The organism is Virgisporangium aurantiacum (assembly GCF_016863635.1).
Classification (GTDB): Bacteria; Actinomycetota; Actinomycetes; order Mycobacteriales; family Micromonosporaceae; genus Virgisporangium; species Virgisporangium aurantiacum.
On the sequence record NZ_BOPG01000076.1, the window covers coordinates 1 to 57671 of the forward strand.

The following is a 57671-nucleotide window of genomic DNA, read 5'->3' on the forward strand; positions in this document are numbered from 1 at the left end:
GTTCGGTGTGGTGAACCAGACGTACAGTGGTCTGACTCTGTTGTTCTCCCGCTTCATGTACTGCTTCGACGACAACGAACGCGGCGGCCTGGCGGCCGAACTGCGTGACGAACTCGCCAAGCTGCAACCGGTCGACGCGGTGTTCGCGGAGGTCACGGGCGGGTACGACACCACGAACCTGAACCTGCATCCGGCGATCACACCGTACGAACTGGTTTGCCCCGGCGACGTGAGTTTCCGCAGCGAGTCCGAACAGATCACGGTGGACGAGCTCAGCGTGATCCACGACGAGAAGACCGGCCGGCTGCGGCTGCACTCGTGGCGTCTGGACTGCGAGGTGATCCCGGTCTATCTGGGCTTCATCATTCCCCCGGCGCTGCCCAAGGTCCAGCGGGCCATGCTGCTGTTCTCCCGAAACATCTTCGCCACAATCGACATGTGGGGCGGCACCAACGCAAACGACCAGTCCCGGGCGATCAGGCGCCAGCCACGGGTCCGTATCGGCGACGTGATCGTGTCACGACGCAGGTGGATCGTTCATCCCGACCTCTTCCCGGCACGCACCACCGTAGAAGGCGACGCGGAGTCGTTCCTTTCCATGCGGCGGTGGTGGCGGGACAACGGCCTGCCGCCGCGGGTCTTCGCCTCACTCGGCACGAAGCCGCTCAAGCCTGACACGAGCGGTGCGCTGCCGACGTTCAAGCCGCAGTACGTCGACTTCGGCAGCGTCCTTTCGCTGCAGTTGCTGGAGCATCTCGTGCGGGAGGGCAACCGGATGGTCATTCTCGAGGAGATGCTGCCCGACACCGAGCAGATCTGGCTGAAGTCGGCCGAGGGAAGGTACGTGGCCGAACAGACCATCGAGATCACCGGCACGACCCGGCCGCTGCGCGGTCACTGATCGGAACCAGGGAGGTACGAATGACATTCAAGCTCGGCGTTGTCGACGACCCACAGGTACCACCTGCCTCGCGCCCAGGTGACTGGCAGGCGCTGCACATCTTCTACAGCGCCAACTCCCAGCCGCTTCTCACCGACTGCGTCGCACCGCTGGTGCACGACCTCCGCAGCCGCGGACTGCTGGACATGTACTTCTTCATCAACTACTGGATGGAAGGCCCGCACGTCCGGCTACGGCTGAAGCCGGCCACGGAGGCGGCCGTACCGGCGGTACGGGCGGCGGCCGACACCGCCCTCGGGGACTTCCTGTCGAGCCGGCCCGCGCTGTTCGACTACGACCAGGACCTGTTGAAAATTCAGGACGGCCTGCTCGTCACGGAGTATCCCGACGAACAGGAGCGACGCCGGATGTACCCGGACGGCCGGGTACCCGTCCAGGACAACAACACGTTCCACTACCGCGACTATCAACCGGAGTACGGCCGCTACGGCGGGCCCGTCGGGGTAGCTCTCGCGGAGCGGCACTTCGAGTTCTCCAGCGACCTGGTGATCAAGCTTCTGCAAACGATGAACGTGCACATCCGTCCGGTGCTGTTGGGCCTGGCCGCCCAACTCATGATGATCAGCACCTCCACGTTCCTGCGGGACACCGACTTCATCGTGAGATTCCTGGAGCGCTACCGCGAGTACTGGAGCTCGTCGTTCGGGCTCGACTACTGGAGCTCCTCGTCGGACACCGTCGCGGACGGTACCGCTCTCTACCAGACGTGTTACGACTCGATGAAGGACGAGCTCGCGGCCCGGTTCATCGACACGCATGACACCATTCAGCGGGGACAGCTGGACCACCTGACCGGGTTCCGGGCCGTGTGGGCACGGCACTGGGAGACCCTGCGGGAACAGGTGCTGGACGTCGGCACCGCGGGCAAGCTCACGTTCATCAAGAACGGCACTTCCCGAGCGCCCAAGGTGATCTCCAAACCCGACCCGCTGCTCCCCCACCTGCTCGCGTCGTACGTGCACATGACGAACAACCGGCTCGGCCTGTCGATTGCCGACGAGGCCTACCTGTCGTACGTCCTGGCCCGCACGCTCCAGGACAACACCGGCAACCGCGTCCTGACGTCGTGAACAAAGTGCGACGTGAGCCGAACCCGCGTCGGTGCCCCGGAACCGGGCACCCTGATGAAGCGACGAGGTAACACAACGTGGCAGGCAACCTGACCAGGGACGAGGCGCGCGCCCGCGCGCGGTTGCTGACGGTCGAGTCCTACGAGGTGGCACTCGACCTGACCCGGGGCGAGGACCGCTTCGAAAGCGTCACGACTATCCGCTTCACCGGCGCCGACCCGGGCGCGTCCACGTTCGTCGACCTGCACGACGCACATGTCCGCGAGATCGTGCTGAACGGCACCACCCTCGACGTGGCCGCCTACGACGCGGACAAGGGCCGCTTCCCCCTCCCTTCCCTGTCCGGGTCCAACGAGCTGCGGATGGTCGCCGACTGCGCCTACACGCGCACCGGTGAGGGCCTGCACCGCTTCGTCGACCCGGTGGACCAGCATGTCTATCTAGCCAGCCAGTTCGAGACGGCCGATGCGCACCGCGTGTATGCCTGCTTCGACCAGCCCGACCTCAAGGCGACCGTCCAGTTCACCGTGCTGGCCCCGGCCGACTGGGAGGTGATCTCCAACGCGACCGCCGACGACGTTCGCGAGGTGGCCACACCCGCCCACGCGCAGGGCGGGATGCAGGCGGCCAGGCGGTGGCGGTTCGCGACCACGCCGGTCATGTCTACGTACGTCACGGCGCTGGTGGCTGGCCCTTACCACAAGGTTGTCTCGGAGCACGACGGCATACCCCTCGGGCTCTACTGCCGAGCCTCGCTGGCCGAGCACCTCGACGCCGACAACCTCTTCGAGATCACCCGGCTGGGCTTCGACTTCTTCCACCGAGTGTTCGGCGTGCGGTATCCATTCGGCAAGTACGACCAGTGCTTCGTGCCGGAGTTGCACGCCGGGGCGATGGAGAACGCGGGTTGCGTGACGTTGCTCGACGACTACCTCTTCCGGTCCCGGATCACCGACGCGGTGGTCGAGTGGCGGGCGAAGACGATGCTGCATGAGATGGCGCACATGTGGCTCGGTGACCTGGTCACCATGCGCTGGTGGGACGACCTGTGGCTCAACGAGTCGTTCGCCACCTACATGTCCGTGCTGGCCCAGGCCGAGGCCACCCGGTGGACGACGGCGTGGACCACGTTCGCGAACGTGGAGAAATCCTGGGCCTACCGCCAGGACCAGCTCCCCTCCTCGCATCCCGTCGTCGCCGATGTCCCCGACATGCGGGCCGTCGAGCTCAACTTCGACGGCATCACGTACGCCAAGGGTGCCTCGGTACTCAAGCAGCTGGTCGCCTATGTGGGCCTGGAGAACTTCATCGCGGGGGTGCGCGGCTACGTCGCCGAGCACGCCTGGGGCAACACCGAGCTGAAGGATCTGCTCGACGCCCTGGAGCGCACGTCCCGCCGCGACCTGTCGGCGTGGTCGAAGGAGTGGCTGGAGACCGCCTGGGTCAACACGCTGCGCCCCGAGTTCGAGGTGTCCGGCGGCCGGTTCGCCCGGTTCGAGGTGGCGCAGGAGGCGTCGGACGAACATCCGACGCGGCGCGCGCACCGGATCGCGATCGGCCTGTATTCCCTGGTGAACGGCCGGCTGACGCGGACCCGACGGGTCGAACTCGACGTGGTGGGTGCCCGGACGAGCGTGCCGCAGCTTGTCGGCGCGCAGCGGCCGGACCTGGTGCTGCTCAACGACGACGACCTGACCTACGCGAAGATCCGCCTCGACGAGGTCTCGCTACGGACGCTGGTCGACGGAGGCATCGCGCGGTTCACCGAATCGCTGCCGCGGGCGCTGTGCTGGTCGGCCGCGTGGGACATGACCCGCGACGGCGAGATGGCCGCGCGCGACTACGTGAAACTGGTCGTCTCCGGCGGCGGCACGATCACCGACATCATGGTCCTGCAGACCGTTCTGCGGCAGGCGCGCACGGCCGCGCTGCAGTACGCCGACCCCGCGTGGCGGTCCCAGGGCCTGGCGCTGCTGAGTGCCGAGCTTCGCTCGCTGCTCGCCTCGGCCGCGCCCGCGTCAGACCACCAGCTCGCCTACGCGCAGGCGTTCGCGCCGGTGGCCGGCTCGGCAGCGGACCTCGACCTGCTGGAGGGCATTCTCGACGGCTCGGCGGTGCCCGAGGGGCTCAGCGTGGACGCGGACCTGCGCTGGAACCTCGTGCAGGCGCTCGTCTCCGGTGGAAGGCTGGACAGCTCCGACATCGAGGCCGAGCTGGCACTCGACCCCACGGCAACGGGTGAGCGATCGGCGGCGCAGTGCCGGGCGGCGATTCCGACCGCAGAGGCCAAGAGCGCGGCGTGGGAGCGGATCGTGAGCGGCGAGGTGGCCAACCACCTCGCCCGTGCCACGATCGGCGGCCTGCAGGATCCCCTCCATCCCGAGCTGCTCGAGCCCTACCGGGAGAAGTACTTCGCCGAGGTCGGGCGGATCTACCAGGAGAGGACGTTCGACCAGGCGTCATCGTTCGCCGTCGGGTGCTTCCCGTCTCTCCTCGTCTCGGAGGAGACGCGGCAGGCCGCCGACGGCTATCTGGCGGCGCAGGAGCCGCCGCCGGCGCTGCGCAGGATGATCCTGGAGTGCGCGGACAACGTCCGTCGCGCCCTGCGCAATCGCGAGGTAGACGCCATCTCCGCCGCGCCGACAGTCGGCCCTCACGTGCGCTCAACACAAGACCAATAGCCGCCGCTTCTCCCGATGCACCGCATCGGCCGGCATCGCCGCCTTCCGGCGCCGCTCGACGGCCTGCGCATCGGCCCCGGGGGCCGGCGCCGCCACCGGCCGGGTCCCAGGACCCGGGGACGAGCAGCCGCCAGTCCACCGGACAGGACGCGGTGTCGGTGACCAGGTTCAGGCTGATCCCGGCCTGGCAGTTGGTCACCTTCCCGGCCGTGCCGGTGTACTGGCGGGCCACACACCGACGCGGTGCCGCACTTGAGCCAGCCCGTATCATCCACGGCCCACGCCGCCGGGCTGATCGCCTCGTCCATCCGGACCGGGAGGCGTTCACGCTTCGCGGCGGCATCCCACAGGCCGTTCGTGACGAAGTGGTTCAGCGCCTGCTCGTGCGGTCCGGCCGGCAGCTGGCCGGCTGCCCTTCGCCCCCGAGATCACGTCGGTAGGCGTCCTGATCGCCGTGAACAAACGACGGCCGACACGACCGACCGTTTCCGCTCAGGCGCGGCCGACGCCGTGCATCGGCACGGGCAGCTTCGCCCATCCGCGGCCGGTTGGAACCGGCACGGCCAAACCCGTACAGCCCTGGTTCTGCCACACGACAACGGCGATGGTGCTGGCGTTCCACACCGAGCGGAAGGTCGGATACGCGTTGGGAGCCCAGCAATTTCCGATCGCCGCCGGATTGATCAGATAAGGGCGGCCGACGAAATCCGGCTCCGGCCACCCGCACACCGCACTGGTCGGACACGACGGGTCATCGCGAGGGTCTTCGCCGGCGCCTTCCGCGCGCGCGTCGACGGCGGGTACCAAGAGAGCGGCGGAGGCCGCCATTCCTATCACGATACGCCTGGTGATCTTCATGCCCGAATGCTACCGAGCGGGTCCTTCAGATCGCCTTCATGGTGTATTCGCATTGTATTCGCGCAAGTCACCACGTTCACGAGGATGTCACCGGAGTACCAACTCCTGGGCATAGATCGCGACGAGATCATGGAGCCGGTAGTGGGGCTCACCGGTCGCATCAGCAGCCGTCGGTTCAAGGAGTCCGGCCGTGGTGAGCTGCTCGACCAGGCGCTGACCGTCAGAGTCGCCGGCCAGTGCGCCGATGGTCCGGGCGGCGAAGTCACCCTTCCCCAAGAGCCCCAGGGAACGGAACGCCCGCTGGGTGTCCGGATCAAGGGCTCGATAGCTGCTGCGCAGTTCGGCGCGGACGGTCAGGCCGGAGGTGGACAGCTCGTCGAGGCGGCGTTGCTGGTCGAGCATCCGGTCGGCCATCCCGATCAGTTGCTGTTTCGGCTGGGTCGCCAGTCGCGCGCCGAGGATTCGCAGCGCCAGCGGCAACCCAGCGCACAGCGTCGCGATCCGCCTGGCTGCCTCCGGCTCGGCATCCACGCGACGTTCACCGACGATCCGGCTGAGCATGGCCACCGAATCCGCCAGGTCTAACTGGTGCAGCCGATGGTGAAAGGCCCCGGGCAGCGAACTGAGTGCCGAGCGACTGGTGACGAGCACGGCAGCGGTCGAGGTGCCGGGCAGCAGCGGCGTGATCTGATCGATCGTCGATGCGTCGTCGAGGACCAGCAGTACCTGCCGGTCGGCCAGCCGGGAACGCCATACCGACGCGCGCGTCTGCAGGTCGCACGGTATGGCGCTCCGGGGAACTCCACTGACCAGCAGCAGCTCCGCGAGGATCTCGCTGAGATCTGGGTGCCCGGTCGCCGACGGGGCATTGTTCTGCAGCGGGACGTACCACTGGCCGTCCGGAAAGGCCCGCCGCAGACTGTGCGCGACGTGTACGGCGAGTGCGGTCTTGCCCATCCCGGGCATGCCCCAGATCACCACAGGGCCTGTCCTGCTGTCGCCGGCCAGCTGTTCGACGAGCGTGTCATGGTCGACCTCGCGACCGACGAAGTCCCCCACCATCGGCGGCAACTGGCACAGATCACGCCAGGAGTCGACCGGCGGAGCCGCCGGTTCCGGGACTGTCGGCTGCGTGAGGCCCGGTTCGCCGAGCAGGATCGCCTGGTGAAGCTCCTGGAGTTCGCTGCCGGGCTCGATTCCCAGATCAGACGCGAGCACCTGTCGTACCTCCTGGTAGACGGCCAACGATTCCGCCTGCCGACTGCACCGATACAACGCCGTCATCAACTGCGCCCACAGATGCTCGCGCAGAGGATGGACACGGGTCAGCTTGCGCAACTCTCCAACGAGCTCCGCCTGACGCCCGAACGTCAGATCGAGGTCTATCCGCCTGGTCAGCGCCGTGAACCACAACTCCTGCAGCCGTACGGCATCCCCCGACTGCAGGAAGGTCGAGGGGACGTCGGCCAGTGCCGGCCCGCGCCAGAGGTCCAGCACGGTGGCCAGATGTGCCCGCTCAGCAGCCGCGTCGCGCACCTCCCGTGCCGTTTCCGCGGCGGCGAGCAGTTGACGGGCGTCATTGACGTCCAGCTCACCGGGTGACACTTCGATCAGATAGCCCGACTCGCGTGTGCAGATCACCTCATGCTCCCCGAACGCCCGACGCAGCCGCAGCACGAGCGATTGCAGCACGGTCCGGGCAGCCTTGGGCGGCTCTTCCCAGATGTGATCGATCATGATCTCGGGGGTGACCGGCTGATTGGCATTGAGCAGCAAGGCCGCGAGCACGACCCGAGCCTTCCCCGCCGTGACCGGTATCGACCGGCCACCGACGCTGACCTGCAACGTGCCCAATAATCCGAACCGACGGGGCGCATCTTTATCGGATGACACGGGCCTCGCTCTCTCAATTACAGGCGGGTGAACCTCCTCGGCGCCGGCCGTTTGATACGTCGCTCCACGCCGAACTGATTGCACTGATCTTGCCGAGTCATGGAAACACGGTGCAGCTTCAGATTTGCTTCATATCAGGGTCGGCGCGTGACCGGTTGGCTTTCGGGTGGTGACACGGCGGGCGACGGCGGGCAGAATGCCGCGCCGGATCAGCCCGCTGAATGGACGGATGAGCAGCCAATACCGCTGCGTCCGCCGGGCAGGTCGAAGGAATACCCGCTGCACCCGGTCGACGTGACGGCGAACACTCCTGGCGCTTCGACCTCGAGGCCGGACAGTTCCATTTCGTGAGGACGGTGACACCGCCCGGCTTAAGCGGGCTCTTGTGCCGTCATCCTCGCTACTTCAGCTCAATCATCGAGCGGTTCTGATCAGTGATGTCAGGCCCACTCATAGCGGGCCAGCGTGAGCCGCACCCACGTCCAGTGGTACCAGATCGAGACGTACACCTCGTCGGAGTTGAGGCATCCGGTCTCGCCGCCGCTGCGGGAGTCGAATCCGACGGGGTACCACCGATTGTTCACCGGGTAGAGCAACGGGCTGCCCGAATCACCGTTGCATGTACTGGCGGTGTTTTCTCTGGCCTGCCTGACACACAGGTCGCAGTTGCGTGTCGAGTTGCCGCACGATGTCGGATCGGATCGGCCATCATCCAGCCCCGGCATCTGTTCGTCGCCCTCGACGCGCACCTCGCGCGGCAGCATGCGGACTGCCCGGCGAAACTCGATCAGATCCGCGAGACCTTTCGGCCGACGCGGACGATCTCCTTAACGGGTCGCCGGGGCTAGCAGACGAGGAAACTCATGGCCGCTCTCGCGTCGGCGGCCCTCCGGTATACGTCCTTGAGTGCCACGAAGTGGAACTTAAGGTACTCATCATTGCCCTGGTCATTCGTGCTCTTGCCGTTTGGCGTTTCCCTGAACGCGGCCATGAGCCGCTCTAAGGTCACACCCTGCAACTGCTGCCAGTTCCGCTGTACTTCCTCGGCGTCGAGCATGCCCGACCAGACATAGGCGCTCTCCTCTTCAGCTTCATCGTCGCCGGTCGCGAGGAGAACGTTCCCTGTCACGATGCACTCACCGTCAAGACCGAGCACGTTAAGGCTTTCGGTGAGATCGAAGAAACTCCCGTCGATGTCGGCCTCCTCGCCGACTGGCTCCGAGCTGTGCATCGGCTGCAGGCTGGCAGTAAAGCCCATCGGTTTCGTCTCCCAGTCCATGATGTGACGCACCACCATAGAGCCACACGGAGGCCTTGTCGACGCGGCCGGGTAGGGCTGGTGAGGCCCGGACCAGACGCCCGGCGCGTCGCTGACGGCTTGGACGTGGACGTACCGCCAGGCGGTGGCTACGCCGATACCGAACCCGCCGGCCTGGGGTGAACCCTTGAGTTGCCAGTGTCGGTGCGTAGCCGATGTCGTGTAGACGGGCGATGCAGATCCGTAGGACGCTCATCTCGCAGGCCGAGGCGATCCCACCGATCCGGGGCCGATCGACCGCCACTACACCGGCCCACGCTGCCCTACGCCGACCCGTTCTTCGCCGCCGAGTGTCGCCCCACGCCGCCGGCCCGCTCTGATGGGTTCAAGTAGGCCGTCATCAGCTCCACCCGTCCCGTCTGGCGACGGATGGCCGGCGTGCGGTCATGACAGCAGCGGTAACCGGTCGGCGAGTTGGCCGAGTTCGTGCCGGTCCGCGTCGCTGATCGGACGCCGGCCGGTCGCGGCGGCGAGGAACCCGTGACCGGTCCAGCGCGGGCTGTCCGGCGGATCGCCGCCAAGCAGGTCGATGAATACGGGACGAGTGACCCGCAGCGCCGCGTCCGTTGTCCACGGTGGACGGTCGAGCGTGATCGCGACGTCGAGCGCGTGCGCCGCCACGGCGATGACCCGGGTCACGATCCACTCGGCCAGGACCATGGGCCCGACGCGAGGGATCAGCACGACGCGGGCGGTGTCGTCGCGTCGTAGGACGTCAAGCGTGTGCGCCGCCTCGCGGTCGAATCGGGCGGCCGCGTCCGGCACCGCGGCCGCGCCGCTCTGCGCGTGTTCGACGTTGCGTTGCCGGTAGGCGTCGGTGTCCCGCTCCGGTCGTCGGTAGTAGTCGGCCGCCGTTCGGGGCCGGTCGCGCGACGGGGCGTCGGGCAACGGCTCGTCGCCAACCCGGATGCTGTCGGCGATGTGGACGATCAGCTCGTGCAGGGTCCACGGCGGGCAGTTCGTCGTGATGGCGAGGTCGCCGGGTCTCAGCGTACGGATGACGGCCGACAGCGCGGCCGCTTCCCCGGCGAGGGCGTCAAGCACTGCAACAGATCCGGTCATCCAGCACTGGATACCCGGACGGGTCGGTCACCGCAACGCAATAGCGCCGAGCTGCCGGTCGTGACCATCACTGCGGTCACGTGCCCGGCTCGACGGTGTCGGTTGACTGCCGGTGGTCGATGCGCAGGTCCGGCGTGGACTCGTCGAACGTCTCCCGCGCCTCGGAGTCTTTCAGGATCTGCTCGGCCTGCATTTCGGGGTCGTCGCTGCCGGCAGCGCGCTCCTCCGGGAGCAGATGCGCGGCTCGTGTCTGGACGCGGTCGGACACCGGTTCGTTCATGCCGGCGTCCTACCCGTCGGGCACGCGGCGCAATCGGGCCGCGGCCACTCGCAGGTGTCGACCAGGGCCCGGGCGACCTGGTCGGCCGCCACCGGGTCGGTCAGGATCGTGTAGTGGTTGCAGTCGGCCACGAGCCGGGCCGTGAGCGGACTCTGCCGCGTCCACTGATCGACCAGCGGCTGTGGCAGCATCCCTGGTTCCTGGCCGAGCATTCCGCGTGGCGCGTACAACAGGTGCGCCGGCAGGCGCAGCGACCGTAGGTCCGCGCCGAACGCGGCGGCGCCGGCGAGCAGGTCGCGGCCGTCGGCCGCGACGGCGTCGGGGTTGACGCGGGACCGGATCGACCCGGGTTCGCCGGCGACGTCGTAGCGGACGTACGCCGCCAGGTCGTCGTTCCACGACGCCGCGAGAGCCGGATGGCTCCGGAAGAAGTCGACGTACGCCGCTTCGGAGGGGAACGTCATCCGCAGCCGGGCCACGGCCGGACCCACGGTTGCCGCCAGCACCGCGGCGGGGTCCGCGCCGGCCGGGACCGGCAGCGGCAGCCCGCCGTCGATCAGCACCAGGTGGACGAACAGGCTGGGAAACCTCGCCGCGGCCCGCAGCGCCGCGTACGCGCCCATCGACTGCCCGGTCAGCACCATCGGCTGCGGGAAATGTTTCGCGACCGCGGCGAGGTCCTCGGCGTGCCGGTCCATGCCGAAAGGGCCGGGGAGGGCGGAGCTGCGGCCCCGGCCGCGCAGGTCCACGGCGATCAACGTCCAGTCGGCCGGGAGCGCACGGGCCACCGCCACGAACGACATCGCCGACGCGGTGATGCCGTGCGCGGCCAGCACCACTTTGCCGTCACCGGGCTGCGCCGGCCCGAAGCGCAGCGCGTGCAGCGGGCCTTCCGGCGTGGGGATTTCAACGCTTCGCATTGTTCGCGGTGCCTACGCGACCAGCTGGTTACGGCGGACGTCGGACCACGTCCGGGTGTCGGTGCAGATGCCGCAGGCCGGTCCGTAGAACTCCGGGCGGGCTTCGGCGTCGCCCATCAGATGGAACCGGAACCAGGCCGTGGTGGGCGCGGCGAAGGGGCCCGGGTCGCCGACGATCGTGAGGTGGTCGGCGTTTCTGACTTCGCCGTAGATCGCCGGAATGTGATCGGCGTCGTTGTAGAAGTACCTCACCAGAGCCGGAAGGACGATGCTGTCGTTCTGCCCGGCCATCAGGAACGCCGGAACGTGGACGTTGTCGATGTCGGCGAGCGGGCCGGGCTGGATCGGGACGATGGTGTCGATGCGTGAGTCGGCGCCGACCACGATGGCCGCCGCGCCGCCCTGGGAGTGGCCGGAGGCACCGATGTGTCCCAGGTCGACCCGGCGGTAGAAGATGCTGGCCGGGTTGCCGTCGGCCTGGGCCAGGGCGTCGATACCCAGTCGCATGGAGATTCCGAGATTGGAGGTCGGCGTGTTGGCGGCCGAGACGATGAAGCCGTGGCTGGCCCAGTGCAGGAGCAGTTCCCGGTAGACCAGCGGCGCGGCGCCGGTGCCGTTGCCCCACACGATGACCGGGTGGCGGCGCGGGCTCGACGCGATGTCGCGCGGGTAGTAGAGGGTGTTGACGGCGCCCACCTGGACGGCGGTGGCGTACGGGCCCGGGGCGTCCCAGGCACCGTTGACCGACGGGAAGGTCGAGGCCGCGGCGGCAGCGTGGGCGGGGGTTGCGGTGGACGGCATGCCGGCGGCCAGCACGGCGACGCAGAGCGCCGCTGTGCCGGTGCGAAGCGCCGTGCGGAGCCGGGATACCGGGCGCGAACGATGAGACATGGTGCCTCCTCGGTTCAGTGGGGGTGAATGAATCGTCGTGCCGGCGCCGAGGTGCTGTCAGTCCGCACTTGCGGCAATGATTGACCCGCCGGTTTGGGCAATGTGACGATTCCTGGATGGCCGACCTGGACGACCGGATAGCCCGCCGACTTCCCGGTCTCACCCGCGACATCGTTGCCGAATGCGCTGCTGAGATCCCCTTCTACCGGCAGGTGCCGGCGGCGGAGCTGGCCGGCCAGGTCACCGAATCGGTGCATGCGGTCTTGGGTCTATTGCTGAAGATGCTGCGAGACGGAGAGGTGCTCGGCCCGGCCGAGCTGACCTGGGTGGTGGAGATGTCGGCGCGCCGGGCGCGCGACCATCTGCCACTCGAGGCGGCGCTGGCCGCCTACCTGATCGGAGCCCGGCTGTGGTGGCGGACGGTGACCGACGTCGCCACCCCCGACGACCTCGCCGAGGCGGGGACGCGCCTGCTGGATGGCCTGTCCAGCATGATGCCCGCCGTCGTCCTGGCCCACCTGCAGGCTCAGGAAGACCTGCGTAGCGAAGACAAGCGGGTCCGGCGCGAACTGCTGGCCGCCCTGCTCTCCGGGCACCCGTACGAGGCACTGGCGCAGGCGGCGCGGGTCGAGGTCGGTCGGCGGCACACGGTGCTCCGGCTGAAATTCTCGCCCCGGCCCGCGGACCGATTGGTGCAGGCGGCGATGGACGCGCACACCGGCACAGCCGTCCTGATGGACCACATCGACGGCATCGCGCTGCTGCCCGACGGAGTCGACCCGGAGTCCCTGATCGCCGACCTGCGTACGGCGCTGGACACCACCGTGCTGGCCGCCGCCGTCGAGGCCGCCGTCCCCGCCATGATCCCCACCGCGTCCGCGGAGGCACGCGAGGTGATGGACGTCGTCGGCATGACCGGCCGCACGGCGGGCCTGTACCGGTTCGACGACGTGCTCGTGGAGTATCAGCTGGCCCGTCCAGGGCCGGGACTGCGACGGCTGGCGGCCAAACTGGACCCGCTCGCCGATCACCCCTACCTGCTGGAGACCTTGCGCAGCTTCGTCCACCATGGCCACAACCGCCGGCAGACCGCTCTCGAACTGCACATCCACCGCAACACCCTGGACTACCGGCTCCAACGCATCACCACGCTGACCGGTCTCGACCCGGCCGTACCCGCACACGCCCGCATCCTGGACGCCGCCCTGACGGCCCGTTCCCTGACCGGCAACACCGCACGGCTCCCCTCGTGACGTGACGGACATTCCCGACCGGCTTGGCGGCCGGCAGCATGGGCGGATGGGTTCGATCACCAACCGGGTCATCGGGAAGTTTGTTGCACCACGTCCGGACCCGGCGGGGGTCAGTTCGGTCGAGCGGGAGTACCAGCGTCAGCCCTTCCGCGTGACGCGGCGGCGGGGTGCCTACCGGCACATCGTGCGTTCCGGCGCCCTGAACACCGAGGGATACGGGCGGCGGTAGCGGGGGGACCGCAGCTGCGCCGGAACGGCACACCGCCTCATCTGACGAACGCGCCCCAGGAATGCCTGGGACGCGTTCGCGGGTGGTCGATCCGGCTCAGTAGATGAGGTAGAGGTCGAAGCCACCGAGGTTGTGCGCCACGCATTGGTAGCCCCACACCTTCGGGCTGGAGTTGACGATCGCCTTCCCCATCTGCGCGCATTCCACCGCGGTCGTGTAGTGCGCGCGCCACACCGTCCGCTCCGTTGTCGCCTGCGCACCGCTCAGCGGCACCATCGCCACGGCGAGACCAAGCACACCAGCGGCCACAATCTTTCGCATTCCACAACTCCTGAGATAGCCGGACCAGTCTTTTATGAAGCCAGTGCTGTGCAGGATCGGCTGCACTCGGCAGAGCCAGCACGGTCGCGACGCGAGTCTTCCGAACCTCGCTACCGTGCCCGCTGCGGATGAACGTCCAGAAGCTAGCGAGGGCCTCTTTCACTCTCCTCTCAATCACCTGTCACCTCGATCGGCTCTCAATCGAGCGTCGATAATGGATTCATGCATGTCGGCCTCGTTGTTCCGGCGCCACTCCGCAGCGGGCCGTGGCATGGACTTTCCTGACATCGGCGTGCCGGCGATGGCCGTCGCGGTGGCGTCGGGGCCGTGGCTGCGCGGTCTGGTCTTCGCGCATTCCGTCGCTTACCGGCATCCGCTACGTCGACGATGCCCGACGTGCGGCGTCGTCGCTGTCCGGGTTGCGGGACGTGGCGTCCTGGCCGCTGCTCCGGTCGACGGCCGGTGCCATCTCTGTGGTGTGCCGCTGGGCCGGCCGGTTGGCACCGTCGAGGGGACCGCCGCCGCAGTGCTGGTGGTGCTTGCGTTGGTGGCGCCGTCGGGCTGGGTGCTGGCGGCGTGGTCGTGGACGGCGTTGCTCGGGATCGCGCTCGCCTATGTCGATCTCGCGGTACTGCGTCTGCCGGATGCGCTGACCGTGGCGGCGGGCCTTGGCAGCCTCGCCCTGCTCGGTGTCGCGGCGGTCGCGACCGACAGCCCCGGGCGTTGGTGGCAGGCGCTGGCCGGTGGACTCGGACTCGGCGTCCTGTATTCGATACCGATCCTGTCGAGGGCCATGGGCATGGGTCGCGGGGACAGGATGCTGGCCGTGGTCGTCGGCATCAACGTCGGCTGGCTCGGGCTCGCCGCGCTCGTCACCGCGACTGTGGCCACGGCGGCGATCGCGGCGGTGTACACGGTGGCGAAGCTGGTCGGGCGGCAGTTGCGGCTGACGGACCACGTTCCGGTGGGTCCGTTCATCCTGATTGGCGGGCTGGTGGCGATCGTTCGTCATGCGGTCTGAGCGCGGCGGTGCGCTGTCCCGAGCGCGGAGCGTGAGCCGTGGACGGCGCAGCACAGCAAGTCCCCGCTCATGTGACCCGGGGTCTACTAGGTCATCCTGGTCCTGTGCCCGAGCGTTCAGAGGCTGCCGTGGTCGCGTTGTTCGAGGCGGACAACGGCGACGGTGTGCTCGCCGCCCTTTCCGGCCTGTCCGATGACGTGCGGGTGCCGGCCTGGGAGGCGCTACGTAGGCGGCTGTGCGCGGTGCTCGGGCCGGAGCAGCGGCAGGGCCTGACCGATCAGGCCTGGAGCGAACGCATCCGGACCCGGGCCCTCCTGGCCCTGGCCGTGGGCCCGGTCGACGTGGCAAAGCGGGTGGGCTCGTACGTGTACCTGCATCCACCCGCGACCGACGTGGAACGGGTGCTCGCCTCACGAACGCGCGAGTGGCGCGAGGCGTTCACCGAGGCCACCTTGCACGCCGAGGCCGCCGAGACAGAGGTCGGTCTGTTCGGCCCCCTCTGGTGGGACATCTGGCGACGGCTGCGGCATCTGGAGCGGGCCGGGGCGCTGCGGCCGGACGGCACGTCGCCGCACTACCTCGTGCTGATGGTCAGGGGTCTGCTGTTCAGCGACTCCATAGTCGGCGCCATCGGTGCGGACCCCGAGTTGGCCGAACGGTCGATCTGGTCCCTGTTCGAGCCCGCGCCCGTTGTGCAGAAGGCCTTGCTGGGATCCGAGCGGTACTGGAACCCGGGCAACACCTGGCGGGTCGCGTTGGTTCGCCTGGCGCTGACCGGAATCCTCGATCGTCAGCGGCTCGCCGACGCCGCCGCGGTCGCCGCTGAGGACGGACGAATGAAGCGCAACCACCGCAGCTGGTACCGCAGGATTCCGCAGATGCTCGCCGACCCGGACCTCCTCCCGCAGGTGCCGGACCACGGTCCACCGCCGCCCGGCAACCAGCTGCGCCGGCCGAGCTGACACCGGCGACCCACCGCAACGGCGGCGGTTCTCGACTCAGCGGGCAACTCAGGAGAGGTCGGCGGCGGCCGTTCTCAGCGCGGTCACCAATCGGGTCGGAACCTCCGCGCCCCGGGCCGACGCGCCCAGCGCCCACCACGTCTGCGGCCCGTCCCCCGGCACCGCGACCCCCGCACAGCAGACGCCGCCCCGGAACTGCCCGTGCTCGACCACCACCTCGCCCGGCCGCAGGCGGCACACCTCGGCCTCGACCTCGGCGGGTTCGGTGGGCGTCGCCGGGGTGAAGCGGGGCATGCCGTGCGTGGCCAGCATTCTGCGCCGGGCCGGGCGGGCGAGCGTCGCCAACAGGGCCTTTCCCAGCGCGGTCGCGTGCACCGCGGTCTCCAGGCCGACCTGCAGGTCTTCGATCCACGGCGACCTGTCGCCCTCGACCAGGTCGACGATCACCAGGTGGTCGGCGGCCAGGCGGGCCAGGTAGGCCGTGTGGCCGGAGACGAGCGCCAGGTGACGCAGCACCGCGTGCGCCCGCGGCGGACGGTGGAAGCCGTCGACCATTTCGTGGAACCGCTCCGCGACCTGCGGGCCGGCGACGTACCCACCCGAGGGCAGCCGCACCAGGTAGCCCTCGTAGCAGAGGGTGCGGACCAGGTGGTAGGTGGTGGCCAGGTTGAGCCCGCATTGCCGGGCGATCACCTTGACCGGCACGGGGCGCGGTGCGGCCGAGACTCGCTCGATGATCCGCAGGGCGCGGGAGACGCTCTGGATCAGTCCAGTCGGCTGGGCTGGCATGCCACCAGCATGCCGCCGTGTGCCGGGCGGGCGGAACCCGGCGTCCCGGATCAGTATCTGAAAAACGCGGCCTTCCAGTCCCGGTCGGAGCCGGCACACGATGGCCCCATGGTTCCCCGCTGGGCACTCGACGCGTTGGCCGACGTCTACGACCCGTGCTGCCGGGAGAAGGGCATCTCCGTCGTCGACATGGGGCTGGTGCGTACCGTCTCGGAGGATGCCGGAAACGTCCGGGTCGAGCTGCTGCTGACCTCTGGTTGGTGCCCGTTCGCCGCGCGGGTGCTCACGGACGTGCACGACAGCATCGCCCGGCAGCCGGGCGTGAACGCCGTCGAGGTCGAGATCGTGTGGGACGAACCGTGGACGACCGACCGCCTCTCCCCCGCCGCCCGCCGGCAGTTGCGCTTCCTTCCCGATCCGGCGGCCGTCGAGGATCGCGACGCCTACCTTGCATCGAAAGGTCTGAAACCATGATCGACGACGTGTTCGTGTTCGACGGAGTCGCCCACGTGTTCAACTTCGAACCGAAGAACGCGTTCGGCAAGCCCGGAGAGATGTTCTCCAACCACCTCTACGCGTTCCACACCACGCTCACCCCGCCGGGCGAAACGGTACTGCCGCCCGAGGAGTTCCTGAAGCAGTGGACCGTGCCCGACATCCGGCAGATGGTCTACGACGAGTCCGACACCGACATGCTCGTCGCGATGCCGTTGCCGTTGACCGACCTCTTCCACGACGGCTTGAGCCCCTGGGAGGCGTGCGCCGACCTCGCCTCGCGCGACCCCGACCGCACCGTGTTCTGGGGCTCGGTCAACCCGCTCGAGGGGCGCAGAGCGCTGGACCTGATGGAGCGGCAGGTCGGCGAGTTCGGTGCGAAGGCGTTCAAGTTCTACAACGTGCGCTACGACTACGGGTCGCCGTACCCGTGGCGCATGGACGACCCGCGGGTGGCGTTCCCCGTGTTCGAGAAGGCGCAGGAGTTGGGCGTCAACCTGATCGGCGTCCACAAGGGAGTGCCGCTCGGACCGCAACCGATCGAACACACCCAGACCTGGGACATGGACGGCGCCGCGGCCAACTTCCCCGACATCAACTTCATCATCTACCACGTCGGGCTGCCGTTCCTCGACGAGACGTGTTGGCAGCTGATCCGCTACCCGAACCTGTACGCCTCACTCGCCGCGACGATCAACTTCCTGGTGCGCGCGCCGCGGATGTTCGCCGAGATCCTCGGCAAGCTCCTGTTCTGGTGCGGCGAAGACAAGATCGTCTACGGCTCGGAGGCGCCGATCTTCCACCCGCAGTGGGCGCTGCGCGCGTTCATGGACTTCGAGATCCCCGCCGACCTGTGCGAGGGCTACGGCTACCCGCAGCTCACCGACCAGGCGAAGCGGAAGATCCTCGGCGAGAACCTGCTGCGCCTGCACGGGATGGATGTCGATCAGGCCCGCGCCCGAGCCTGATCGACACGTCTGCCCACGAAGCCAGAACAAGCGGAGTTCAGGTTTCGGTCGACCCTGTCGAGCCGCTCTCGTCGCCGCCCCGAACCGCCCGCAGCAGCAGGTCCGACACGTCGGCCACCCGTACCTCCTCCGCCGCCTTGCCCTGCTGGACGCGGGTTGCCACGCCGTCGGTGAGCATGACGATGCAGTAGGGACAGGCCGCGGTCACCACGTCGGCCCCGGTTGCCAGCGCCTCGTCCGTGCGGTTCTCGTTGATGCGGGTGCCGATCTTCTCCTCCATCCACATGCGGGCGCCGCCGGCACCGCAGCAGAACGAGGTGGTCCGGTTGCGGGGCATCTCGTTGAACGTCAGTCCCGGAACGCTGCCGAGGATGTCGCGCGGTGGGCTGAACACCCGGTTGTGCCGGCCGAGGTAGCAGGGATCGTGGTAGGTGACCGTCGCGTCGACCGGATGGGCCGGCACGAGCCTTCCCTCGGCCACGAGCCGGGCCAGCAGTTGGGTGTGGTGCATCACCTCGTAGTTGCCGCCCAGTTGCGGGTACTCGTTGGCCAGCGCGTTGAAGCAGTGGGCGCAGGTCACCACGATCCTGCGCACGCCGGCCTCATTGAGGGTGGCCACGTTCTGCTGGGCCTTTTCCTGGAAGAGGAGTTCCTGGCCCATCCGGCGGGCCGGATCGCCCGTGCAGGTCTCGCCGCCGCCGAGCACCATGAACGACACCCCGGCCGTGTCGAGCAATTCCGCCACGGTTCGGGTGGTCCGCTTGGCGCGGTCGTCGAGGGATCCGGCGCAGCCGACCCACAGCAGGTAGTCGACGTCCTCCGGAATCCGGTCCGTCCCGTCGTCGCCGAGCACCCGGACGGTGAAGGGCAGGTCCTTCATCCATTCCAGGCGCGCGCCGGAGCCACGTCCCCAGGGATCGCCGGCCCGCTCGATGTTGCGCAGCATCACCCCGGCCTCGCGGGGGAACGCCGATTCGATCAGCACCTGGTAGCGCCGCATGTCGACGATGTGGTCGACGTGTTCGATGTCGACCGGGCACTGCTCGACGCACGCCCCGCACGTGACGCACGACCACAGGACGTCGGGATCGATGACGCCGCCGTCCCCGGCCGGCCCGACCAGCGGTCGCTCGGCCTCGGCCAGCACGTCGGCGGGCAGCGTCGCACGTTGCTCGTCGGATCCGGCCAGCAGGTACGGCGCCTTGGCAAGGGCGTGGTCGCGCAGGCTCATGATCAGCAGCTTGGGGTTCAACGGCTTTTCGGTGTTCCAGGCGGGGCACTGCGACTGGCAGCGGCCGCACTCCGTACACGTCCCGAAGTCGAGGAATCCCTTCCAGGTGAAGTCCTCGATGGACCCGCGGCCGATCTTGTCGTCCTCCCCCGGGTCTTCGAAGTCCACGGCTTTGCCGTTCGAGTACACCGGCTGCAGCGGCCCGAGCGCCCGCGGCCGGCGCGAGAACGCGACGTTGAGCGGGGCCAGGAAGATGTGCAGGTGCTTGGAGTGCACCACGAGAACGAGGAAGCCGAGGACCACACCGAGCGAGGCGAGGATTCCGACCGTCTCCAGTACGTCGTTGGCGGTGTCGCCCAACGGCTCGAGTACTTTCGCCGCTGCCTCCGACGCGAACGCTCCGTGCTCGAACGGAAAGTTGCCGGTGTTGATCTGTGCGCCCCGGTACAAAAGCAGCGTCCACATCACATTGAAGATCATGAACAGGACGAGCCACGCGCCGTCGAGGTGGGAGCCGAAGAAACGGGACTTCCGGCCGGCCCGCTTCGGGCTCTCCCGCAGCCGGATCACGGTGAAGACGACCAGCCCGCACAGCACCGCGACGATAAAGCAGTCTTCGACGAACCCCAGCCAGGCCTGCTGGCCGATGACCGGGATGGCGAAGTCGCGTTCGAACAACGCACCGAAACCCTCGACGATGGTGGCGCCCAGAATCACGAAGCCCCAGAACACGGCGAAGTGCGCCACGCCCGGCACGGTCCAGACGAGGAGCTTGCGCTGGCCGAGCACCTCGGTTCCGACGGCGCGCACTCGCGGGCCCACCGCATCGAGGCGCTCCGGCTCGACCGGCTGAGCGGCGCGTCCCAACCGGTACAGCAGCAGGATCCGCCGACCGGCGAGCGCGAACGCCGCGGCCGTCAGCATCAGCCCGAGCACAAGACGTAGAATCACCGGTTCCTCCGCAGGGTGGCCGATCGGGGGGTGACGGTTGACCGACGGCGCCGGATCTCCATGAGGAGTTCCGGCACGACCTGGTGAACATCGCCGACCACCGCGAGGTCGGCGATGCTGAAGATTGGCGCGGCGGGATCGTTGTCGACCGCCAGAACGGTTCCCGCGTCCGGTATGGCGGCCCGGTGACGTACCGAGCCGGACACTCCGAGGGCTATGTAAAGCTGCGGATGGACGACATGGCCAACGATGTCGATCCGCGCGTCCCGGTCGCACCAGCCGAGCTCGACCGCGGTATGGGTACCGCCGGCGACGCCACCGAGCGCATCGGCGAGTTGGTGGACCAGTTCGAAGGATCTGCGCGAACCGATGCCGCGACCACCGGCCACGATGACCGGGGCGGCCGTCAGCTCCGGCCGGGGCGCGGCGGCCGCCCGGACCCGCGAGACCAGGCGCGCGCCACGCCGCCGATCCGGGGTCGGCACGGCGGCCTCACGGAGGGTGGACGCGACCGGTGACTCACGCGGCTCGACCGCGTCGGTGCGCACCGCGCATACGGCGATGTCACCGACCACCCTCGACTCGACCAGAGGCGAGCCGGCCAGCATCGAATGGACGACGGCCGGTCCTGCGCCGGCCGCCCGGATGTCGATCACGTCATCGAAGAAGCGGGCGCCCAACCGCACCGCGACCCGGGCCGCGACCTCCTGCCCGACCCGCCCGACGGCGGCCATGATCGCTATCGGCCGGTCGCGGCGCGCAAGGGCCACGAGTGTCTCGACCCGGGTCGCGATCGGGAACTCGTCCGCTCCGGGCACGGTCACCATGTACACCGTGCCGGCGCCGAAGCGACCCAGTTCGGCGACGCTCGCCGTGTCGGCCACGCTGTCGAGCACCGCCGCCGGTACGCCGAGCCGCCGCGCGAGCGTCAGCAACGCGAAGGTCGAGCGGCACACCCGTCCGTCGTAGCCGCGGCGCTCGGCGAGGACCAGGACGGGACGGGCCGGGGCTGCTCCGGATGCGGGGACGATCACAGGAATCGGCGCTCGGTCAGGAAGTCCGCGACCCGGACGGCGACCGTGCAGGGATCCTCGGTCACCACGGCCGGCGACCTCTCACCGCGTTGCCGGCAGACGACGCGTGCGGCCGTCGCCGGCGTGCTCGGGCCGGCGTCCACGCCGGGCGCCGGCGCGCCGGACGTGTCGTCCCCGCGGTCGATCCCGAGATCGTCCAGCGACCAGGTACGGATCGGCTTGTGGCGGGCGGCGGCGATCGCCGTGAACCGCGGATACCAGGGGCGCCCGCAACGCGTGGTCACCGAGACCACCGCCGGCAGGTCCGCGACGAACGTCTCGACCCCCGCACCGTCGAGTCGACGGGTCTCCACCCGGTCCACCCGTACCCGGACGGCATCCGCGCCGCACAGCCCGGCCACGCCGAGCCGCTCGGCGATCATCGGTGGTACCGCCGACATCCCTGAGCCCGCTGCCGCGGAACCGCACACCACCAGGTCGAACCCGATCCGGGCCAGCGCCGCCGCGAGGGCGCGCGAGGTGGCCAGGGCATCACCGCCCGGCAGCCGCCCGTCGAGCACGTGGACGCCGTCTCCGGCCCCGAGGGCCAGCGCGGCACGCAACGACTCGACCGCCCCCGCCGGGCCCATCGTCAGTGCGGTCACCCGAACGTCGCGCCGCCACGGTGCGAGCCGCAGCGCCAGCCCCACGGCGCACGCGTCGACGTCGTTGATCCCGGCGCGACGGCCGGCACGCTGGACGGCCCGGTCACCGCCGACCGACCCGATGTCGATCACGTTCGGAACCTGCTTGACCAGTACAACGATCCGCACGCGCGTGGCCCCCGTCCAGAAGGCAGCCGCATCAACCTGACCGCGAGTCTAGGTCCACCGCGAGCCACCGAACAGGGCTGGCGGCGCGGTAAGATCCAATGATCTTCATCGACGTCCGGAACGGAACCCGCAGGTCAAGACCCGGCAACCAGAACGCCGTCGCAGAGCGTCACGACACGACCGCGGCACCCGTGACACCCACCGTCCACACCGGACAGATAGCTAGGGCGCCCGACCCGCGTCTCCGCAGGCCAGACGCCCTAACTACCTGATCCTGAGGCGCTGTCTTGGCGCGGGCCGACGAGTCCGAGCCGGGTGGCTTCTGACACGGCCATTCTGCGGTTCGGGACATCCAGCTTCGCGAGTACGGCGGAGACATGGTGATCGACGGTCTTCGTGGAGATGAACAGCTGCTTCGCGATCTCGGTGTTGGTGTGTCCACGACAGATCAGGTCGAGCACTTCGCGCTCGCGCCGAGTCAACAGCATCGGGTTCGTCCGGGTGGTGGCCTTCGGCCCGGTGGGGATCGACCGGATGCCGGCCTGGCGCATCCGCTGGCGGGTAAGTCGCGCTGCCGCTGTGGCGCCGAGTTCCTGGAAGATGCGCAGGGCCTCACGGAGGGTGGCCTCCTCGGCTGCGTCGAACAGGGCCATCGCCGTCTCGTACGGGCAGCCGAGCTCGGTCCATGCCTCCGCGGCTCGCACCCAGTCTTTGCACAGCTGCAGCCGGTACGGGTCTGCGATGTCGTCGTGCGGTGACCGGATCGAGCCGGTGCGGTGCAGCCACACGCCGATGGTCTGTGCCGCGATGGTCGCGAACGTACCGTCCAGCTGACCCCAGGGCGACCAGGAGCCGCCACCGTTGCTGCCGTTGGAGCCGATGTACTGCGTCGTCCCCCAGACCTGCCCACTCTGGTCGAGCCCGAACAGCGTCAACCCGCCGTTGGCGGCCGCTGTGACGGACAACGTGGACGGAGCGGTTGACATGTTGTTCGCGAAGCCGCCCATCCACTCGGACCAGCTTCCACTGTTGGGGGCCGACTGCCAAAGGTGCCATAGGTCGCCGTCGTTGTCGGTACCGAACACCTCGATCAGCCCGTTGCCGTTGGTCGCTGCGACGAGCGTCCACATATTTGTCGCAATCCGCGACCAGTCCGACCATGTGTCCGATCCGGCGGCCATTTGCGTGCGGACATGCGCGTGGTGGTACGTGTCGATTGCGAACATCGCCATGCGCCCGTCCGCGTTGGGCGTCACGGCCGTCGATATGAGCGGGACCTCCGACGTCCCGACGGCTCGCGTCGGCCGGGTGTCGGCCTGGACTCTCGTCCCGAAGCCGATCGAAACGGCAAGGGCAAGGAGAATGGCGGCCGCCATTCGTCGCCCACGTTTGCCTACGGCGATTTTCTGCATCTCAGCACCCTTTCTTCTCGGTGTGCGCAACCGTACGAACGCCGGCCGTGGGCGGGCATCGGGAGGAACTACCTAGATTGACGGCCGCGACACCAAGGTTGCCGGGTCCGTGCCACGATCGGTCCATGCCCTGACAGTCGGAATCAACCACGTCACAGCCGTCACGGCCGACCTCGACCGCCTCGTGCGGTTCTACTCCGACATGTTCGGCGCGGAGAAGGTCTTTGAGGGCCGAGCGGCGAACGGGCATCCCCGGATGGCGATCGTCGAACTTGGCGGTACGAGGCCGGCGACGGGCCGCCTCACCAACCGCGTCGGCCAGCCCGTCGGTCGCTTACGCCATCAGGTCCTTCGCGGAGTCGTCGCTGACCGCTCCGGCGAAGAGGTCGAGGAACCGGCCCGCGAGGCGTGCGCCACCGGAGAGTGCTGTCGCTGTCAGGTCGGTCAACCAGCCGATGTTGGCGAACAGCAGTCCTCGCCGCACGGGTACGAACAGAGACCCGACTGTAAGGCTTCAGACCTTCTCCGGGTGTCGGTAACCCGCCGCCTGCAGGGTGAACAGGCGCGCGTAGGCGCCGCTGGCGCTCATCAGTTCGGCGTGACCGCCCTTCTCGACGATGCGGCCGTCGGCCAGCACGACGATGAGGTCGGCGTCCCGCACGGCGCCGAGGCGGTGTGAGATGAGCAGGCTCGTGCGGCCGTGCCGGTGGTCGCGCAGCCGTTGGTGTATCTGGTGTTCGGCCTCCGCGTCGAGGCCCGCGCTCGGCTCATCGAGGATCAGCAGGTCGCACCGGTCACGCATCAGGGTCCGGGCGAGGGCCAACCGCTGCCACTGCCCGCCGGACAGCATCACGCCGGTCTCCGGGTTGTCCTTGTCGCTCTCTTTGAAGAACATGCGGCTCAACAGGGTGTCGTACCCGCGTGCCGTCGCCTCGATCGCGTCGTGCACGTCGGCGGTGCGGGCGGCGTGCTCGATCCGGGAGCGGTCCGCGAAGCCGTCGAGGTCACCGAGACCGACGTTCTCCGCCGCGGTGAGGTCGTAGGCCATGAAGTCCTGGAACAGGACGCCGATCCGACGACGCAGCTCCGCCGGCGCTACGGTCCGGATGTCGACGCCGTCCCAGTGGATGGCGCCGCGATCCGGGTCGTAGAGGCGGCACAGCAGCTTCACCAGCGTGCTCTTGCCCGCGCCGTTGAGACCGACGAGCGCCACCGACCGTCCATAGGGGAGGGTCAGGTCAAGGCCCTGGAGAACCCACGCGTGGGCCGGGTCGTACCGGAACCAGACGTCGCGGAACTCGATACCTCGCCGGAGCGGTGCCAGTGCGCCCGGCGGTGCACAGGGTAGATCGGGTGGCTGGCTCGTCGCCTCCGCGAAGTGGTCGAACATCAGCAGCGCCTGGTATCCCTGGGCGATGCCGGTCACCAGAGTGCTCAGCGCGGCCTGGACGCCGGCGACCGCCGCGACGAAAGCGGTCACGTCGCCGGGGCTCAGCCCGCCGTTCGCCGCTGTCCGCACCGCCCAGATCAACCCGCCACCGGTCACCGTGGCGCTCAGCGCCGCCAGCAGGAACTGCACGCGCAGCACGCGGCGATCGATGTCCCGCTCGCCGGCCTGGACGGCGCACAACTCGGCGAGCACCCGGGTCTTGAAGAAGTCGCCGAGGCCGAACAGCCGGATCTCCTTGACGGCCTGCAGGTCCGTGATCAGGCGGCCGTAGAAGATCTGCCGCCGGACGGCAGGCGACAGGGAGACAATCATGCTGAGGCGCTTCTTCGACAGCAGGATCTGGGCGACCAGCGCCGGGATCGCCGCGGCCAGCACGATGCCGGTCATCACAGGGCTGAGCACGAACAGCGTGGCGGTGAGCGACAACGCTGTGATGACGGCCCGGCCGACGTCGAGCACGCCGGTGGTCACCGGGGCGAGGGCGCCACCGGTGGCCTGCGAGGCCATCCGCAGCGTGTCCAGGAAACGGGGACTCTCGAACCGCGACAGTCCCTGGAACGAGTTGACGGCGGTGTAGAGCCGGTCCTGCATGAGGCGGTCCAGCCGCCGGCGCTGTTCGGTACCAAGGTATGTGGTCAGTTGCGGCGCCGCGGCGGTGGCCAGACCGGCCGCGGCCAGGCCGACCGACCAGCCGAGCAGCGCTGGTGCGGATTTCCCGGTCGCGAGCCCGTCGATGATGAACTTCGTCAGCCAGGCCACCGCCGCCGGTAGGAGTCCCAGCGTCACCGCGATGGCCAGTTGCCCGGCGGCGAGCCACGGACCGGCTCTGAACGCCAGGACCCAGACACCGGTGAGCCGTCTCACCCGGTGTCGGGAGCCTTCGGTTGTCGCGGCAGATCCCCCCGCCGTCATGACCGGCTGAACTCCGCCAGGCCCTGCACCGAGACGGCCGCGTCGACGATGGCGCCGCCTGGGTCCAGGCGCAGGAAGGTGGGGAACGCGCCGATGCCCAGCCCTTTGATCACGGTCATTGTCTCCGGTGCGAGCACCACGTGCGTGGCGCCCTTGAGGATCTGGACCAGGTCTTCGGTCTCGGAGCCGGACCCGGCGACCAGCGCCAGCGTCTTCCCTGCCGCCATACGGCCGGCCTGCTCGGTGAACAGCGGCGCCTGGGTGTGGCACGGGGCGCAGCCCGGTGAGAAAATTCCGATCAGCTCCACCTCGCCCGTCATGCTCTCCCGCGAGACGGCCGTTCCCTCGACGGTGGTCGCCGAGAACTCGGGCAACTCCCGGCCCATCAGCCTGTCCCGGTCGACGCCCGTCGAGGCACCACCCGCACCGGAGAGCCGCCCGAGCTGGTCGGTGTGCTCGCGCAACCGCCGCAGCACGGCGAAGGTCAACAACAGGTCGACGATGCAGAGCACACCCACGAGCACGACGGCGGCGGCGAGGAAAGGCATCCTGAGGTCATCTCCTTACGGCGGCGGTCCCTGACCGGCCGGGCCGGTCAGGGAGACCGTGAGCGTCGACTAGTTGCGCCGGATCACCTAACAGCACCAGCTGTTCAATTGGACGGCGGTGCACGACGTGCAGTAGCTTGCGCCACCGCAACTGCCGCACATTCTGCCGTACCACCGGCAGGGGTAGTTGTGTGCCGAGTCGCCGCAGAAGCACGCCTCCCACCACTCCGCCTGCGCGCCCACACCCTCGCAGGCCGACGCCGACGTCTTCGGCACAAGCCGCTGCAGCAGGCGGTCACCCAGCCTGCTCACAACACCCAACATGGAAACCCCTTCCCGACACGAAGGCCTCATCGGCTTCCGGACACTATCGGTTATCGTGATCTCGTATCGCTGTCGTACCGGTAACGTCGGCACGCGATATCCGGCGCACAACTACGCCCAGCAGGTCGTTTGCGGAGAAGAAACCGCGCTGACGCGAGTCGATGCTCGCCGGGCTGTCGCCGATAACCACCAACGCATCCGGTGGGACCCGGTCGGCGTCGACCGCGTTCTGCACGGCCGGCGGAACGGGATCTCCGGGCAGTGCTACCGCCCGCTTGACGTTCCACCGGCGGCCGTCGAGCGACCGTTGAGCGATCCCGGTGAGTTCGAAGCCGTCGGCCGGCGGTTCGAGGACGACGATGTCGCCCCGGCGCACACGTGCGAGTCCACGCCGGCGGATCAGCACGCGATCGCCCGGATACAACGACGGTTCCATGCTGGAGCCGTCGACCGTCACCAGCACCAGACTGCGGCGGGCCCACCGGGCCACCCCTGCGATGATCGCGACGACGACGAGAACGATGCCCACCACCCAGCCCACCGGCCGGAGTGTACGTCCGTTCCTCGATCCAATTGCTTTCGTACGGTCCGCAAGTACGTTCGCGTCCGTGATCTCGGCCCCAGGCCCTGGAGGTGACCCATCGACCGCCGTTCCTTCCTGGCGCTGACCGGTGTCAGCACCGCCGCGTTGGTGCTCGGTTCCGGCATCCCGCCGCCGCCAGCCATGACGGCCCGGTACCCGCCGACCCGTTCAGGCTGGGCGTCGCCTCCGGCGACCCGCGTCCCGATGGCGTGGTGCTGTGGACCCGCCTCGCGCCCGAACCGCCGGCCGGGGACGGCCATGGCGGCATGCCCCGCCCGCCGTACACGGTGGCGTACGAGGCCGCCGAGGACGAGGGCTTCCGCCGGATCGCGGCCCGCGGGCATGCGTTGGCCACATCGCGGCGATCTGCGGCCCGTACTGGACCGGCGTCCTCAGTGCGACCGCGGCCATCCCCGCCCCGGTCAGCCGATGTGTGGTGACGTGCACGGTTCATTCGGTGATTCCGTACATGCTGTGCAGGGTCGCGCGTGGCGCCGTCGAGGAAACCCACCACCGCCGGATGTCGTCTGGGTCTATCGCCTCGCCACCGAAAATCACCTGTCGCAGATCGGGCAGGTGGAGGTCGTTGTCGATGACGGCGGAGAGCAGGCGGCGGAAGACGGACGGCACGATGTTGAGAACCGTGACGCCTTCCCGGCGCACAACCTCCGCGAAGGTGACACCGTCGGTCACCGCGTCACCGGGCACGAGCACACACCTACCAGGCATCCGGCACCTCATCGCCGAAGCCGCCATCGACCCCGCCCGGCCGTCATTCACCACCGCCCTACGCGCGGTCCGCCGATGGATCACCACCACCGCCACCATTCGCGCTTTGACCACCACTCTCGTGACCATAGCGGGCCGCAGAACCGATATCTGGAGCCGGCAGCAATTGAGTCCTTACCCGACAGTTCCGCGACGCGCAGGCGGTGCAAACCGTCGATGACCCGCATTGACGACCGGTGCACCAGCACCGGCGGCAAACCGCTTCGACCTCGGCCAGCCGCCGGACGTGCTCACCATCCTCACCGGCCAGCCGCGGCGACTCCCCGACAACCAGAGAACTGATCGGCACCGTCCGGCTAACCCACCGAAATTTGCGTCATCACCGCCGGACAACGCCATTTCGCACTCCAAATCTGTGGGCAAGAGGTGCGCACCGGTCCTGTTGACCTGCCTTTCCCACATCGCACTCCCGGTTCAACTCGCTGTCGGGAGGCTCATGCCTTCGGGATCGGCAGGCTTTTCCACCAAGCGGAGATCAGCCTCGTACTGCTGGTTGATGAGCTGCGGAGATGGCTTCGCATTGAAGCATCCACCGACGATGTCGCCGACGAACTGTCGTCACAGTTACCGCAAGCAGAATCAATTGGATATACGGCGCCAACGCGCCGCACAGAGAGTAGAGACCCAGGCTTTCGGCCAACTTCTGCCCACTTTCGTATGGACACGAGCGGCAACAGGGACAGTTGGTGAACCTCGGGTTCGACTACGAATTGTCACAGTTGACGGTCCCGCATGGTCGGGTCGGCACGCGGTCCGGTCAGCCGTCCCGGGGGGCCAGCTACGTTCGGTTACGGTGGGACGGATGCGCGTGCCGGACGCGCGGCATTGGGGGGCATGAGCGGTGGACTTCCACGTGCTGGGGACGCTTGAGGTGGCAATCGCTGGCCGACGCATCACCGTCAGCGCGGTCAAGCACCGGATCCTGCTGGCCGCGCTGCTGGTCCACGCTAACGAGGTGGTCTCCCTGGACCGGCTGGGCGCGTTCATCTGGTCCGACGCGCCGCCGGCCGACGAACGGGCGGCGATCCAAACCTACGTCACCCGGCTGCGCCACCTGGTTACCGGGTGTGACGGTGAAACCAAGATCCACTTTCGTGGCAACGGCTACCAGATCGAGGTCGACGAGACCGCTGTGGACCTGGGCGTGTTCGCCGCCACGGTACGGACGGCCGACGAGGCGGCCGCTGGTGACGACCTCGAAGGCGAGGCTGCCGCCCTGCACGAGGCGATGGCCCTGTGGCGCGACCAGCCTCTCGCCGACGTCCCGTCCGAGGCGCTCCGGCAGGAGGTGGTGCCGCGCCTCCTCGAGTGGCGGATGGCGGTCCTCCAGCGGAGAGTCGAGCTCGACCTGCGGCTGGGCCGACACGCCGAACTGGTCGCCGAACTGGTGGGCCTGACCGATAGTTACCCGGTCAGCGAACGGCTGTGGGCGGCGCTAATGACCGCGCTGTACCGGTGCGGGCGGCGGGCGGAAGCCCTGACGGCGTTCCAGACGGTACGGGCGTACCTCGCCGACGAACTCGGGGTCGATCCGGGAGAGCAGCTTCGCGACCTGCATCACGCGGTGCTCAATGACAACGTGCCGACGGTACCCGCCCGCCCGACGGTCCGCCGGCCGGTCCTTCCCGCCGAGCAGCCTTCCGCCACCGAGTGGCTCGGCCAGTGCCGGCTGCCGCTGGACACGCCCGATCTGGTGGGGCGTAAGAAGGTGAACTCCGCCATCCTCCATGCCCTCCGGGCGTCGGTGGCCGGTGTCGGCGTGCCGACCGTCGCCATCACGGGCCCGCCCGGCGTCGGCAAATCCGCGCTCGCCGTCCGGGTGGCGCACGAACTGCGTGCCGACTATCCGGACGGGCAATGGTTCGTGCGCCTCGACGGCACCGGTGCCGACCGCCGACCGCCCGGCCAGGTACTCGACGAGCTGCTGCGCACTGCCGGAGTGGACCCCAGCACGATTCCGGGCGGCGAAGCGCAACGGGCCGGTACGCTGCGCGCCAGGCTAGCCGACCACCGTGTCCTGCTGGTACTCGACGACGCCGCGAACGTCGCGCAGGTCGCGCCGCTGCTACCGGGTACGCCCGGCTGCGCCGTCCTGATAACCAGTCGCAACGAGCTGGGCGGCCTGGCCGTCCTGCACGGCGCGCTCCGGTACCCGCTGGATTCGCTGGACGCCGACGCGGCCGGGGAGTTGCTCCGCCGCGCGCTCGGACCCCAGCGCCTGGCCGCTGAGCCGACGGCCGTCACCGAGCTGGCCGAACTGTGCGGCCGGCTGCCCCTGGCGCTGCGCATCGTGGTGGCCAACCTCGCCAGCCGACCGCACACGACGATCGACGGATACGTCACCGAGCTACGGGCCGACGACCGGTTGGCCAGACTCGCGGTGCCCGGTGACACGCAGATCGCGGTGCGGGGGGCTTTTGACCTGTCGTACTCGTCGCTGCCGGCCGTCGCCGGCCGTGCGTTCCGACTTCTCGGCCTGGTGCCCGGAGGCGACTTCGACGCCGCCGCGATGGGAGCGTTGATCGGCGCCGGCGCCGCAACGGCGGCCGCCCTGCTGGAAACACTCGCCTCGGCAAGCCTCATCGAGCAGCACGCGGCGAAGCGGTTCCGCTTCCACGACCTGATCCGGTTGTACTCCGCCGAGCGCGTGGCCGCCGACGAGCCCCCCGATGACCGCGACGCCGCCACCCGGCGGCTGCTCGACTGGTACCTGCACACCGCCCACGCCGCAGCGAGACGGTTCGACCCCGCCTACGCCGAGTCCGCGCCACCGGCACCGCCGGCCGAGACACCGATCAGGTCGTTCCCCACCGACCGCGCCGCCATGGACTGGTTCGACGCCGAACGGGGCAACCTCGTCGCCGCGATCCGCCACGCCGCCGACCGCGGCTACCCCCCGTACCCGTGGCTGCTGTTCCAAGCGATCCGCCTTGACCTCCTGCACCGCAACCACACCGACGAGTGGGCCGCGTCGGTGTCGGCCGCCACCAGTGCCGCTGAGATCGCGGGCGACGCGCCCGCACTGGCCGAGCTGCACCTGAGCCAGGGAACACTGAGCTGGGCGACGGGCCGGTACGCCGACGCCGACGCCCAGTTACACGCCGCCGTGCGGATGGCCCGCGACGCCGGCCGGCCCATCGTGGCCGCACGGGCATTGAACAACCTCGGCCTCGTCCACCTGGAGCTGGGTCAACTGGACACGGCCAGCCGGTACCTCGCCGAGGCAGCCGAGCCGCCCGAGGTCCTGGACGCCGTTCGCGGCCTGGGCGCCGCCGTGTTCAGCAACCTGGGCATCGCCCGCCTCGAACGCGGCGAACTCCGCGCGGCCGCGGAGTCGTTAACGCGAGCGGCGGCCGCCAACCGCGCCAACGGCAGCCTCCGTGGCGAGGAGAACGCCGAGATCAACCTCGGCCATGTCCACCGCCTGCTCGGCAATCTCGACACCGCTACCGGGCATCTGCTGCGGGCCCTGCACCTGACCCGACACATCGGCGCCCGCCCGGACGAGGCCGGCGCGCTCGTCGGGCTCGCCGGCATCTACCGCGACAGCGGCCGGTACTCCTCCGCGCTGGAGGCCGGACTGGCATCGCTGTCGGTCGCGAGGGCCGTCGGCCACCGCCGGTCCGAGTCGGACGCGCTCGTCGAACTCGGAGCGATCGCCCTGGATACCGGACAGTCGGCACTCGCCCGGGACCGGTACACGACGGCCCGCGAACTGGCCCGCGACCTCGGCTACCGACGCGTGGAAGCCCAGGCCCTGACCGGCCTGGCTCTGGCCGGCGCGGCATTGGCCGGCTACCGCGTCACCGGCATGGACCTGCCGGGGACGCCGGCTGAGGCAGCGGCCGAGGCGGCGGTCAGCGTGCATTTTGGGCGGGCCGAGCAGGCGCTGGCGCTGGCGCGCCAAGCCGGCCTGCGGATTCTGGAGGCCGGGGCACTCATCGCGTACGGCCGGATCGCGGTCGCCACGGGCCGTTTCGGTCTCGCCGCCCAGTGCGCCGCACAGGCGCTCGCCCTGCATCGAGCGGCAGAGTGTCCGCGCGGACAGGCTGAGGCGCGGACCATACTTGCCGCGATTCCACGCGCCGTGCGGGAGCAGCCGTGCGTCGCCAGATAGGGGTATGCCAGACCTGACGCGAGCGCCCAGTCGCTGCGCCGCGGCAGCACGCGCGCGGTCGGCACGGTGAAGGGTGAAAATCTGCCGGTTTCGCCCGCGGCGAACACCATGCTGAATCGCGCCCTGCAACGCGCCGTCTACCTACACGCCAAACAGTCCTACCTCAACTACCACATCGCGTTGACCCTGGGCTGGCCCATCGCCATCGGTGTCATCGAAGCTGCTGCAGCTACGTGGTCAAGGACCGCCTCGACGTCACCGGCCGCCCGCTGGAGCCTGCCCGGCGCCGAAGCTGTCCGGCTTGCGCGCCGTGCAGGGGATTGACGGCGCGGTCGTCGCCGGCGTGACAGGTTCGCCCGTCCCTGATCTCACCGCGCACGATACGTCCGTTCCGGCGAACCCGGGGATTCCTGAGCGCGGGCGGCCCGCTATGAAGGCGTGCGAACGTTCGCGGTCGGTCCTTGGAACTCGTGGCCGTGTGCGCGGGTCCACTGTTCGAACGTGCGCGGCTCATGCCTGGTTATGTTCCGCACGGTCGGGTGGACGTGCGACTCGTCGAGGACGCCGTCGCCATAGAAGTTGAAGAAGGCATCGACGTACTCGGTGGGCATGGTCCGGTCCATCTCCTCCCGTGTTTCAGCGTCTGTCATGCCATGGCAGTGCAGGTTCCGCCCGAGGACCTTCGCGAGCACGGAGACCTGGTCGGCGGGCAGCAGGAACTCCGGGCCGGTCAGCTCGTGGATCTGCCCGTCATGGCCGCCTAACAGCACTTGTACCGCGACGGCTGCAATGTCGTAGGGATCGATGGTGGCGGCCCGCGCGGTAGGAAACGGCACGCGCACCACGTCGCCGGCCGCGAGTTGCGGTCGCCAACGCAGGGCGTTGGACATGAAGGCCCTGGGCCGAAGGAGAGTCCATGAAAGTTCTGACTCCCGAACGGCGCGCTCGGAGAGGATCATGTATCGAGAAATGGCGTTGTTGAGGTCGCCGAGGGCGGCCGAGGAGCCAGACAGCAGCACGACCCGCTTCACCCCGGCCCGCCGTGCCCGCGCCAGCAGGGCCGCGGGTGAACTCCCGGCGTTGGAAGAGGACGTGGCCGGTAAAAGCCACAAGGGCGAGCCCGATGCCGAGGCTGGCCGCCCACGGCAGGGTGAGCCGGTCGGCGCCGCGGATCGCGAGACAGAAGGCGACGCCGAAAATGAGCGAGTTGAGTGCTCCCACCATGTTGGCCATGGTGTATAGCATCTGCCAGAACGACGGCCGCATGCCCATGCTGCGGAGGGCGGCCGAGGCCTCGTCCGGATCGTCGGCGCGATCGGTGATGTCGGCGAACCAGTAGGCGCCGGCCGGTGACTGGTCCGCATACCAGCGCCGTATCCGTTGGATACGGGTGAGGTATCGCATGCTCTCGACGCCGGTCTGCACCAGACGCGCGAAGGTGAACCAGCCGAGCAGCAGAATGGCGGGCAGTACCGCCGCGGCGAACAGCGTCAAGCGGCTACTGTCACCTGCGACGAACCCGAGCGCGATCAGACCGCTGGAGACCGCACCCAGGTAGATTGACGCGCGACCGTTGGCCTCGCCGATCGTGCCGCCACGCGCTGTCTGCAGGACGAAATGCTCGGTCGTGAGAATGGTGAGGAGGCTGCCGTCCGGCGTGGACGGAGGTGAGTCGGTCATCGTGGACCCCTTACATCGCAACGGGTTCGAACACAGGGGTAGAAGGACCCGGCCGGGCGCGGTCGCGGGGGAGCGGATCGTCAGGCGACCGGCCGCGAGCGCATGGCTGCGGCAACGGACGCCGGTCGGATCTCGGGCTCTTGCCCGGTAGCGGAGGCGGCGCGACGCCTCGACGACGTAAGGATCCTTACCTACCAGGTCGGCTCATGGTATGGCGATCAACGCGGTCCTGACAAGAAGGTGCGAGCTGTTCGGTGCCCGGGATCGCGGATTTCGGCTTGGTCGAACAGGGCGGTGACCATGGGCGCGACACCGTGCTCCAGCGACGCGTTCACCTTCCGGCCGTGGGCGCGTGGTCCGTTGCGGCGTGCGGCGCGTTCGGCAGCGTCGGCGGGAAGGATATCGGCGGCGGTGCGTGGGGCGGGTGCGGCGTCATAGACCGCGGTCACCACCGCCATGCGGGTGCGGCCGGTCGGGGCGCCGACGGTTCGCGTAGATCGGCGGGGATCATGTTCACCCCGCCCCGCGGCGCGCCGGACCGGCGTCCACAGTGGACGGTCCGCAAACCATCATGGCGGTAAATCCGTGGATTTTGGCACCGGACGCACGCAGATCCCGGCTCACCCGTTCATAGACTGGTGACCTTGGATCGCCGATGACGCCATGCGGTCACGGCCCCTTCCCTCCGTGCGCCACCGCCCCGATACGGGAGGACCGATTGCGTATATGTCTGATCGAAGCCCAACGACACATCGCCCGCGAGTACACCGAGGCGTTCGAACGGTACGGGCTCGAGGTCGCCAGTAAACGGAGCCTCCGTGGTGCCACCGGCCTGTCGGTCGACCTGTTTGTCGTGGACGTGGACGCCGTCGCGTCGACGGACCTGATCTGGTTCCTCGAACGGGTGGGCAGGCGGGTGCCGGTCGTGCTCGCCCGGCAGCCGATCGGGCCGCAACTCGTCCAGGTCATGCGATCGGTGGCCAACGCCGGTGTCGTCGTCCCCGACGAGCACGGCGACGGAATCGTCGCGGTGCTCACGCGGTCCACGACACCCGGGAACCACCCCGGGAACCACGACGCGGAGCCCAACACCACCCAGCTCTCACCGCGGGAACGGCAGGTCCTCCAGCAGATCGCGCAGGGCCGCACCCACCGTCAGATCGCCCGGGCGCTCGACATCAGCGAGCACACCGTCGACACGTACGTCAAACGGGTGCGGTCGAAGCTGGGTGCCGGCAACAAGGCTCAGCTGACCCGCATCGCGTTGAGCGGCGAGTGACGTGCCCCCGGTCGACGCCGGCCTGGTCCACGACCGCGTGGCGACGCTGGTGGCGCAGGCGGTGGGCGCAACCGTCGCCGACGCCGACGACTACTTCGACGTGGGCGGGGACTCGCGCCGGGCGACCCTGCTGGTGCGGGCCATCCAGGAGGAGTTCCGTGTGCCCCTGTCGCTTCGCACGTTCTTCGAGGAGCCAACGGTCGAGGCGCTCTCCGGTGCTGTCGTGCGTCTCCTCCGATCGTCGGAACCGCCCGCGCCCGGACAGACAGATGGAGTGATCGATGCAGACCTTTGACGTGGTCGTTGCGGGCAACGGCGTGCTGGGCCAGTCCGTCGCCGCGGCCGCCGCGTGGGCCGGGCTCCGGGTCGCGGTGGTCGGCGACCCGCAGCGGCCCGCCGCCGCCTCATCCGCAGCCGGCGCGATGCTCGGTTGCTTCGGCGAGGTGACCCCGACCCTGCTGCGGTCCGAGGCCGGCCGGCAGAAGCTGGCGGCCACGGTGCGCGCGCACCACCTCTGGCCGTCGTGGCTGGAGCGGCTGGAGGAAACGGCGCCGGACGCGCCGCTGCGGCGGGCCGACGACACGATGGTCCTGCTCAACACGGTGGGGACCGCCGACATCGACGACGCCGGGTACGCCTCGATCCGCCAGGCTCTGGACGTGTACGACGAGCCGTACGAGGACGTCGACGTCGAGGATGTCCCCGGGCTCGACCCGGACCCGCTGGCGCGGCCGCTGCGCGCGATGCGGCTGCCCCGGGAGGGCGCCGTCGACGCCGCCGCGCTGTTGACCGCGCTGGAGCGCGCCATCGACGCCGCCGGCGGTGTCCGTGTCGCGGGGACGGTGGACGCGGTGCTGCACGACGCCGGCCGGGTCACCGGGCTGGCGCTGGCCGACGGCACCCGGATCTCCGGCGACCAGGTCGTGCTGGCCTGCGGTGCGGCCACCCAGCGGCTGATCGACGGGGTCGACGACCTCAACGTGCGGATTCCCCGCCTGGTGCACGGCCACGGCGTGTCCGTCGTCGTGCGGACCGCCGCCGGGACCCCGCCCGCGCGATCCGTCCTGCGCACGCCGAACCGGTCGTTCGCCTGCGGTCTGCACCTCGTGCCGCGGTCCTCCGGCACGGTCTATCTCGGCGCGACAAACGCCATCCACTTCGACGAGCCGGCCGGGCCCGGCATCGACGACGTCACGTTCCTCCTCGGATGCGCGGTCCACCAGCTCGACCGGCGGCTGCGGGTCGCGTCCGTCGAGCGCCTGCAGTCCGGCAGCCGGCCGGCGTCGTTCGACGGCTTCCCGCTGATCGGCGAGACCTCGCTGGCCGGCCTGTGGCTCGCGTCGGGCACCTACCGCGATGGTCTGCACCTGTCCCCGCTGGTGGCCGGCTACCTCACCGAACGGTTGCAGGGTAAGGGCGCGCCCGACGACCTCGATGCGTTCCGGCCCGAGCGGCCGCCGATCCAGGCGTTCACCCGCGAGGAGATCGTCGACCAGGCGGGGCAGCACATCCTGGCGTCGGGGTACGAGCGGAACTGGACCCTGCCGCTGGACTGGCCGGCGGTGCTGGACGAGCTGTTCCGGGACCGGCACCTGACCTTCGCCTACGCGCTGAGCGACCGGTACACCCCGCCACCGGAGATCCTCGTCGCGCTGCTGCGCGCGCCCGCCGACGTGCGCGACCGGTACCGCCGGCACCTGCGGCGGGTCCGCGACGCCTGGAGCTGACCGTCAGGAGGGCCCGGTCAGGCCGAGGTCGCGGTAGACCGAGCGTACGACCCGCCGCTTGCGGGTCCGGTCCGCCGTGCGGGGCACCATGCCGTTGCAGACGAGCACGACCGCGACGCCGGTGTCGAGGTCGGCGAAGACCAGCGACGACCGCACCCCGGTGTGTCCGATCACCGCCGTGCCGGCCGGGAGACCGAACGGCAGCGGGTCGACACAGCAGCCGAGCCCCCAGCGGATGTCGACGCCCCGGTACACCGGATCCGCGAGGCCCGACCGGTGGGTCTCGGCGAGCCGGCTCCGCCACTCCGCCGGCACGAGGTCCGGCCGGCGCCAGCCGGCCAGGCACTCGATCACGCGGCCCAGCTCCGCCGCCGGGCCGCGCGCGCCGATGCCCGGCCACCGCTGGCCGGTCCACCGGGCGTCGTCCAGGTCCACCGGCTCCGGGATCCCGTCGGGTTCGACCGCCCACAGTTGAGCCGTGTCCGGCCCGGGCGCGGCGGGCCGTCCCAGCATGGTGTGGGGCATACCGAGGGCGTCGGTGACCCGCTTCGCGATCACCTCTTCGTAGGGCGCTCCGCCGAGCCGCTGGACGATCTCGCCCAGCAGCAGCCAGTTGGCCATCGTCGTGTACGCGATCCCGGTGCCGGGTGGACCGAGCACCGGCTCGGCGCAGATCGCGTCGAGCGCCTCCTCCCAGCGTGCCCGCAGCAGGCCGCCTTCCGAACCGTGGACGAAGGTGTCGTCCGCCCACCGCATTCCGATGCCCGCGTAGGGCACCGTGTGGGTCAGGAGGTGGACGATCGTCGCGGTCTCCTTGCCGCCGCCGGCGAACGCGGGCACCAGTTCCGCCACCGGTGTGTCCGCGTCGAGCCCGGCCTCGGTCAGCAGCTGGAACAGTGCGGGCAGCAGGAGCGGCTTGCCCGAACACACCCACATGACCGCGGTGGTGCCCGTCATCGCCGACCGCACGGTCCGGTTCCCGACGGCGACACTCAACACCGGCTCGCCGTACCGCGACACGTACAACTGCGCGCCGGTGCGGTCACCGACGATGTCCACATTGGACAGTGCGCGGATCGTGGCCCCCGGATCGTCGTTGGTTCCCACCCGCAGCACGATAGGTGCCCGCCGCGGGCGGTGGGTGGTGTCTTTTGCACGCGCAACCCGCCGCTTGCCCGGTGGGCGGCCCGTTCCTACCATCGCGAACACAACGACGACGCGCGCGACGAGATGAGGCGATGACGTATCGGTCCGGCTGTCGAGGTCGACGAGCTGGTGCGCACCTTCCGCTACCGCGGGCGTGCCGACAGGCCGAGGGGCGAGGCGGCGCGCGGTCCGCGCGACCGGGAGGTGACCGCGCTGAACGGCGTTAGTCTCCACGTCGACCGGGGAGAGATACACGGCCTGCTCGGTCCGAACGGTGCCGGAAAGACCACCCTCGTCAAGGTGCTGTCCACCGTCCTGCTGCCGACCTCCGGCCGGGCCCGGGTGTTCGGGCACGACGTGGTGGCGGCGACCGCCGCGGTACGGGCCCGCATCGGCATCGTCTTCGGCGGCGAACGCGGGCTCTACGGGCGGTTGACCGCACGGCAGAACCTCGCCTACTGGGCGGCGCTGTACCGGTTGGGACGGGCCGAGACCCGCCACCGCGTCGACGATTCGCTACGGCTGCTCGGGCTGTCCGGTCAGGAGGACACGCCCGTCGACCGGATGTCACGCGGGATGAAGCAACGGCTGCATCTGGCCCGCGGCCTGCTGAGCCGGCCCGATCTGCTGTTCCTGGACGAGCCGACGGTGGGCATGGACCCGGTCTCGACCCGGGAGTTCCGCGAGATCGTGGCGGGGCTGCGGGCCCGGCGGCTGACGGTGCTGCTGACCACACACGACATGGCCGAGGCCGAGGCGCTGTGCGACCGGGTGACGCTGATCGACCGCGGCCGGGTCCTCGGCACGGAGCGCCCGCGCGCGATCGGTCGCTGGCTCAGCGCCTACGAACGGGTCGAGCTGAAGGCCGGCGCGGAGGTGCTGGGCCGGCTGGGCGGGCTGGCCGGCGTCGGCGAGCTCGAACCGCTGCCGGACGGGTGGACCCGCGCGCACACCACGTCCGCGGACGCCGTACTGCCGGTGCTGCGCCTCCTCGTCGCCGAGGGGGTCACCGCCGTCCGCGTGACCCAGCCCGGCCTTGAGGAGGTCTACCTGCGCCTCATCGGCGACCGCGGGTTGCAGGTATGACCGCCTTCGTCGCCGGCGTGCGGCTCCAGCTCGCGCTGTTCCGCCGCAACCCCGGCCACCTGATGGTCTTCGTGACGGTCCCGTTCTTCGCCGCCATCTTCCTGTCCGGCGCCGACCACGCCGGCCGCCCGGACCTGGTGCCCTACGCCGTGCTCGGGCCCGCGTTGGTGGCACTGTGGGTGCTGGCCCTGGACCTGGCCGGATCCGTCATCGACGGTGACCGCGCGCACGGCACCTTCGAACTGCTCGTGGCCACGCCGAGCGCACCGTCGCACGTGCTGGCCGGACGCGTCTCGACCATCACCGTGCTCGGCCTCGGCACGTTGGCCGAGACGCTGCTGGTCGCCGCGGTCGGCTTCTCGGCCACGCTGCCGGTGTTCCACCCCGGCGCGCTGGCGGCGACGCTCGTCGCCACGGCGCTGGCGATGACCGGCACCTCCACCGCCATGGCCGCCCTGTTCGTCGCGGCGCGGTCCGCCGGCCGGTTCGCCAACGCGCTCGGCTACCCGTTCTACATCCTCGGCGGCCTGGTCGCTCCGGTGAGCCTGCTGCCCTGGTGGGTGCAGCCGTTCAGCCGGCTGACGTTCCTCTACTGGAGCGCGGAGCTGCTGCGCGACACCACCCGCCCGGCACCGGTCACCGACCTCGCCTGGCGCCTCGCGGCGGTGTGCTGCCTCGGCGGCGTCGCCTATCTGGTCGGCGTCCGGCTGACCGGGCGGGTCGTCGACGGTCTGCGGACCAAGGGCACCGTGGGCCTGTCGTGACCGCGTGGGGCCACACCTGGACCGCGTTCGCGGCCGCGACCCGGATCGGGTTCGCCGAACTCGCGGCGATCTACACCTGGCGCACGTGGCTGCTCGGCTGGTTCGTGCGGCTGGTGACCCAGGCCGTGTTCTTCGCGCTCTTCGGGCTGCTCCTCGGCGGCGCGGCCCTGGTGCACTACCGGGCCGTCGGCAACACCGTCGTGCTGGTGTGCGTCGAGACGTCCGTCGTCGTCCTCGGTACCGTTCGCGAGCGCAACGCCGGCACGCTGGCTCTGCAGCTCGTGGCGCCCACCCCGTACGTGCTCACCTTCCTGGCGCGTGGGGTCTACACGCTGCTGGTGGGCGTCGCGAGCAGCACGGCGGCGTTCGCCATCGTGCTGGCGTGCTTCCGCGTCCCGGTCGCGATGCCGGCGGCGCTGCTGGCTCCGCTGTTCATCGCCGTCGTCGGGCTGTCGGGGTACTGCTTCGCGCTGTTCGTCGGCGTCGTGGTCATGCACTCCCCCGCCGTGCAGTGGCTCGCGCTGAACCTGACCTACCTGACCGTGATGACGGTGTGCGGCGTGAACGTGCCCGTGGACTACTGGCCGGACGCCCTGCGGGCGGTCGCACAGGTGCTTCCGCTGACCCACGGCCTCGCCGCGGTCCGCGGACTGCTCGGCGGCGGGCCGCTCGCCGGCGCGCTACCCGGGCTGTGCCTGGAGCTTCTTGTCGGGGTGCTGTGGTTGACCGCGGCCGTCCTCCTGCTCCGCGTGGCGGTACACCGCGGCCGGCACACCGGATCAGTGGAGCTGTCCGGGTGACGAGCCGGCGTCGGCCAGGTCGAAGAGCCGCCTGACCCGCCGCACGGCGTCGGACAGTGGACCGTCGTTGCGGACGACGGTCAGCGGCGGACCGGCGAACGCCCGGTCGGCGACCCGCTGCCGGCGGTCCTGCGCCCGCGCCGCCCGGCCGGCGGCCCGCAGCCGGCCGTCGAGCAGGTCGTCGCGCGCGTCCAGGAACGCACCGCGCCACCGGACCGGCCTGGCCCCCGCGACCAGCGCGGCCGCCGCGTCGGGCGACACGGTGAGCAGGGGCCGGCGGCCCGCCCTCAGCTCGGCGTCGATGGAGTCGGCGACGATGCCGTACCGGGCAGCGCCGTAGGTGCCGACCAGAATCAGCCGCCCGTCGGCCGCCAGCGCGTCGAACTCGTGCTCGGCGAGGTGGAAGTAGGTGTCGCGGCGGTCGTCGGGGCGCGGCGGCCGGGTGGTGACCGACGGCACCCGGCCGATCGATCCGCTGCCCCTGGTCAGCATCTGGGCCACCGTGGTCTTCCCCGATCCCCGGGTTCCGGTGATCACATAGCCGACCGTCCGGTCGTCGTCCACGCCGTTGCTCCACACCGTTGGGCTCCGTCCACCGTGGTCCACCGTGCGCGCTACGGCCGCGTCGGCGGGCTCTTCGTCTTCGCCGGATCCCGCTCGACCACCGGGTCCAGCACCGCGTCGATCGCCGTGACGACCGCGGGATCCAGCACCACTCCCGCCGCCTTGACGTTCTCCGCCAGCTGCTCGGGCCGGCTGGCGCCGACGATCGCCGTCGCGACACTCGGGTTCCGCAGCACCCAGGCGAGGGCCAGCTGCGCCATGGTCAGCCCGGCGCCCTCCGCGATCGGTCGCAGTTCCTGTACGCGGCGGAGCAGGTCCTCCCCCAGATACCGGGCGATCATCGCGGCGCCGAACCCGTCGTCGGTCCGGCTGCCGGCCGGCGGCGCCTCCCCCGGCCGGTACTTGCCGGTCAACACCCCCTGGGCCATCGGTGACCAGGCGATCTGGCCGATGCCCAGCTCGTCGCAGGCGGGCACGATCTCCGCCTCGATGACGCGCCAGAGCATCGAGTACTGCACCTGGTTGGACACCAACGGGATCCGCAGCTCCCGGGCCAGCGGGTGGGCGGCCCGCACCTCCGACGCCCGCCATTCGGAGACACCGATGTAGCGGGCCTTGCCGGCGCGCACGACGTCGGCGAACGCTTCCATCGTCTCCGCCAGCGGCGTGGTGTGGTCGTACCGGTGGGCCTGGTACAGGTCGACGTGGTCGGTGCCCAGCCGGCGCAGCGACCCGTCGATCGCCGCCATGATGTGCTTGCGCGACAGGCCCCGCTCGTTCCGGCCCGGGCCGGTGGGCTTGTAGACCTTCGTGAGAATCTCCACAGTGGACCGTCGATGGCGCCTGAGCGCCCGGCCCAGCAAGGTCTCGGCGCGCCCGTCCGCGTAGCTGTCCGCGGTGTCGAAGGTGGTGATGCCGAGGTCGACCGCGGCGTCCACGCACGCGACCGCCCGGTCCGTGTCCAGCTGGGAGCCGTGTGTGATCCAGTTTCCGTACGCCAAAGCGCTGACGCGCAGGCCGGAGCGGCCGAGAGCGCTGTACTCCATGGGTGCGTCCCCTACCTCGGTGAGCCGCCGCCGGGCCGGACGTCCTGCGCCAGCCGGGACGGCGTCGGTTCGCTCTGGCCCTGGTACCTGCCGTCGTAGAGGTACGGCGCGCCCGACGTGGTGAACCAGAAGATCTGACCGAACCGCATCCCCGGATACACGCGGGTCCGCTTGAACGCCACGATCTCCAGCGTGATCACGCCCCGGAAGCCCTGATCGATGAGCCCGGCCGTGATGTGGTTGGTGATGAACTTCCGGCCGATGGAGCTGCGCCCCGTCACCAGCGACGCGTACACGTCGGAGCCGAACGTCTCCATCGTCGCGCCGAGGTAGCACTCCCCCGGCTCCAGGATGAAACCGTCGTCGGGGATGGTGATGTCGCGGTACTCGTCCTCCCCGCGGCAGTCGACGACGTCGGAGGTCAGCATCCTCAGGTGCGACGACAGCCGGTAGTTGTACGAGTTCGGGTTCAGGTGGCTCGACCGATAGGGGTCGATCACGATGCGCTCGGCCATCACCTCCTCGTGAATCTTCTTGCCGGTCAGCCAGCCGAAGGGCGGCCCGCCCACGGCCGCCGTCGGGTCATCGCACTCGGTGTCCAACGCCGCTCCCGTGCATCGGGACGAGCCCGTCCATCAGCTCGTCGACGGCCGCCAACGTGTGCTCGATGGCGCCGCTGTTGTCCAGCTCGTGGTCCATCCGGAAGGCCTCGAACCCCCGTTCCACCGGGTGCCGCGGATCGACCGGCGTGTGGTCGGCGCGCCGCCGGCGCGCGATCGCGTCCGGGGTGGACCGCACCCGCACGAAGACGAAGCCCAGTGCCTCGAACGCGGGGTAGGTGTTGGCCCGGCAGTCGTCGTTGACCACCACCGGGCTGGTGGCTTCCCGGACCCTGCGCGTGAGGCTCCCCGCCAGCCATCCGGGCCGCTCCCGCTCGACCTTGCCCGCGAGGAACTGCAGCAGCTCGCCGTCCTGCCCGTCGACGGGCAGCTCCAGGACCTCGTAGAACATCCGCTGGAGCCGGTGCAGCGGCTCGCTCGCCTTCACCAGCTCCGCGCCGTACCGTTCGGCCACGTGCCGGGCGACCGTGGTCTTTCCCGAACCGGTCGGGCCGTAGAAGCAGACCCGCACCGCGGCAGCCGTCATGTGTCCCCTCGTTCCGATCCGCCGGGCACCGGCGCCGCCGTCGCCGCTGTCGCCGCCGGAGCCGTCCGCGAACGGTCCAGCCGGAGCACCACGGGCGCGGTGCCCAGCGTGGTCAGCAGCGCGGTGAGGACGAGTACCGTCAGGCCGAACTCGTTGATCAGCCCGAGCCGGTGTCCGATCAAGGCCACCACCAGTTCGGTGACGCCGCGGCAGTTCATGAGGACGCCCACCCGGAGGGCGTCGCGGCGGTCGAGCCCCGCCACGCGGGCGCCGAGGCCGGCGCCGGCGAGCTTCGTGCCGACCGCGACGACGAGCGTCACGACGAGCACGACGACGTGCGCCGGAGACGTCGCGACCAGGCCGATGTTCGTCGACAGCCCCACCGCCACGAAGAACAGCGGCATCAGCACCGCGATCGCGAAGCCGCGCAGGTGGTCGTTGAGCCTGCCGGCCAGGCCCGCGTCGCGCGGCATCACCGCGCCGAAGAGGAACGCGCCGACCACCACGTGCAGCCCGGCCAGCTGGCTGACCGCCGCGAACCCGAGCATGACGGCCACCAGCAGGGGCACCGGTGCGCCGTCCCGCGACGCGCCGGGCCGCCGGACCAGCCTCGCCAGCAACGGGCGCACCCCGTAGACGGTGACCAGCACGAACCCGGCGGCCACCACCGCCGCCACCGCGACCTGCCGGAGGGACCCCTCGGCCCCGCTGACGGCCAGGATCACCGCGAGCCCCAACCACGCGACGCCGTCGCCGGCGGCGGCCGAGGCGAGCGCCAGCGTTCCGGCCCGGGTGTGCTCCAGGCCCAGGTCGACAAGGATCCGCGCCAGTACCGGCACGGCCGTGACGGACAGCGCCAACCCGATGAAGAACACCGTCGCGGTCGGCGAGGCGGTGCCCGACCACAGGTCGCCGACGACGACCGCCAGCGCCAGACCGGCGACGAACGGCAGCCCCGCCCCGCCGGCGACGATCGACCCGATCGCGGCCGGTCGGTGGCCGTCGGTGTCGGTGCGCAGCTCGCATCCCAGCAGGAAGATGAACACGGCGAGGCCGAGCTGGGCGGCCATGCCGATCGCGGTGGCCACGGCCGGAGTGAAGATCCAGTCCTGGGCGCCGGGCCACACCTGGCCGAGCACCGACGGTCCCAGCGCGATCCCGCCGAGGACCTCGCCCAGCACCCGCGGCTGACCCATCCGGTCGGCGACGGCGCCGAGGAGCTGGCACACCAGCAGCACGACGGTCACGGCGACGAGGAACCGGGCGACCGGGTCAGCCGTGGGCGTCCACGTGGTCGGCCGGACGACGACCACGACCGCGGCCATCGCACCGATCGCGGCCGCGACGATCCACCCGTCCCGACGGCCGACCGGCCGCCGGTCACCCGACACTGAACACCCCCCGCGCGATCGCCCCGTGCGTACCGTCGGGTGCCGCGCCGGCGCCGTTGGCGAGGACGGCCGGCACACCGGCCTCCCGCAGCAGGATGGCCAGGTGTGAGAGGACCGACCCCTGTTCGAAGACGAAGCCCGCCACCGCTCCGATGAGGAGGGACAGCACCGCGTAGGGCCGGCGGGCCAGGATGATCGGCGCGGCCGGCGCGGCTCTGACCCGCTCGAGGAGCGCCGCCAGTTCGGCGGAGTCGGGCATCCGCGGGGCGGTTCCGATGCTGACCGCCGGCCCGATCGAGAGCCGGCTGAGCGCCTCGTCGTCGTGCAGGTTCAGCACCGGGCCCGAGGCCGACCCCGCCGAGATCACGGTGCCCGAGCGGACGACGACCCGGTGGTCCGCGCTCAGCGCCGAGTAGTCCAGGAAGACCGGTGTCCCGCCGCTGAGCGCCCACTCGACCGCCACCTGCCCGTACCGGTCGTGCATGAGGCCGGTGAACGCGCGGATCCGCGCCAGATGCGGCAGCAGCGGCGCCGCGTCGGGATCGGCGCGGGTGCTGCCGTCCGTGCCGCCGTCCGTGCCGCCGTCTGGGCCGACGAGCAGGGTCTTCGCCCCGGCGGTGCCGCGGTTGAGCGCGAGCAGCCCGTCCGGGGTGTACTCCACGACGAGGCCGTCGTCCTGCAGCCGGGAGATCATGGCGAGCTCGCCGCGGATGTAGTCGCGCACGAGCACCGCCTGCGGCCGGGTGGACCGGGTGTCGGGCCCGGCGATGGCCCGGACCCGGTCGACCACGTCGCGTTTGGGCACGACGAGCTGCCGGATGGTCTCGCCGACGTCGAGCAGGCACTCGTCGCTGGGACCGGCGTCCAGGGCCGACGCGAACCGGCGGCGCGCCCCAGGGTGGTCCAGCGCCCGGCCGGTGAAGCCGACCACCCAGCCGGTCGTGGTGGCCACCCCGTGCCGGCGGGCCAGCCGGTTGGCCGGGCCCCGCTTGGCGGTGAAGGCCGCGTACACGTCGGCGACGTCGGCGAGCGGGGCGCCGTCCGGGGGCTCCTGGTGGTACAGCCGGCGGATCCAGAACTCGGGAGCCGACGCCCGGACCGCGCGGCGCCTGGCCGTGACCGGGCGGACCTGGAGGATCCACACGCCACCGGCGTCGGCGGCCCATTCGACGTCGACGTCGTGGCCGAACCGGTCGCGCAGCGCCCGGGTCAGGCGCACGACGTCGGCGAGGGCACCGTCATGGCCGTCGGTCAGCGAGCCGGACGTGACGCCGGCGGGTGCCTCGGTGCCGGCGACGAGCCCGTCGGCGGTGCCGGACACGTACTCCACCAGCACCTCCCGCGGGTCGCCGTCGAGCCCGGAGAAGGCGACCCCGGCGAGCCGCGCCTCGACGAACCGCTGGACGATCACCGCCAGCCCGGGGGCGGCGGTGAATTCGCCCGCCCGGACCCGGGCCGCGACCGCGGTCGGCCCGTAGTAGGAGCGCCAGCACTCCGCCACCGCCGCGGCCACCCCGTCGACGCCGCGGACGCCCAGGACGCTGCGGTAGACGCCGGCCATGCTGTGGTGCGGGCCGTCCTCGGCCAGGCCCGACGAGCGGACGGCGAAGGTGGCCCGGTCGGCGTCCGGGAACACCTCGCCGAGTCGTCCGGTAAGCCGGTGACGCAGCGTCCCGGTCACCCGCAGGTCCGCGGTCGCCGCCTCGATCCGCTCCATCGCGTCGGTGAGGAACGCCCCGACCGTCGACCGGGTCTCCCGCATGACTGCCTCCACCCGGGCGGACCGGGCACCGAACGCCGTCCGGAACTCGTCGACGGGAATCACCATCGCGTCGGGGACGGGGAAGGCTCCCGCGACGCCGGCGAGCGCAGCGAACTTGCGGCCGACCCCCGCCACGTCCACCGGGTCGTGGAGGCCGGGAAGCCCAACCTGCATGCGATCCTCCTCAGCGGCCCGGGCGAAGGCCGGCCGCCGTCTCGTGCATCCGACGGATGTCCTCCGGGCGGCCGGCCTGGATGTCGGGGTAGCGGCCGGCCCCGTGCGCGTACGGCCGGTGGAGCCGGATCAGGGCGTCGACCTTCTCGCGGGCGATCCCGTTCCGGAACGCCGACCTCGCGAGGATCGGCAGCTCGATCCGCTCGTTGGCGGCCGGGTCGCGCACGGTACCGGCCGGATCGAGGCCGGCGGCCACCCGCTCGAGCTCCTCCAGGAACCGTCGTCGCAGCAGTGTGATGCCCGCGTCGGCCCGGCCGAGGTGCTCGGTCGTGCGGTCCGCCGTCTCGCCCTGGCCGACCCAGGCGGCGAAGTCCTGGTTCATCGGGTGGCCGGTGAGCATCCGGCCGGTCGACCCGTCGGTCAGCGGCCCGTACCAGTACGGGAGCAGGTCCGGGTCCTGGCCCGAGCCGGGGACGTCGTCGGGAAGCACAGCGTAGTGGCGGGTGATGTTGAGGGTGCGGGTGTCGTCCATCGGCACCCGCCACTCCACGGTGCGGCCGGTCATCAGCGTGTACGGCCAGAGGCAGAGCATCCCGCCCTCGGTGACGCTGTTCGAGCGGGAGACCGGCCGGACCTCGGGATCGCCGTCGGTGACCTCCCGGCCGCAGATGAACCCGAAGTCGAACTCGGCGAAGTCGACGGTGAGGTGGGCGCCGGCCCGGCGCGGCGTGCCCGGCTCGTGCTGTTCGGCCGTCCAGTTGGAGTGCAGCCACTCGAAGTGGACGGGGTCCATCCCGTTCTCGTGGCACTGGAACCAGTTGCACGGCAGCTCCGTGATCATGATCTCGGTGAAGCCCTGGTTCCAGCCGAACATCTCGAAGTTGGGCAGCAGCGGCGCCGGATCGGGGCCGAGGTAGGCCCAGACGAGCCCGCCGAGGGTCTGCGTCGGGTAGGCGTCGACCCGCACCTTGGCGGCGAACCCGGGCCGCCCGCCGGCCTCCTCGAACGGCTGCTCGGTGCAGCGGCCGCCGCCGTCGAACGCCCAGCCGTGGTACGGGCACCGGAGCTGGTCGCCGTCCACCCAGCCGTAGCTGAGATCGGCGCCCCGGTGCGGGCATCCCCGACCGATGAGCCCGTGGCTGCCGTCGCGCCGGACAAACAGCACGAGGTCCTCACCGAGCAACCTGACCGCCTTGACGCGCCGCTCGCGCAGCTCCAGGACGGGCGCGACCGGATGCCAGTACCGGCGCAGCAGCTCGCCCATCGGGGTGCCGCGACCGACCCGCGTCAGCCGCTCGTTGCGCTCAGCCGAGAGCATCCGGCGTCACCCCGCCCTTCCCGTTCCGGTGACGCCGCACCGCGTGCTCGTCAATCCGTGAGCCCCAGTTCGTTGAGTCCTTTGTGGACGAAGTCGCCCCAGGTCGCGTCGGACACCACCGTGTTGCCGTCGCCGTCCATCCACCACTGCGGGTCCTCGTGGTTCGGGTGGACGAACAGGACCGACGACCAGCGCTCGACGCTGGTCGCCAGCGGCGACCGGTGCACCCGGTGCGTCGACGGCCGGACCCGCCCGCCGGACGCCGTGGACAGCATCCGCCCGATGTTGAACAGCAGCACGTCGGTTCCCTGGATCACCGGCTCCACCCACGTGCCGTCGTTGAGCACGTACTGCAGCCCGCCCTCCGACGGCGGGAGCTGCACGCCGACCATCTGGATGCCGGAGTGCTCGTGCGCCAGCACCTCCCGTCGGTCCGGGTCCCGGTAGTGGATGACGCGCAGGATGCTCGAGTACGCCGACAGATCCAGCTTGGGCGGCTCGCCCGGCAGCAGCTCCAGCACCACCCCGCCGAGTGCCTGCGCGACCCGGAACGCGGTCTCGAACAGGAACCGGGAGTGGTCGGCGAGATCGGGGAACGCCGTGAGCATTGCCGCCGCGCCCGGCGGCACGTCGTCCAGCATGGCGCCACTGACGTGCATGAACTCCTTCGGGTCGGGAACGCCCGCGGCCAGCCGGGGAACCTCTGATTCGAAGGGGAAGAATCCGTGGTTGCCGCCCGGGGTCGCCTGCGGGGTCTTCGCCGTGGCGAACTCCGCGAGCGACGGCGAGGTCGATTTCAGGGCGGCGTCGAAGGCCTTGTAGAGCCGGTCGACGCGGGCACCGATCGACGGCATCTCCAGCGCCATGAAGCCCCACGTGTCGAGCTGCTCGCGGAAGCGCCCGAGGTTCCGGTGCGCGTCCTCTTCGATGCTCTCCATCCGGAGTTCGGGAACCTCGCCCTGAAGTCGCATCGGTACCACGTCTGTCATTCGCGAAACCGCCAATCCGGTACGTGGGGCGGGAGATGGTCAACTGCTCGCCTCGCGCAGTCGCACAGCGGGAGGTCCTACACGATCCTTCAAAATGCTCCGGCGGCGCGCACGTCACCTCTTCCAGTGACCGGCCTCATGCCACGTGCAGGCCACCGTCGACGGTGAGGTTCGCACCGGTGATCCAGCCGGCTGCGGGCGAACAGAGGAACGTCGCGGCCAGCGCGATGTCGTCCGGGGTGCCGGTGCGGCCGAGCGGGATCCGTTGCGGCGAATCGGCGAACGCGCGGTGACTGTCCTCTTCGGACAGTCCCAGCATGTTGGTCGTCACACCGGCGGTCCGCACCGGTCCCGGGCCGATCGCGTTCACCCGCACGCCGTACGGGCCCCACTCCCGCGCCCAGCTACGCGTGAGCGACACGATGCCCGCCTTCGCCGCGCCGGCGTGGCTGTAGCCGGGGAATCCCCGCTCCGCCTCGGGGACGACGACGTTGAGCACCACGCCGGACGACCGCTCGATCATCGCGCCGACGAACGCGCGGGTGACCAGCATCGTGCCGACGAGGTCGATGTCGACGACGGTGCGGAACGCCCGCTGGGTCATCCGTTCGGCGGGCATCCTGAAGTTCCCCGCGGCGTTGTTGACGAGCACCGTGGCGGCGCCGTACCGGTTCCGGACGAAGGCGGCCAGCTCCGCGATCCCGGCCTCGTCCCGGACGTCGCAGGCGTACCAGTCGCACCGCCCGCCGGGTCCGTCGTCGATGGTGGCGCACGCCTCTTCGAGCCGGCCCGGTTCGCGTCCGGTGATGACCACGTCGCATCCGTGGCGCCGGAACCGTTCCGCGATGCCGCGACCGATCCCCGACGCGCCGCCGGTCACCACCGCGACCGCGCCGCCGAGCAGGTCCGGTGCGAAGGTGTCGGTCATGTCACCGCCCCGGGCCGACCGTCGACCGCCACCATCCGGAATTCGCTGGTGTAGCGGTCCCGCCGCGGGTCGCAGAGCCACAGCCCGCCGAAGTCGGGCAGCATCTCCTGGAACCTGACCTCGGCCTCGGGCGGCAGCCGGCGGACCAGCCGCAGCACGTTCCCCACCAGCAGCCCGCTGTCGAGGTCGCAGAAGACCGGCTTGCGCTCACCGGGAACCCAGACGAACACGAACCGGCACAGGCCACCGGCCCTGAGGTTGGCGACGAGCCGACGCTCGCCGCCGGCCGCCGGTACGCCGGTGAGCATCCGCGCGGCGGTCAGCCGCCACGTCTCCCGGTTGACGACGACCCGGTCGATGACGACGCGCGGCGTGTACGGCGCCGGCGCGAAGGGGTGGAACGCGTTTCCGACCAGGAACGACAGCAGCTCGCCGATGAACTCGACGAAGGGTGCGACGGGGTCGCCGTGGTGGTCCACGACGACGACGTCGCCGTCTCGGGCGACGGCCTCCAGGCGCGCCACGGGAATCCGGGGGACGTCGGCCGGCAGCACGTCCTGCGGCTCCAGCGACCAGTACACGAACCGGTCCGGCACGTCGACGGTCAGCGGCGGGTACCCGCGGGCGCTGATGCCCGGCCAGTGCGTGGGGAACGCGGGCACGAACCGCCGCCCGTGGTCGAACGTCCGGGCGACGAGCGCCTCGATCTGGCCCGGATGCGCCTGGTTGCGGACGAACACCCGGTTGTCCAACGTGTTCACCGCGACGTGGATCTCGCCGATGACCCACCGGAAGTCGCCCCGGTTGGCGGCGTCCTCGCCGGCCGCGGCGAGCATGACGTCGGGGCTGTGGATCCGGGCGGCGGTCCATCCCGGTCCGGGCGCCCCGAACGCGTCGGTCCAGGCGTCCGCGATCGTCCCGGACCGCACGCGCTGCTCCCGCTCCCCGCTCCCCGCGCCGAGGATCTTCGCGACGCGCGCCTGCAGCTCCCGGACGACCCGGGTGAGCAGGCCGCTGGACCGCGGGGACAGCTCCGGCGCGAGCTCCGCGAGCAGCATGGCGACGGGCAGCCGGCTGCCCTCGCGGCCCAGTACCGCCGCGGCGGCGGCGCGCGTCTCCTCCGCCACCCGCCACGTGATCCACCGGCAGCAGCGCAGCAGCAGCTCCAGCGGACGGGCCAGCTCGGCGATCGCACCGCCGCCCAGCCGGACGTCGCGGTCGACGACCGTGTCCATCCACACCACTCCCCGGCCGTCGGGCCGGGTCAGTTTCCCGTGCCAGGCCGGCGCGGCGGTGAGCTCCTCGACGAGCGTCGTGAGCCCGGTGAGCCGCTCGGCCAGCTCCTCCGGCGCGCGGGTCGTCGCCAGGTGCCGTCGCCGGCGGTCGAGCGCCGCCAACCGGTCCAGGTAGCGGGTCCTCGCCGGGCTGTCAGGCAGTGCGCGCAGCCGGTCGGCCAGGGCCGTCTCCATCAGGTCGTCGAGCGGCAGGTCGAGCGTCCACCGGGCGCCGCCCCGCTCGACCAGCCGGGCGAGGATCGACCGGATCTCCAGCACCGAGGCGAACCCCAGCGCCGGATGGGACTCCCGCACCCGGCGCAGCACCTGCTCCGGCGTGCTCCGGCCGTCGCAGTGGAGCAGCACGGCATGCTCCTCCGCGTCGAGCCGCACCGGGCGGCGACGGGGAAGCACCAGCCGGTCGGGCAGCAGGACCGCCGACGGGTCCCGCGTCGGGCACAGGTGGGCACGGATGTCCGGGTCACCGCTCCACCGCCGGGCCAGGCGCTCGATCGCCCACGCCTCGAAGTGCACGCTGCGGCTCGCCTCGGCGCCGCCGCCGTGAACGGAGACGACGCCGGGGTCGTCGGGCGCCAACCGACCCCAGGCGATCGGGCCGAAGAAGCCGATGGTGTCGTTCTTCACCGTGTACCGCTGGACGTAGCGGGCCAGCTGGATCTCCCGCTTGCGGCGGTGGCGCAACGGCGCCGGCCCGTGCGCGAGGCGGGCCGCGTAGTCGGCCAGCCAGTTGCTCATCAGCGGCAGGTTCTGCCACGTCACCGCCTCGCGGAAGCGCGGCGTGCGGACAATCGCCGCGAGGCGGTCGCTGGCCCGGCCCGCGCTGGCCCGGCCGTCGCTGGCCGGGCGGTCGGCGGCCCCGGCCGCGGTGCCGGTGTCGGCGAGCTCCAGCACGAGCCGCGCCGGCCATCCGGCACTGCGCAGGGCGGTCACCGGCCAGAGCGCCCACTCCGCGCCGATCGGGACGAGTGCCGCGTCGGTCACCGACCGGTCAGCCGTTCGAGTTCGTCGGTCAGCGTCCGCAGCGTGCTGGACTCGAAGACGGCGCCGACGCCCAGCTCCACGCCGAAGGTCTCGCGGATCCTGGCGACGAGCTGGACGACGGCGACGGAGTCGCCTCCGACGTCGAAGAAGTCGTCGTCCGACCCGAACTCCACCCGCCCGATGATGTCCGCCCACAGCGTGCGTAGCCGCTGCTCGGTGTCGCCACCGGCCGGCGGAACCGTTTGCGGGGACGCCGCCGCAGCCGCAACCGCAACCGGAGCCGCCGCCGTGGGGGTCGGCCGGTCGCCGGGGCCCGGCGGACGCCCGCCGGACCGGCCCGCGAGCGGGCGCCGTCCGCGCGGCGCGACCTCGCCGTCCGCCCCGCCCACGGCGACCGCGGCGGGCAGGTCCGCGTGCATCAGCCGCAGCAGCAACGCGGTGCCCTCCTCGACGCTCAGCCAGTCGCGGCCGGAGGTGGGGTCGGGTGCCTGCTGCCTCGCGACGGCGGCCGGGTCTGTCGCACGCATCGTGAAGCCCGTGATCCGGGCCACCTGCCTGCCCCGGCGGTCGTAGAGGTCCACGTCGCCGCGGCAGGTGCCGCCGGGAGCGTCCGGCCGGCGTCGCGCCACGACGACCACGTCGGCGGGCACGGTCCGGAAGAACACCGCTTCCGCATACAGGTAGGGCAGCATCGGAGCGGCTCCGGACGGGCGGATCACCGACGTCGCGTTGTCGAGCAGGGCCGGGTGGGACGGGTGGGCGTCGACCTCGTCGCGGTAGTCGTCCGGCAACGACAGTTCCAGCACCGCCTCGTCGGGCGAGGTGGCCGCCCGGACGACGTTCGACCAGTGCGGGCCGAAGTCGACGAGCCCGGAGGTGGTGGGCCGCTCACCGACACCGTCGCGGAGCCGGTCGTAGAGGTCGCCGAGGTCCCGGTGCGCCGGCTCCTCGTCGCTGCCGGCGACGGTGCAGGTCGCGTGCTCCGTCCATTCGGCCCACTCCGGCCGGTCGGCCGGCCGGGACCGGACGACGGCGCGGTGGCCGTCGCGGTGGCCGTCGCGGGCGGGCCGCAGCTCGACGGCGACGACCGTCGGCGCCGGCACCGCGAGCGGGGACAGCAGGACGAGGTCGCGGATCACCGTCGCGGCGCCGTCCGCCCGCGCCAGCCGCTGCGCGGCGGCCCCGAGGACGAGATCGACGTAGGCGGCGCCGGGCAGCACCGGCCGGCCGTCGACGCGGTGTTCGGCGAGGAACCACTCCTGTCCGGTCAGCGTCCGTCGCACCTCGGCGGCGGCATCGACCGGACGCGCGCTCCGGGCCGCCATCCCGACCTCGGCCCAACTGGGCCAGTTCACCGTGGTCACCCGCGTGTCCGTGCCGGCCTGCCGGGCGGCGAACGCGTTGAGGAAGGCGTTCGCCGCGGCGTAGTCGCCGCTGCCGGCGAGGCCGGTGAGCGCGGCGCGGCTGCCGAAGTGCAGGACGAAGTCGAGGTCGTGGCCGGCCAGCAGCCGGTGCAGGTTGCGCGCGCCGTCGACCTTGGGACGGATGACCGCGTCGACCTGCGCGGCGGTGCGCAGCTCCAGTAACCCGCCGCCGGCCACCCCCGCCGCGTGCAGCACACCGTTGACCGGGCCGAACCGCGTGCGCAGGTCTTCCACCGCCGCGGCGAGCTGTCCGGGATCGGCGACGTCGGCCGCGTACTGCCGCACGTCGGCGCCGGCCGCCGCCAGCTCGTCCACCAGGTCCAGGTCCGCCGGGGAGGCGCCGGCGGTGCGGCCCAGCAGTGCGAGGCGCGGCTGCGTACCCGTGCCGGCGATCGCGCGGGCGGCGGCGGCGCCGAGCCCGCCCAGGCCGCCGGTGATCAGGTAGACGCCGCGGTGGCGCAGCCCGCCGGGCACGGCGCGGCGGTCGGCGTCGAGGGCCAGCGGACGCAGTGCCGGTGCCCACACCCCGCCGGGGCGCACGGCGATCTGCGGCAGGCCCTCCGGCGCCGTCGCGGCGAGGCAGGCGGCCAGCTGGTCGCGGGTGACCCGGTCGCCGACGTCGATCAGTCCACAGTGGACGGATTCGGTCTCCAGTGCCAGCGTGTGGAGCAGGCCGCTCACCATCGCCCGGGCCGGCGACAGCGGCTCCGAACCGGTCACGTCGGCGCCGTGGCGGGTGAGCACCACGAGCCGCCACTCCGTCAGCCCGGCCTCGGCGCGCCATCGCTGAACCGCCTGCACCAGCCACAGCAGGGCATAGGTCCCGCGGCGCAGGTCGGTGTCGTGGTCCGGCTGGGTGCTCATCAGCGGACCGTGGACGGCGGTCGCCGGCAGCCGGCGGGTCCGGGCGAGCTCCTCGACGAGTGCGAACACCGCGTCGCGGTCGGTGACGTCGACGGTGTGGGCGCCCCGCGTGCCGGCACCGCGCGGGTAGACCAGGGCCGGCCGGTACCCGGCGCGCTGGAGCGCGGTGACGAGCAGGTCGTCGGCCGCGCGGTCACCAGAGAGGAGCGCCAACGCCGGCCGCGGCTGGAAGACCCGCGGTGGGCGCGCCAGATCCGCGCCGGACGGCGGGACGCCGGTCCAGGTCACCTCGTGGACGGTGGGGCCGGCCGGCGCTGGCGGACCGGCGACCGCGACCGGCAACTCGCTCTGCGGCTCGTTCTGCGGCTCGGCCCGCGACTCGGCCCGCGACTCGGGATCCTCGCCCGGCGGGTCGACGAAGGCGCGGCGGCGGATCAGCGGGACCCCGGGCAACGCCACCCGGAACGAGTCCGCCTCGACCAGGCTCGCCCGGTCCAGCGGGTGTCCGGCCCGCCACAGCGCGCCGAGCGCCGCCAGGTAGCCGGCGAACTCGGCGGCGGTGTCCGACGACCGCGGCAGCAGGGGCACGGCACGCAGCCGCTTCCGGCGGGCGGCGCGCACCAGCCGGGTCAGGGTGTCGCCGGGGCCGACCTCGATCAGGGTCACCGTGTCCCGGCCGGCGAGGGTGTCCACGGCGCCGGCGAAGCGCACCGGCCGGAGCATCTGGTCGGCCCAGTAGTCGGGAGTGGACAGGTCCCCGTTCTCGACCCGGGCGGTGACCGTCGACACGAACTCGACGGCCGGCGCGGAGATCGTCCGGGACCGGAGAAACTGCCGGACGCGCGCCGCCGCCGGCGCCATCAGCTCGCTGTGGTAGCCGTGGGACGTCGGCAACCAGCGGCCGGCCCGGCCCTCGGCGGCGAGCCGCTCACCCAGCCGCGCCATGGCCTCCTCGCCGCCGGTGAGCACCACCTGTCGGTCGGAGTTGACCGCCGCCAGCGCGACGCCGTCGCGGATCAGGTCGGCGACCTCGCCCGCCGAGGCCGACACGGCCAGCATCCGGCCGCGCGGCGCGTCGGCCATCGCGGCGGCCCGCTCGGCCACCAGGCGCAGCGCGTCGTCAGCGGTGAACACGGAGGCGGTCTCCGCCGCCGCGATCTCACCGAGGCTGTGCCCCATCACGATGTCCGGTGTCACGCCCGCGGCGCGCAGGGCGGCCACCGCGGACACCTCGACCAGGTAGACGAGCGCCTGGCTCACGGCCGTCTCGCCGAGCTCCGCCGGCGTGCCGTCCGTCCACAGTCGACGGAGGTCGACGCCCAACAGGTCGGACACCACGGGCAGCCGGGTGTCGAAGGTCTCCCGGAACGCGTCGTTCCACCGGTGCAGGCCGGCGCCCATCCGCACCACTTGGCTGCCCTGGCCGGGGAACATGAACGCCAGCAGGCCCGGAGACCTCGCGTCGCCGGGGTCCGCGCCTGTGGTCACCGGACCCGGCGCCGGATCGAGCACCATCGCGCCACGCCACCGCAGCGTGCGTCGCCCGGTCGCCAGGGTGCGCACGACGTCGCGCGGGTCGTGCTCCGCCGACGCGAGGTGGGCCAGCAGCCGTTGGTGGCTCGACGCCAGGGCCTCCGGCGTGTGGGCCGACGTCAGCAGCAGCCTGGGCCGCTCGTCGGCGGCCGGCCGCGCGGGCCGGTCGGGCGCCGCGGAGAGGACGACGTGGGCGTTGGTGCCGCCGATGCCGAAGGAGCTGACCCCGGCGTGCCGCGACCGGCCGGAATCCGGCCACGGCGTCAGCGCGTCCTGCACCGTGAACGGGGTGTCCGGCAGCTTGAGGTCCGGGTTCGGCCGGGAGAAGTTCACCGTCGCCGGCAGCCGGCCGTGATGCAGCGCGAGCACGGTCTTGATCAGGCCCGCGATGCCCGCCGCCGCGCCCAGGTGGCCGATGTTCGACTTCACCGAGCCGATCCGGCAACCACCCTCCGGAAGGTCGGCCGGGAAGGCGCCGAACGCCTCGGCGAGCGCCTTCATCTCGATCAGGTCGCCGATCGCCGTCGCGGTGCCGTGTGCCTCCACGTACGAGATGTCGGCCGGGGTCAGCCCCGACGCGTCGAGCGCGTTCACGATGCAGGCCGCCTGGCCGGCGACGCTCGGCGCGCTGAACGCGACCTTGCTCGACCCGTCGTTGTTGACCGCCGAGCCGGCCACGACCGCGTAGATCGAGTCCCGGTCGGCGACCGCGTCGCTGAGCCGCTTGAGCAGGACCGCGCCCACCCCGTTGCCCGATATCGTGCCGGACGCGTCGGCGTCGAACGGTCGGCAGCGACCGTCCGCGGAGAGGATGCCGCCCGGCAGATGGATGTAGCCGACGCCGTACGGCCACTCCACCTGCACTCCCCCGGCGATGGCCAGGTCGCACTCGCCGGCCCGCAGCGCCTGGCTCGCCAGGTGCACGGCCACCAACGAGCTGGAGCAGGCGGTGGCCACCGTCAGGCTCGGACCGCGCAGGCCGAGCTTGTAGGACGCGAAGCTGGACAGGTAGCTCGGATGGTTGCCGGTCTCGATCGCGAGCTCGCCCACCGCGTGCGCCAGCGTGGGGTGCCGGCGCAGGTGGAGGTCGAGGTACCGGTTGACGTTGCCGCTGGCGAACACGCCGATGTCGCCGGGGAACCCGTCCGGGTCGTACCCGGCGTTTTCGAGGACGCCGTGGCAGGCCTCCAGGAACAACCGGTGCTGGGGGTCGCGGAGCTCGGCCTCGCGGGGCGTCATCCCGAAGAAGTCCGCGTCGAAGTCCTCCATGCCCGGCAGAATCGGGCAGCGGCTGACGTAGCCGGGGTGGTCGCGTCGCGCGGCGGTCTCACCGCGGTCGCGCAGCTCCTCCGCGGTGAGGTCGGTGACGCACTCGCGTCCGTCGACCAGGTTCTGCCAGTACCGGTCGAGGTCGACGGCCTGGGGCATCCGCGCCGACATGCCGACGATGGCGATGGGCTCCAACGGCGGGGTCAACGACGGCCCTCCTCGGTCTCGGCGCGACGGCGGATCGCAGGGCCGCGGCGACCGCGCGTGGGTGCGGCCGGTTGCGCGCCGGCACGCAGCCGCCCGGCCAGGTCCGCGACGGTCGGCGCCCAGAAGAGCTCGACGAGCTCCAGCTCCGGGAACCCGACCCGGT

General features: G+C 70.9%; 53 protein-coding genes and 2 pseudogenes (1 of these 55 running past the window's edge). 19 read left to right on the top strand and 36 right to left on the bottom strand.

The genetic code is table 11. The features are described 5' to 3' along the window. The 3 genes from Vau01_RS48325 to pepN form a co-directional block, all read left to right on the top strand. Positions 1-901: lantibiotic dehydratase (locus Vau01_RS48325; RefSeq protein ID WP_204007653.1), on the top strand; the 901-nt coding region annotated here is incomplete at its 5' end. A gap of 20 nt (positions 902-921) precedes the next feature. Then, a complete protein-coding gene (locus tag Vau01_RS48330; protein WP_204007655.1) occupies positions 922-2031 on the top strand; it encodes a lantibiotic dehydratase C-terminal domain-containing protein in 1110 nt (369 codons plus the stop codon). 77 nt (positions 2032-2108) lie between these two features. After that, a complete protein-coding gene (pepN, locus tag Vau01_RS48335) occupies positions 2109-4712 on the top strand; it encodes an aminopeptidase N (protein WP_204007657.1) in 2604 nt (867 codons plus the stop codon). A gap of 143 nt (positions 4713-4855) precedes the next feature. Here pepN and Vau01_RS65790 read toward each other — a convergent pair. From Vau01_RS65790 to Vau01_RS48380, 9 genes and pseudogenes are all read right to left on the bottom strand, one after another. Beyond that, positions 4856-5113: pseudogene (locus Vau01_RS65790) on the bottom strand (transposase); the annotation flags it as partial. A gap of 91 nt (positions 5114-5204) precedes the next feature. After that, complete coding sequence (locus Vau01_RS48345) at positions 5205-5570, bottom strand: peptidase inhibitor family I36 protein (protein WP_204007659.1); 366 nt, start codon at positions 5568-5570, stop codon at positions 5205-5207. Positions 5571-5657: 87 nt separating this feature from the next. Then, a complete protein-coding gene (locus Vau01_RS48350; protein ID WP_204007661.1) occupies positions 5658-7358 on the bottom strand; it encodes an AfsR/SARP family transcriptional regulator in 1701 nt (566 codons plus the stop codon). Positions 7359-7903: 545 nt separating this feature from the next. Continuing rightward, entirely contained in the window at positions 7904-8227 is a 324-nt protein-coding gene (locus tag Vau01_RS48355) for a S1 family serine peptidase (RefSeq protein ID WP_204007663.1), read from the bottom strand. 80 nt (positions 8228-8307) lie between these two features. Further along, positions 8308-8742 (bottom strand): DUF1877 family protein, encoded by a 435-nt coding sequence (locus Vau01_RS48360; protein ID WP_204007664.1) that lies wholly within the window; start codon positions 8740-8742, stop codon positions 8308-8310. 423 nt (positions 8743-9165) lie between these two features. Further along, on the bottom strand, positions 9166-9843 hold the full coding sequence (locus Vau01_RS48365; RefSeq protein ID WP_204007666.1) for a maleylpyruvate isomerase N-terminal domain-containing protein: 678 nt from the start codon (positions 9841-9843) through the stop codon (positions 9166-9168). A gap of 76 nt (positions 9844-9919) precedes the next feature. After that, positions 9920-10123 (bottom strand): hypothetical protein, encoded by a 204-nt coding sequence (locus Vau01_RS48370; RefSeq protein ID WP_204007668.1) that lies wholly within the window; start codon positions 10121-10123, stop codon positions 9920-9922. After that, entirely contained in the window at positions 10120-11043 is a 924-nt protein-coding gene (locus Vau01_RS48375) for an alpha/beta fold hydrolase (RefSeq protein WP_204007669.1), read from the bottom strand. Before Vau01_RS48375 ends, Vau01_RS48370 begins: the two co-directional genes overlap by 4 nt. A gap of 12 nt (positions 11044-11055) precedes the next feature. Further along, positions 11056-11934: an alpha/beta hydrolase family protein gene (locus Vau01_RS48380; RefSeq protein WP_204007671.1), complete on the bottom strand. Its 879-nt coding sequence runs from the start codon at positions 11932-11934 to the stop codon at positions 11056-11058. A gap of 116 nt (positions 11935-12050) precedes the next feature. Here Vau01_RS48380 and Vau01_RS48385 point away from each other — a divergent pair, with 116 nt between their 5' ends. After that, complete coding sequence (locus tag Vau01_RS48385; RefSeq protein ID WP_204007673.1) at positions 12051-13187, top strand: PucR family transcriptional regulator; 1137 nt, start codon at positions 12051-12053, stop codon at positions 13185-13187. A 1-nt stretch (position 13188) separates the two neighbouring features. After that, positions 13189-13416, top strand: coding sequence for a hypothetical protein (locus Vau01_RS48390; protein ID WP_204007675.1), 228 nt, complete (start codon positions 13189-13191; stop codon positions 13414-13416). A gap of 96 nt (positions 13417-13512) precedes the next feature. On the opposite strand, the gene Vau01_RS48395 is transcribed toward Vau01_RS48390, so the two are convergent. Continuing rightward, the gene (locus tag Vau01_RS48395; protein ID WP_204007677.1) at positions 13513-13737 is read right to left on the bottom strand and encodes a hypothetical protein; all 225 of its coding nucleotides are present in this window, start codon (positions 13735-13737) and stop codon (positions 13513-13515) included. Between the two features lie 115 nt (positions 13738-13852). On the opposite strand from Vau01_RS48395, the gene Vau01_RS48400 reads away from it, so the two are divergent. Then, positions 13853-14758 carry a prepilin peptidase gene (locus Vau01_RS48400; RefSeq protein ID WP_204007679.1) on the top strand — a complete coding sequence of 302 codons (906 nt, stop codon included), beginning with the start codon at positions 13853-13855 and terminating at the stop codon, positions 14756-14758. 104 nt (positions 14759-14862) lie between these two features. Further along, positions 14863-15720: a hypothetical protein gene (locus Vau01_RS48405; RefSeq protein WP_204007681.1), complete on the top strand. Its 858-nt coding sequence runs from the start codon at positions 14863-14865 to the stop codon at positions 15718-15720. Between the two features lie 48 nt (positions 15721-15768). Here the strand turns inward: Vau01_RS48405 and Vau01_RS48410 are convergent, their stop codons facing one another. Next, positions 15769-16509: an IclR family transcriptional regulator gene (locus tag Vau01_RS48410; RefSeq protein WP_204007683.1), complete on the bottom strand. Its 741-nt coding sequence runs from the start codon at positions 16507-16509 to the stop codon at positions 15769-15771. Between the two features lie 108 nt (positions 16510-16617). Between Vau01_RS48410 and Vau01_RS48415 the strand changes: the two genes are divergently transcribed. Further along, entirely contained in the window at positions 16618-16983 is a 366-nt protein-coding gene (locus Vau01_RS48415) for a metal-sulfur cluster assembly factor (RefSeq protein ID WP_204007685.1), read from the top strand. Continuing rightward, on the top strand, positions 16980-17972 hold the full coding sequence (locus Vau01_RS48420; protein ID WP_204007687.1) for an amidohydrolase family protein: 993 nt from the start codon (positions 16980-16982) through the stop codon (positions 17970-17972). Before Vau01_RS48415 ends, Vau01_RS48420 begins: the two co-directional genes overlap by 4 nt. A gap of 37 nt (positions 17973-18009) precedes the next feature. Here the strand turns inward: Vau01_RS48420 and Vau01_RS48425 are convergent, their stop codons facing one another. The 4 genes from Vau01_RS48425 to Vau01_RS63975 form a co-directional block, all read right to left on the bottom strand. Further along, positions 18010-20127 (bottom strand): (Fe-S)-binding protein, encoded by a 2118-nt coding sequence (locus Vau01_RS48425; protein ID WP_204007831.1) that lies wholly within the window; start codon positions 20125-20127, stop codon positions 18010-18012. Between the two features lie 23 nt (positions 20128-20150). After that, complete coding sequence (locus Vau01_RS48430) at positions 20151-21188, bottom strand: electron transfer flavoprotein subunit alpha/FixB family protein (protein WP_204007689.1); 1038 nt, start codon at positions 21186-21188, stop codon at positions 20151-20153. Continuing rightward, on the bottom strand, positions 21185-22000 hold the full coding sequence (locus Vau01_RS48435; RefSeq protein WP_204007691.1) for an electron transfer flavoprotein subunit beta/FixA family protein: 816 nt from the start codon (positions 21998-22000) through the stop codon (positions 21185-21187). Before Vau01_RS48435 ends, Vau01_RS48430 begins: the two co-directional genes overlap by 4 nt. A gap of 260 nt (positions 22001-22260) precedes the next feature. Then, positions 22261-23412, bottom strand: a complete 1152-nt coding sequence (locus tag Vau01_RS63975) for a LuxR C-terminal-related transcriptional regulator (RefSeq protein ID WP_239152510.1) — start codon at positions 23410-23412, stop codon at positions 22261-22263. 109 nt (positions 23413-23521) lie between these two features. On the opposite strand from Vau01_RS63975, the pseudogene Vau01_RS65450 reads away from it, so the two are divergent. Beyond that, positions 23522-23662 (top strand): annotated as a pseudogene (locus Vau01_RS65450) (VOC family protein); the annotation flags it as partial. A gap of 84 nt (positions 23663-23746) precedes the next feature. On the opposite strand, the gene Vau01_RS48445 reads toward Vau01_RS65450, so the two are convergent. The 4 genes from Vau01_RS48445 to Vau01_RS48460 all read right to left on the bottom strand — a co-directional run bounded on the left by Vau01_RS48445 (position 23747) and on the right by Vau01_RS48460 (position 27187). Beyond that, on the bottom strand, positions 23747-23896 hold the full coding sequence (locus tag Vau01_RS48445) for a hypothetical protein (protein WP_204007846.1): 150 nt from the start codon (positions 23894-23896) through the stop codon (positions 23747-23749). A gap of 30 nt (positions 23897-23926) precedes the next feature. Further along, positions 23927-25726, bottom strand: a complete 1800-nt coding sequence (locus Vau01_RS48450) for an ABC transporter ATP-binding protein (RefSeq protein WP_204007693.1) — start codon at positions 25724-25726, stop codon at positions 23927-23929. Positions 25727-25770: 44 nt separating this feature from the next. Beyond that, positions 25771-26322, bottom strand: coding sequence for a TlpA family protein disulfide reductase (locus tag Vau01_RS48455; protein ID WP_204007695.1), 552 nt, complete (start codon positions 26320-26322; stop codon positions 25771-25773). 367 nt (positions 26323-26689) lie between these two features. Then, a complete protein-coding gene (locus Vau01_RS48460; RefSeq protein ID WP_308440517.1) occupies positions 26690-27187 on the bottom strand; it encodes a S26 family signal peptidase in 498 nt (165 codons plus the stop codon). A gap of 251 nt (positions 27188-27438) precedes the next feature. Here Vau01_RS48460 and Vau01_RS65455 point away from each other — a divergent pair, with 251 nt between their 5' ends. After that, a complete protein-coding gene (locus Vau01_RS65455; RefSeq protein WP_506020213.1) occupies positions 27439-27669 on the top strand; it encodes a PhoD-like phosphatase N-terminal domain-containing protein in 231 nt (76 codons plus the stop codon). Between the two features lie 10 nt (positions 27670-27679). Here Vau01_RS65455 and Vau01_RS48470 read toward each other — a convergent pair whose 3' ends face one another. Further along, on the bottom strand, positions 27680-28087 hold the full coding sequence (locus Vau01_RS48470) for an AMP-binding protein (protein ID WP_308440518.1): 408 nt from the start codon (positions 28085-28087) through the stop codon (positions 27680-27682). A gap of 802 nt (positions 28088-28889) precedes the next feature. Between Vau01_RS48470 and Vau01_RS48480 the strand changes: the two genes are divergently transcribed. Both Vau01_RS48480 and Vau01_RS48485 read left to right on the top strand, forming a co-directional pair. After that, positions 28890-32135 (top strand): AfsR/SARP family transcriptional regulator, encoded by a 3246-nt coding sequence (locus tag Vau01_RS48480; RefSeq protein WP_204007703.1) that lies wholly within the window; start codon positions 28890-28892, stop codon positions 32133-32135. A gap of 66 nt (positions 32136-32201) precedes the next feature. Continuing rightward, entirely contained in the window at positions 32202-32459 is a 258-nt protein-coding gene (locus tag Vau01_RS48485; protein WP_204007705.1) for a hypothetical protein, read from the top strand. 104 nt (positions 32460-32563) lie between these two features. Here Vau01_RS48485 and Vau01_RS65460 read toward each other — a convergent pair whose 3' ends face one another. The 3 genes from Vau01_RS65460 to Vau01_RS48495 form a co-directional block, all read right to left on the bottom strand. After that, complete coding sequence (locus Vau01_RS65460; protein ID WP_373320426.1) at positions 32564-32971, bottom strand: Rossmann-fold NAD(P)-binding domain-containing protein; 408 nt, start codon at positions 32969-32971, stop codon at positions 32564-32566. Continuing rightward, a complete protein-coding gene (locus Vau01_RS65465) occupies positions 32886-33815 on the bottom strand; it encodes a hypothetical protein (RefSeq protein WP_373320427.1) in 930 nt (309 codons plus the stop codon). Before Vau01_RS65465 ends, Vau01_RS65460 begins: the two co-directional genes overlap by 86 nt. Positions 33816-34033: 218 nt before the next feature. Continuing rightward, complete coding sequence (locus Vau01_RS48495) at positions 34034-34273, bottom strand: hypothetical protein (RefSeq protein WP_204007709.1); 240 nt, start codon at positions 34271-34273, stop codon at positions 34034-34036. 260 nt (positions 34274-34533) lie between these two features. Between Vau01_RS48495 and Vau01_RS48500 the strand changes: the two genes are divergently transcribed. The 3 genes from Vau01_RS48500 to Vau01_RS48510 are packed head-to-tail and all read left to right on the top strand — an operon-like array spanning position 34534 to position 36821. Next, positions 34534-35094 (top strand): helix-turn-helix transcriptional regulator, encoded by a 561-nt coding sequence (locus Vau01_RS48500; RefSeq protein ID WP_204007711.1) that lies wholly within the window; start codon positions 34534-34536, stop codon positions 35092-35094. Between the two features lies 1 nt (position 35095). Beyond that, positions 35096-35389, top strand: coding sequence for an acyl carrier protein (locus tag Vau01_RS48505; RefSeq protein ID WP_204007713.1), 294 nt, complete (start codon positions 35096-35098; stop codon positions 35387-35389). Beyond that, complete coding sequence (locus tag Vau01_RS48510; RefSeq protein ID WP_204007715.1) at positions 35376-36821, top strand: NAD(P)/FAD-dependent oxidoreductase; 1446 nt, start codon at positions 35376-35378, stop codon at positions 36819-36821. The genes Vau01_RS48505 and Vau01_RS48510 overlap by 14 nt, the downstream gene beginning before the upstream one ends. 3 nt (positions 36822-36824) lie before the next feature. Here the strand turns inward: Vau01_RS48510 and Vau01_RS48515 are convergent, their stop codons facing one another. Further along, entirely contained in the window at positions 36825-37928 is a 1104-nt protein-coding gene (locus Vau01_RS48515) for a serine hydrolase domain-containing protein (protein WP_204007717.1), read from the bottom strand. Between the two features lie 168 nt (positions 37929-38096). Here Vau01_RS48515 and Vau01_RS48520 point away from each other — a divergent pair, with 168 nt between their 5' ends. Genes Vau01_RS48520 through Vau01_RS48530 form a run of 3 tightly spaced genes read left to right on the top strand, consistent with a single transcriptional unit; the run spans position 38097 to position 40617 of the window. Beyond that, positions 38097-39053, top strand: coding sequence for an ABC transporter ATP-binding protein (locus Vau01_RS48520; protein WP_204007719.1), 957 nt, complete (start codon positions 38097-38099; stop codon positions 39051-39053). Then, positions 39050-39817 carry an ABC transporter permease gene (locus Vau01_RS48525; RefSeq protein WP_204007721.1) on the top strand — a complete coding sequence of 256 codons (768 nt, stop codon included), beginning with the start codon at positions 39050-39052 and terminating at the stop codon, positions 39815-39817. The genes Vau01_RS48520 and Vau01_RS48525 overlap by 4 nt, the downstream gene beginning before the upstream one ends. Next, the gene (locus tag Vau01_RS48530) at positions 39814-40617 is read left to right on the top strand and encodes an ABC transporter permease (protein WP_204007723.1); all 804 of its coding nucleotides are present in this window, start codon (positions 39814-39816) and stop codon (positions 40615-40617) included. The genes Vau01_RS48525 and Vau01_RS48530 overlap by 4 nt, the downstream gene beginning before the upstream one ends. Here Vau01_RS48530 and Vau01_RS48535 read toward each other — a convergent pair. The 12 genes from Vau01_RS48535 to Vau01_RS48590 form a co-directional block, all read right to left on the bottom strand. Continuing rightward, positions 40597-41181, bottom strand: coding sequence for a hypothetical protein (locus Vau01_RS48535; protein ID WP_204007725.1), 585 nt, complete (start codon positions 41179-41181; stop codon positions 40597-40599). The genes Vau01_RS48530 and Vau01_RS48535 overlap by 21 nt on opposite strands. 50 nt (positions 41182-41231) lie before the next feature. Next, entirely contained in the window at positions 41232-42227 is a 996-nt protein-coding gene (locus Vau01_RS48540) for an aldo/keto reductase family protein (RefSeq protein WP_204007727.1), read from the bottom strand. 11 nt (positions 42228-42238) lie between these two features. Next, a complete protein-coding gene (dcd, locus tag Vau01_RS48545; RefSeq protein ID WP_204007729.1) occupies positions 42239-42829 on the bottom strand; it encodes a dCTP deaminase in 591 nt (196 codons plus the stop codon). After that, complete coding sequence (locus Vau01_RS48550) at positions 42810-43373, bottom strand: AAA family ATPase (RefSeq protein ID WP_204007731.1); 564 nt, start codon at positions 43371-43373, stop codon at positions 42810-42812. The genes dcd and Vau01_RS48550 overlap by 20 nt, the downstream gene beginning before the upstream one ends. Beyond that, entirely contained in the window at positions 43370-44764 is a 1395-nt protein-coding gene (locus Vau01_RS48555) for a cation:proton antiporter (protein WP_204007733.1), read from the bottom strand. The genes Vau01_RS48550 and Vau01_RS48555 overlap by 4 nt, the downstream gene beginning before the upstream one ends. Further along, entirely contained in the window at positions 44754-46700 is a 1947-nt protein-coding gene (locus tag Vau01_RS48560) for a PEP/pyruvate-binding domain-containing protein (protein ID WP_204007734.1), read from the bottom strand. The genes Vau01_RS48555 and Vau01_RS48560 overlap by 11 nt, the downstream gene beginning before the upstream one ends. Positions 46701-46710: 10 nt before the next feature. After that, the gene (locus Vau01_RS48565) at positions 46711-48018 is read right to left on the bottom strand and encodes a Rieske 2Fe-2S domain-containing protein (protein ID WP_204007736.1); all 1308 of its coding nucleotides are present in this window, start codon (positions 48016-48018) and stop codon (positions 46711-46713) included. A gap of 50 nt (positions 48019-48068) precedes the next feature. After that, a complete protein-coding gene (locus Vau01_RS48570) occupies positions 48069-49007 on the bottom strand; it encodes a 2OG-Fe(II) oxygenase family protein (RefSeq protein ID WP_204007738.1) in 939 nt (312 codons plus the stop codon). A 136-nt stretch (positions 49008-49143) separates the two neighbouring features. After that, on the bottom strand, positions 49144-49935 hold the full coding sequence (locus Vau01_RS48575; RefSeq protein WP_204007740.1) for an SDR family oxidoreductase: 792 nt from the start codon (positions 49933-49935) through the stop codon (positions 49144-49146). Next, positions 49932-52211: a lantibiotic dehydratase gene (locus Vau01_RS48580; RefSeq protein WP_204007742.1), complete on the bottom strand. Its 2280-nt coding sequence runs from the start codon at positions 52209-52211 to the stop codon at positions 49932-49934. Before Vau01_RS48580 ends, Vau01_RS48575 begins: the two co-directional genes overlap by 4 nt. Beyond that, a complete protein-coding gene (locus tag Vau01_RS48585) occupies positions 52208-57508 on the bottom strand; it encodes a type I polyketide synthase (protein ID WP_204007744.1) in 5301 nt (1766 codons plus the stop codon). The genes Vau01_RS48580 and Vau01_RS48585 overlap by 4 nt, the downstream gene beginning before the upstream one ends. Next, a protein-coding gene (locus Vau01_RS48590; protein ID WP_204007745.1) for a condensation domain-containing protein crosses the window boundary here: on the bottom strand, positions 57505-57671 show its 3' end. The gene runs 3295 nt beyond the window's last position; only the last 167 of its 3462 coding nucleotides appear in the window; its start codon lies off the right edge, out of view; the stop codon is at positions 57505-57507. The genes Vau01_RS48585 and Vau01_RS48590 overlap by 4 nt, the downstream gene beginning before the upstream one ends.

What these genes read in the sequence shown, in the direction of transcription:
- Vau01_RS48330 (WP_204007655.1), top strand. Translation starts at nt 922, where the DNA reads ATGACATTCAAGCTCGGCGTTGTCGACGACCCACAGGTACCACCTGCC.
- Vau01_RS48345 (WP_204007659.1), bottom strand. Translation starts at nt 5,570, where the DNA reads ATGAAGATCACCAGGCGTATCGTGATAGGAATGGCGGCCTCCGCCGCT.
- Vau01_RS48355 (WP_204007663.1), bottom strand. Translation starts at nt 8,227, where the DNA reads ATGCTGCCGCGCGAGGTGCGCGTCGAGGGCGACGAACAGATGCCGGGG.
- Vau01_RS48360 (WP_204007664.1), bottom strand. Translation starts at nt 8,742, where the DNA reads ATGGACTGGGAGACGAAACCGATGGGCTTTACTGCCAGCCTGCAGCCG.
- Vau01_RS48365 (WP_204007666.1), bottom strand. Translation starts at nt 9,843, where the DNA reads ATGACCGGATCTGTTGCAGTGCTTGACGCCCTCGCCGGGGAAGCGGCC.
- Vau01_RS48370 (WP_204007668.1), bottom strand. Translation starts at nt 10,123, where the DNA reads ATGAACGAACCGGTGTCCGACCGCGTCCAGACACGAGCCGCGCATCTG.
- Vau01_RS48375 (WP_204007669.1), bottom strand. Translation starts at nt 11,043, where the DNA reads ATGCGAAGCGTTGAAATCCCCACGCCGGAAGGCCCGCTGCACGCGCTG.
- Vau01_RS48380 (WP_204007671.1), bottom strand. Translation starts at nt 11,934, where the DNA reads ATGTCTCATCGTTCGCGCCCGGTATCCCGGCTCCGCACGGCGCTTCGC.
- Vau01_RS48385 (WP_204007673.1), top strand. Translation starts at nt 12,051, where the DNA reads ATGGCCGACCTGGACGACCGGATAGCCCGCCGACTTCCCGGTCTCACC.
- Vau01_RS48395 (WP_204007677.1), bottom strand. Translation starts at nt 13,737, where the DNA reads ATGCGAAAGATTGTGGCCGCTGGTGTGCTTGGTCTCGCCGTGGCGATG.
- Vau01_RS48410 (WP_204007683.1), bottom strand. Translation starts at nt 16,509, where the DNA reads ATGCCAGCCCAGCCGACTGGACTGATCCAGAGCGTCTCCCGCGCCCTG.
- Vau01_RS48415 (WP_204007685.1), top strand. Translation starts at nt 16,618, where the DNA reads ATGGTTCCCCGCTGGGCACTCGACGCGTTGGCCGACGTCTACGACCCG.
- Vau01_RS48420 (WP_204007687.1), top strand. Translation starts at nt 16,980, where the DNA reads ATGATCGACGACGTGTTCGTGTTCGACGGAGTCGCCCACGTGTTCAAC.
- Vau01_RS48425 (WP_204007831.1), bottom strand. Translation starts at nt 20,127, where the DNA reads ATGCTGACGGCCGCGGCGTTCGCGCTCGCCGGTCGGCGGATCCTGCTG.
- Vau01_RS63975 (WP_239152510.1), bottom strand. Translation starts at nt 23,412, where the DNA reads ATGCAGAAAATCGCCGTAGGCAAACGTGGGCGACGAATGGCGGCCGCC.
- Vau01_RS48455 (WP_204007695.1), bottom strand. Translation starts at nt 26,322, where the DNA reads ATGCCTTTCCTCGCCGCCGCCGTCGTGCTCGTGGGTGTGCTCTGCATC.
- Vau01_RS48470 (WP_308440518.1), bottom strand. Translation starts at nt 28,087, where the DNA reads ATGGTCACGAGAGTGGTGGTCAAAGCGCGAATGGTGGCGGTGGTGGTG.
- Vau01_RS65465 (WP_373320427.1), bottom strand. Translation starts at nt 33,815, where the DNA reads ATGACCGACTCACCTCCGTCCACGCCGGACGGCAGCCTCCTCACCATT.
- Vau01_RS48495 (WP_204007709.1), bottom strand. Translation starts at nt 34,273, where the DNA reads ATGGCGGTGGTGACCGCGGTCTATGACGCCGCACCCGCCCCACGCACC.
- Vau01_RS48510 (WP_204007715.1), top strand. Translation starts at nt 35,376, where the DNA reads ATGCAGACCTTTGACGTGGTCGTTGCGGGCAACGGCGTGCTGGGCCAG.
- Vau01_RS48525 (WP_204007721.1), top strand. Translation starts at nt 39,050, where the DNA reads ATGACCGCCTTCGTCGCCGGCGTGCGGCTCCAGCTCGCGCTGTTCCGC.
- Vau01_RS48540 (WP_204007727.1), bottom strand. Translation starts at nt 42,227, where the DNA reads ATGGAGTACAGCGCTCTCGGCCGCTCCGGCCTGCGCGTCAGCGCTTTG.
- Vau01_RS48550 (WP_204007731.1), bottom strand. Translation starts at nt 43,373, where the DNA reads ATGACGGCTGCCGCGGTGCGGGTCTGCTTCTACGGCCCGACCGGTTCG.
- Vau01_RS48560 (WP_204007734.1), bottom strand. Translation starts at nt 46,700, where the DNA reads ATGCAGGTTGGGCTTCCCGGCCTCCACGACCCGGTGGACGTGGCGGGG.
- Vau01_RS48565 (WP_204007736.1), bottom strand. Translation starts at nt 48,018, where the DNA reads ATGCTCTCGGCTGAGCGCAACGAGCGGCTGACGCGGGTCGGTCGCGGC.
- Vau01_RS48570 (WP_204007738.1), bottom strand. Translation starts at nt 49,007, where the DNA reads ATGACAGACGTGGTACCGATGCGACTTCAGGGCGAGGTTCCCGAACTC.
- Vau01_RS48575 (WP_204007740.1), bottom strand. Translation starts at nt 49,935, where the DNA reads ATGACCGACACCTTCGCACCGGACCTGCTCGGCGGCGCGGTCGCGGTG.